We start from the raw sequence: 56,226 nt of genomic DNA on the forward strand, positions 1-56,226 counted from the left end.
GGCCGAAGCCGCGCAGCAGGTAGCCAGGTCCACTCGTCACCGGCAGGAGGCTAGTGCCCCCTCAGGAGGTCTCGGCGACCGCGGTCAGGACCCGGCGCAGCTCCGGCCACCCCGGGCGCCGGGCGGGGTCGGGGTGCAGGCACCGCCGCAGCAGGTCGCCGAACGCCGGTGGCAGCGGCTCGCCCCAGGGGCGCAGCGGTCGCCGCCCCACGCGGTACGGCAGGGCACGGGCAGGATCGGGCAGCCGGTCGGTCATGGCCTCCAGCAGGGTGACGCCGAGTCCGAACGTGTCGGTGGCCGCCGTGAGCACTCCCCCGGACAGCTGCTCGGGAGCCATGTACTCCTCGGTGCCGATGCCGGCTCGGGCCGGCCCGGGCTGCCGCGCGACGCTGAGGTCGATGAGCACGGCACGCGTCCCGTCCACCACCACGTTCTCGGGCTTGACGTCCAGGTGCAGCCAGCCGTGCCGGTGCAGGTAGGAGAGCGCGGAGCCCAGCTGCAGCCCCAGGTGCGCGGCGTCGCGCGGCCCCAGCCGGCGGCGCGCGACCAGGGCGTCCAGCGTGTGCCCGCCCAGCGTCTCGAGCACGGCCGCCGGCACCGGCTGCTCGACCACCTCGTAGCCACGCACGAGGTGCGGGTGCGTCAGGTCCGTGAGCAGGCGCCCCTCGGTCAGCACCGCCTCGCGCACGCGCTCGACGTCGGCGCGGTCGGGCCGCACGATCTTCACGATGCACCGGCAGCCGCGCTCGCGGCTGTGCACGTCGTAGGTGTCGACGCGCTGGCCGCGGCTGAGCAGCTCGACGACGTCGTAGCCCGGCAGCACGTCCTCGCCCACGGGCACCACGCCCTCGTCGGTGTCGTCCTCGTCGATGGCATGCGCATTCATGCCAGGACCTCCTCCTCGGGTCGGTCGGGAGCCTCGGCGCCACCCTCCACCAGCAGGCCGTCACGCAGGGTCAGCACGCGGTCGGCCAGCGCGGCCACGGCGGGGTCGTGGGTCACCAGCAGCACGGTGCGCTCGCGTGCGGCCTCGAGCAGCGGCGTCATCAGCGCCACCGACGCGTCGGCGTCCAGGCCCGAGGTGGGCTCGTCGAGCACGAGCACCGGTGAGTCGCGCAGCAGCCCGCGCGCCAGGGCGAGCCGCTGGCGCTGGCCGCCGGAGAACGTCCGGCCGCGCTGCCCCACCCGGGTGTCGTAGCCCTCGGGCAGCCGGCTCACGAAGTCGTGCACGTCCGCGGCGCGCGCTGCGGCCACCACGTCGACGCGGTCGGCGTCGGGCCGCGAGAAGGCGATGTTGTCGTGCACCGAGGCGTCCAGCAGCAGCTGCTCCTGCAGCACGATCGTCACGGACTCGCGCACCGAGGTGGCGGTGGCCGCCGCGACGTCGACGCCGTCGACCCGCACGACGCCCTCCGTGGGCTCGAGGTGACGGGTGAGCAGCCGCGCCAACGTGGACTTGCCGGCACCGCTCGGCCCGACGACGGCCACGGTCTCCCCCGGCGCCACGTGCAGGTCGACGCCGCGCAGGGCGTCGCGGGCAGCACCCGGGTAGCGGGCGGTCACGGCCTCCAGGCTGAGCGCGCCCCGCCGCGCCGGCGCCACGGCGGCCAGGTCGACGGCGTCCGGCCGGTCGCCCGGCACGGGCTCGTCGAGGAGCTCGACGATGCGCTCCACACCGGCCGAGGCGGAGTACAGGCTGGGGATCAGGTCGCTCAGCGAGCGGATCGGCGAGTAGCACTGCGCGAGCAGCGCCAGGAAGGCCAGCAGCCCGCCGAGGGTGAGCCGGTCGGTGGCGAGCGCCCAGGTGCCGAACCCGATGACGAGCAGCACCCCCAGCAGCTCGGCCAGGTCGACGACGGGCAGGAAGACCGCCCGGATGCGGGCCGAGGCCATCTCCGCGCCCGCGATGGCCTGGTTCTCGCGCGTGTACTTGGCCAGCGCGTCGCCCTCGCGGCCGTAGGTCTGCACCAGCACGCCGTTGGCCAGGTTCTCCTCGGCCACCGAGGAGAGCGACCCGGCACGCCGGCGTCGCTCGCGCGAGACCTCCTTGACGAAGCGCGCGAAGCGCGTCGCCACGAACCAGAACACCGGCACGACCACCAGCGAGATCAGCGCCAGCTGCCACTGCAGGTAGAACAGCCCGATCAGGTAGGCGGTGAGGCTCATCAGGTTGGCGACGCCACTGGTGAGGTTGCCGATCATGAACGACTCGACCGCAGCGACGTCGGAGGTGAGCCGCGACATCGTGTCGCCCAGCCGGCGCCGCTCGAGCACGTGCAGCGGCAGGGCCATCACGTGCTCGAAGACGTCGCGCCGCAGGCGCACCAGGAACCGCTGGGTGATCCAGGTGGAGAGGATGTCGTCACACCCGTCGACGATCGCGCTGAACACGTTGAGGCCGATGTAGAGCAGCGCCAGGTAGACCAGCGGACCCCAGTCGGCGGGCACCAGCACCCGGTCCACCACCTGCTGGAAGAGCAGGATCTCGAGCACCTGGACGGCCGACCCCACGGCCAGCAGCAGTGCCCCGAGCAGCAGCCACCAGCGCAGCGGCCGCAGGCGCGGCCAGAACCGGACGACGACCTCGCGCAGCGTCATCCGCTCCGCGTGCTCCACCAGTCCCGAGTCGTCGGGGGCGGGGCGCAGCGAGGCGACCAGGCGCTGCCAGGCGGTGCGCATCAGAGGAGCTCCTCGGGTGGAGGTCGGGCGGTGCTGGGAGAGGTCGGGGCGCGCCTCGGGACGCGCGACGGCGGCGTCACCCCGGGAGGGGGACGCCGCCGGCACGTCTCAGACGCGCGTCACGTGCGGGTCAGCCGCGCGAGCGCGAACGGCTGCGCGAGCGGTTGCGCCCGCGGCCCCGACCGCGACCCCGGCCCCGACCCCGGCCGGTGCGGCTGCGGGAGTCGCTGCCCCGACGACGACGGCGGCGGCGCTCGGCGGGCTTGAGTGCCTCGAAGATTCCGGAACGGGCCATGACTGGCTCCTCTCGTCTCGCCCCCGACCCGGTGCCGGTGGGCTGATGACGAGAACTCTGCTGCCCGGTGGTGAGCCCACCGTGAGCCCTTCGTGAGACCCCTCTCATGCCTCTCACGAAGCCGGATCCGGCCCGGTTGCTCAAGAACGCCTCAGGAGTGCCTCAGGAGTCGCCCAAGCACCGGCGCCCGGGTCCGGACCGGCTCCATGCTGACGCCATGAGCACCCCCCACCGGCTCGCGCTCGCCGCTGCCACCCTCGCCCTGCTGCCGGTTCTCGGTGGCCTCACCGCACCCACGGCGCAGGGCGCCCAGCCGGTCGGCAACTGCCCCGACCTCGACAGCGGCCGTGTGGTCGTGCCCGGCAACCAGGACCAGGTCGTCGTCACCGCCCCCGCGGGCCGCACGATCGTGGGCTACTGCCTGAAGTCGGCCGGCCTGCGCGGCACCACCGGCGCGCCCTACCAGGTCGCGCTCGACTCGGCCGTCACCAGCCTCGTGCTCAAGCACCGCGACGGTGGCAACCTCACCCACTACTCGCTGCTCTACGCGCCGGTGCCGACCACGCCCGAGCAGCCCGTCGACCCCGATCAGCCCGTCGACCCCGAGCAGCCCGTCGACCCCGAGCAGCCCGTCGACCCCGAGCAGCCCGTCGACCCCGAGGTCCAGCCCGAGGTGCCCAGCACCCCGAACCCGCCGGTGGGTGGCCCCCACGGCTTCGACTGGAACTGGACCTATCCCGCGCCGTCCTGCTCGGAGCTGACCGTGCCCTACCCGGGTGACCTGCCCGGGGGCCAGGCCAACGACGTCAACGTGCGGATCTCCACCGACCAGGGCCAGCGCACCCTCAACTTCCACCGCAACGAGGGCACCTGGTCCGGCACCGTCGGCTTCCCGTTCGCCCAGCACCCCCAGTGGCCGGCCGGGATCGGTCGCTACGTCGTCGAGTGGGTGCAGGTGGGTGGCACCAACTACCACTGGCAGGGGGAGGTCGACTGCGTCGTCGGCGACGCCGGAGCGCCTCGGGCGGTCACCGACATCGAGGGCTGGCGCACCACCGCCACGGTGCGCAAGGGGCGGGCCGTCGGTGCCGACGCCGTCGTGGTCGACCAGGCCGGCGCCGACCCCGTGGTGCTCGAGAAGCGCACCCCCTCGGGCTGGGCGGCCGTGCGCACGATCGCCCCGGGCGCGGACGGCGCCGCCGTCGTGACCTTCCCGCGCGAGACCCGCCGCGGCACCTCGGTGTACCGACTGCGGGCACACGGCTCGGAGTCGGCCACCGGCGACGTGAGCACTGCTCTGCGGGTGCGCGTCACGCGCTGAGACAGCCCCGCGCGTGGTCGTTGGCCCGGGTCGGGCCGACTTGTCGGCCTGTTGTGTCGCTTGTCGGCCAATATCTTGGCCGACAAGCGGGGATCTACCCGGCCGACCGGGTAAACCTGAGGCTGGTGGGCGCGTGAGACCGCCCCAGCGTCGACTCAGAACAGCGCGGAGGCCAGGTTGCGCCGGGCGCGCAGGACGCGCTCGTCGTCGTTGCCGACGGCGGCGAAGAGGCCCAAGAGGTGCTCGCGAGCGCGGGTGCGGTCGGCGTCGCTGGTGCGGCGGACGAGCTCGATGAGGCGGTCGAAGGCGTCGTCGACGTGGCCGCCCAGGAGGTCGAGGTCGGCCACCAGCGTCTGGGCGTCGACGTCGTCGCGCTGGGCGGCGGCAGCCTCACGGGCGGCGTTGAGGTCGACGCCCTGCGTGCGGTGGAGCACCTTCGCCATCGCCAGGCCGGCGGCGGCCTCGGCGTCGGCGGGGTTGGCGTCGACGAGCTTCTGGTACTCGGCCACGGCGCCGTCGACGTCGCCGCGCTCGAGGGCGTCCTGGGCGGGGGCGTAGCGCGGGTCGACGGCGGGCTCGTCGGAGTCCTCGGCGGCCGCGGGTGCCCCGGCGGCGCCGGGCTGGTGACGACCGGTGATGCCCTGCGCCGTCAGCTGCTGACCGAGCTGGTTGAACAGCGTGGAGAGCTCCTCGGAGGTCAGCACGCCCGGCAGCGGCTGCGTGGCCGGCCGGCCGTCGAGCAGCACCATCATCAGCGGGATCTGCTGCACCTGCAGGGCCTGCGCGATCTGCGGGCTGGCGTCGACGTCGACCAGCGCGGCCAGGAAGCGGCCCTCGTAGGCCTCGACGACGCCCGCCACCTGGCGGGCGTACTCGGTGCTCTCGGGCGAGCGGGAGGGTGAGTGGATGACGAGCACGACCGGCGCCGTCATCGAGGACTCCAGCGTGGCCTGGAAGTTCGCCTCGGACACCTCGACGGTGTAGGAGCCCACCGCCCCGGACCCCGCAGCGGCAGCGGCTCCAGGGCCACCGGGAGCACCCGGTGCCGCACCGCCCGCGGGGGGTGCGGGCCGCTTGAGGCCGGAGAGGTCGATCGCACCGGGGCGGGAGAACGGCTGCTGCGTCATGCGAGTCATCCTAGGAGTGCGGGGCGGTCACCACCGGGGGTGGTCCGTCCACGACGGCGCCCCGGCGGCGCACTCGCCGTGCACCCCCGCGCAGGGCCACCAGCACACCGACGACCAGCAGCAGCCCACCGCCCAGCTCTCCGCGCGTGGGCACCTCGCCGAGCAGCAGCCAGGCGGTGGTCATCCCCACCACGGGCACGAGCAGGATCCACGGCACCACCTGCGCGGAGGGGTTGCGGCCCAGCAGGCCGTTGAACAGCCCGTAGCCCAGGAGCGAGGCGAGCCCCGCGGTGTAGAGCGTCGACAGCCCCGCCTCCCAGCCGAACGCGCCGAGACCGGCGACGACGCCCGCGGGGCCGTCGACCAGCAGGGAGAGCAGCAGTGCGGGCACCGGCACCACGAGCGCCGACCAGACGGTGAGGGAGAGCCCGCCGACCGCGCCGGCCGAGCGCGCGACCACGTTGCCGATCGCCCACGAGAGCGCCGCCAGCAGGCACAGCCCGAGGCCGAGCAGCGGCACCGAGCCGCCACGGCCCAGCGCCACCACCAGCAGCCCGGCCGCACCGACCCCCACGCCCACGGCCTGCGCCGTCGTCGGTCGCTCGCGCAGCACACCCGCGGCCAGCAGGATGGTCAGGATCACCTGGGCCTGCAGCACCAGCGAGGCCAGCCCGGGCGAGAGTCCGACGTCGAGGGCGAGGTAGAGGAAGGCGAACTGGCCGAGCGACATGAACGCGCCGACGGCGAGCACCACCCGCCAGCCGACGGTCGGTCGCGGCACCAGCCAGATGGCCGGCACCAGCACGGCGCAGAAGCGCAGCGCGAGGAACAGCAGCGGCGGCACGCCCCGCATGCCCCAGTCGATGACGACGAAGTTGAGGCCCCACACGAGGGCCACCAGGGCGGCGAGGAGGCAGTCGCGACGGGACACGTCCTCATCCTGACCGCCGAGCACCGTGCAGCACCAGCACGCGATGCTGCACACGAATCGGTAGCATCGCTGCATGATCGATCTTGCCGCGCTGGGTGCGCTGCGCGCCGTGGCCACCGAGGGCTCGGTGGTCGGCGCCGCCCAGGTGCTCGGCTACACGCCCAGTGCCGTCAGCCAGCAGGTCAAGCGGCTCGAGCGCCAGGCCGGCGTGGCGCTGCTGGAGCGCGTCGGTCGCGGCGTGATCCTCACCGGCGCCGGCCAGCACCTGGTGGAGTCGGGCGCCCGGCTGCTGGCCGACGTCGAGCAGGTGCAGGCCGGGCTGCACCGCCACACCGGCACCGTGGCCGGCCACCTGCGGCTCGTGGCCTTCTCGACGGCGGTGCGCGGCCTCGTGGCCGAGGCGGTGGCCGGCCTGCTGGCCGACCACCCGGACCTGCGGATCACGTTGACCGAGCAGGAGCCCTGGGACACGGTCGAGATGGTGGCGACCGGCCGCTGCGACGTCGGGCTCGTGCACAGCTGGGGCGACGTGCCGCTCGTGGTGCCCGACCACGTGACCCGGCACTCGGTGGCCACCGACGAGGGCGAGGTGGTGCTGCCGCGCACCCATCCGCTGGCCGGGAGGGCCGTGCTGACGCCGCGCGAGCTGGCCGAGGAGCCCTGGATCGCCACCCCGGAGGGCACGATCTGCCGCGAGTGGCTGCACCGCATGTACGTCGGCACCGGGCGCCCGCCCCGCATCGCGCACGTCTCGCTGGAGTTCGACTCCCACCTGGCGCTGGTGCGCCACGGCCTCGGCATCGCGCTGGTGCCCCGGATGGGCCGCGCCCCGCTGGGCCCCGAGCTCGTCGCGGTGCGGGTGCAGGACCCGGTGCCGGTGCGCGACGTCGTCGCGATGCACCGCACCAGCATGGCCACCTCCCCCGCCGTGGCCGCGGTGGTGGAGCGACTCGCCCAGCTGGGAGGTCGCGCTCAGGCCCCGGGCGTGTCGGGCTCGTAGTCGCCGGCGGCGGCACGGATCGGCCGCAGCAGCTCCGAGAGCGTGTGCTGGCCCTCGCCGTCCAGGGCGTCGAGACCGAACCCGGCGGCGACCAGGTCGCGGGTCGCGCGCTCCACCACCTCCCGGCCGGCCGGGGTGATCTCGGCCAGCACCGCGCGGCCGTCGTCGGGGTGGGCCTTGCGCTCGATCAGGCCGGCGTCGCCGAGCCGGCGCATGATCGAGGTGATCGACGTCGGGTGCACCTGCAGCCGCTCGCCCATCTTGCCGAACGGCAGCGACCCGCGGGAGGAGAACACCAGCAGCACGAGCGCCTCGTAGCGGGCGAACGTGAGGCCGTGCGGGCGCAGGACGGCGTCGAGCCGGGCGAGGACCAGCTGCTGCACGCGCATCAGCGAGGTGACCGCGTGCATCGGGGCGACGCCGTCCCACCGGCGGCCCCACTGGCGGGCCGCCTCGTCGATGGGGTCGAAGGGGAGGGTCACGGACGCCGAGGGTAGTCGTTACCGCGGGGCACGTCTGGAGCCGACCGTCAGTTGGGGACGCGCGGTCCGCGCAGCCCCGCGCGCTGCACCACCCGCTGGATGACGAGGTCGCGCTGGTCGGGCGAGCCGACGTGCCGGATGTCGCGCAGGCCCTGCTCCTGGGCCGCGGACTCGAAGCAGAAGTGGCCGAAGCCGAGGACGCGACCGTGCAGCGGCTTGCGCACGCTGATGTCGAGGATCCTGCTCAGGGGCATGGTGGCCAGGTGGGTGGAGAGCACGCCGTGCACCCGGAAGACGCGCATGTTGGTGATCACGAACCGGTCACGCGCCTCGCGCAGGGTCAGCCACGCCGCGTGCAGGAGCAGGCCGGCGCACGCCAGCAGCAGGATCCAGCCCAGGTTCACGTGCGCGAACGGCACGGCGACCAGGGCCGAGAGTCCGAGGCTCGCCTCGAGCGCGGGGCGCACGAACGCGACCCAGTGCTTGCGCACCTCGTCGACGATGACCTCGCCCTCCTCGCGCAGCAGGTGCCGCCCGATGTGCGGGTCGCTGACGGCAGCCAGGAAGCCCATGGGCCGGCCGCCCTAGCCCAGGGCGCCGAAGAAGTCGATGACGGCGGCGAACAGCTGCTGGGTCAGCTCCCAGGTCTGCTCTCCCCCGGCCTGCATGGTGTCGGCGAGCCCGTTGGGGTCGGTGAACATCCAGAAGCCGAGGAACACCACGACCACGGCGACGATGGCCTTCTTCATCGCTGGGACTCCTCCGGAGGTTGGGGAAGGGTGCGGGCGAGCCCGCGGACGGAGCGGAGGCACACCGGACGGCATCCCCCGGGGTCGTTGGTACCACCCGGCGCCGGTCGGTCGTGGGAGGCGCGCTCAGGTCGGCTCGGCCCAGCTCAGGCCGGGGCGGACTCGCCCGCCCGCGTGACCGCGGCGACCAGGGCGTCCGCGGCGGCGTAGGGATCGGTGCGCCCGGCGACGACGTCGGCCGCCAGCTCGTCGAGGTCGGCGCGGCCCTGCAGGCGCCCCCAGCGCTGCCGCAGCGCGGTGACGGCGATGGCCTCGACCTCCTCGCGGGCGCGGCGCTCGCGGCGTCGCTGCAGCTCGCCGGTGGCCTCCAGGTGGGTGCGATGCTCGCCCAGGGCGGCGACCACGTCCTCGATGCCCTGGCCGGTCTGGGCGACGGTGGGCAGGATCGGCGGCTGCCAGGCGTCGGGTCGGCGCTGGCCGAGCGCCAGCATGCCGCGCAGCTCGCGGCGCACCCGGTCGGCGCCGTCGCGGTCGGCCTTGTTGACCACGTAGAGATCACCGATCTCCAGGATGCCGGCCTTGGCGGCCTGGATGCCGTCGCCCATGCCGGGGGCCAGCAGCACCATCGTGGTGTCGGCCAGGGCCGCCACGTCGACCTCGCTCTGGCCCACGCCGACGGTCTCCACGAGCACGACGTCGTAGCCGGCGGCGTCGAGCACGCGCAGCGCCTGCGGCGTCGACCAGGCGAGGCCGCCGAGGTGCCCGCGCGAGGCCATGGAGCGGATGAACACGCCGGGGTCGGAGGCGTGGTCCTGCATCCGGATCCGGTCGCCCAGCAGGGCCCCGCCGGAGAACGGCGAGGAGGGGTCGACCGCGAGCACGCCCACCCGCCGGCCGGCAGCGCGCAGGGCCCCCACCAGCGCGTTGGTGGTGGTGGACTTGCCGACGCCGGGCGAGCCGGTGATGCCCACGACCTGGGCGTGGCCGCCGTGCGGGGCCAGCGCCGCCATCACCTCGCGCAGCAGGGGCGAGGAGTCCTCGACCAGCGAGATCAGCCGGCCGACGGCGCGGGAGCGCCCCGCGCGCGCCTGATCGACGAGCTCGGGGACCGACACCTGCCGGCGTCGGCTCCCCGAGCCCGAGCGGCCCTGCTCGCGGGTGCCGACGCCCTGCTCAGGCAGAGGGCACCTTGACGATGAGCGCGTCACCCTGACCGCCGCCGCCGCACAGCGCGGCCGCACCGACGCCGCCGCCACGGCGCTTGAGCTCGAGCGCGAGGTGCAGGACCACGCGGGCGCCCGACATGCCGACGGGGTGGCCGAGCGCGATGGCGCCGCCGTTGACGTTGACCAACTCGTCGTCGAGGCCCAGCTCGCGCGCGGAGGCGATGCCGACGGCGGCGAAGGCCTCGTTGAACTCCACCAGGTCGAGGTCCGCGGGGTCGATGCCCTCCTTGGCGCACGCCTTGGCGGTGGCGTTGGCCGGCTGCAGCTGCAGGGTGGAGTCGGGACCGGCGACCATGCCGTGGGCACCGATCTCCGCCAGCCACTCCAGGCCCAGCTCCTCGGCCTTGGCCTTGCTCATGACGACCACGGCGCAGGCGCCGTCGGAGATCTGCGAGGAGGTGCCGGCGGTGATGGTGCCGTCCTTGGCGAACGCGGGGCGCAGACCGCCGAGCGACTCGGCGGTGGTGTCGCCGCGCACGCCCTCGTCCTGGCTGACGACGACGGGGTCGCCCTTGCGCTGCGGGATCGAGACGGGCACGACCTCCTCGTCGAAGACGCCGTTCTTCCAGCCCTCGGCGGCCTTCTGGTGAGAGCCCGCGGCGAAGGCGTCCTGCTCCTCGCGGGTGAACTGGTTGGTGGCGGCGTTGCACTGCTCGGTGAGCGCGCCCATCGCCTGCTGGGTGGCCTGGTCGAACAGGGCGTCGTAGGCCATCGAGTCCACGAGCGCGGTGTCGCCGTACTTGAAGCCCTCGCGGCTCTTGGGCAGCAGGTGCGGGGCGTTGGTCATCGACTCCATGCCGCCGGCCACGATGATGTCGGCCTCGCCGGCGCGGATCATCTGGTCGGCGGTGGCGATGGCGTTGAGGCCCGAGAGGCACACCTTGTTGATGGTGATCGAGGGCACCGAGGCGGGCAGCCCGCCGGCGATGCCGGCCGCGCGAGCCGGGTTCTGGCCGGCGCCGGCCAGGATGACCTGGCCCATGATCAGGTACTCGACGGCGTCGGCGGCGACGCCGGCCTTCTCCAGGGCGCCCTTGATGGCGACGCCGCCGAGGTCGGCGGCGGAGAGGCTCTTGAGGCCGCCGAGCAGGCGGCCGATCGGCGTGCGAGCGCCGGCGACGATGACGGATCCGGACATGGGTGCCTCCAGGGTGGTGCGGCAGTACCGCGGTCGACTGGCTTCGGACGATACCGACGAGTCACATCGGGCGCGAGGGTGTCCGCGGCCACGGCGTGCGGCACATGTCACACCGGCTCGCGCCGCCGGGCGGCGCGTACCAGCATGTGCGCCATGAGCGCGCCCCTGGACCTGCCCGAGCACCTGTTCACCGCCATCGACCACGTGGGCATGGCGGTGCCCGACCTCGACGAGGCGATCGCCTTCTACCGCGACACCTTCGGCATGCGCCTGGCGCACGAGGAGGTCAACGAGGAGCAGGGCGTCCGCGAGGCCATGATGGCGGTCGGCGACTCCGGCTCCCACGTCCAGCTGCTGGCCCCGCTCTCCGAGAGCTCCACGATCGCGAAGTTCATCGACCGCAACGGCCCCGGCTGCCAGCAGGTGGCCTACCGGGTGACCGACGTCGAGCAGGCCAGCGCGCTGCTGCGCGAGCGCGGGCTGCGGATGCTCTACGACGCCCCCAAGCGCGGCACCTCGGACTCGCGCATCAACTTCGTGCACCCCAAGGACGCCGGCGGGGTGCTGGTCGAGCTCGTCGAGCCGGCCGCGTCGTCGCACTGACCGGCCCCCGCCACCTGCGCGTCGGATGAGCCTGCCCCACCGCATCACCTCCGCCGAGCTGCCGCCCGCGTGGCTGTGGCGCGACCACCACTGGAAGCTGCTCGGTGGCGGCCCCCTCTTCACCGGGTTCGCGGTGGCGCTGTGGGTGATCTGGGTGCTCGTCCCCCAGGACGTGGCGCCGGTGGCCGGCCTCTCGGCGATCTGCCTGGCGCTCTCGGTCCCCGGCTGGCTGGCGTTCGACGAGCGGCGCGTGCGCGTGCGCGGGCTGGTCTCGACCTCCGGACCGCCACCCGCGCTCGTCTTCACCTCGGCCTGGTGGCGGCCGGTCGCCACCAGCCTCACGCTGGTGGTGGTCATCGGCATCTGGACCGCCTTCACCGTCGCGGTGACCGTGGGTGCCGAGGGCTCCGTGGCCCTGGGCGTCGCCCTGGGCCTGGGGTTCTGGCTGGTGCTGTTCCTGGTCGGGGTCCTGGTCAACCTGCGCCTGGGGCGGTGGGCGCGACCGGCACTGCCGCACGTCGCACTGGACGCCGACGGCGTCGTCGTCCGCGGTCTGCTGCACCGCACGCGCCTGCGCTGGGAGGACCACCCGTGGCCGGTGGCCGCGCGCCGCGCCCAGCTGGACCTCCGTGCGGCTCGCGCCCGACCGGTCAGGCTCCCGGTGGGCGCCTACGGGACCTCACGGTTGGTGATCGGCGCCGCCGTCGCCCACTACGCGCGCCACGCCCACGAGCGGCACGAGCTCGGCACCGTGCTCGCCGAGGAGCGCCTGCGCACGGGCACCCTCGCCTGGCCCTACCGGTGAGGCCGGCCGCGCGTGAGAAGTAGCGCACACCGGCTGCCACGCACCGTTACCGACCGGTACCTTTCGCTGACCGCACCCCGGACCCGCACTCGTTGACCTACCTCAAGGAGATCTCCGTGCAGCACATCCTCGACGCCATCACCGCCGATGACGCCACCTCCGAGGACTTCGCGTCCCTGGCTCTCCCGGAGTCCTACCGCGCCGCGGTGGTGCGCAAGGACGAGGTGGAGATGTTCCAGGGGCAGGAGTCGCGCGACAAGGACCCCCGCAAGTCCCTGCACGTCGACGAGGTGGCCCTGCCCGAGCTGGGTCCCGGCGAGGTGTTCGTCGGCGTGATGGCCTCGGCGATCAACTACAACACCGTGTGGACCTCCATCTTCGAGCCCGTCTCCACCTTCGGCTTCCTCGAGCGCTACGGCCGCCTCTCCGAGCTGACCAAGCGCCACGACCTGCCCTACCACATCGTGGGCTCCGACCTCTCCGGCGTCGTGCTGCGCACCGGCCCCGGCGTGACCAAGTGGAAGCCGGGCGACCGCGTCGTGGCGCACTGCCTCTCGGTCGAGCTCGAGGCCGCCGACGGCCACGACGACACGATGATGGACCCCGAGCAGCGCATCTGGGGCTTCGAGACCAACTTCGGCGGGCTCGCCGAGGTGGCGATGGTCAAGGCCAACCAGCTGATGCCCAAGCCCGAGCACCTCACCTGGGAGGAGGCCGCCTCCCCCGGTCTGGTCAACTGCACCGCCTACCGCCAGCTGGTCAGCAAGAACGGCGGCAACATGAAGCAGGGCGACAACGTGCTGATCTGGGGCGCCTCCGGCGGCCTCGGCGGCTTCGCCACCCAGTACGTGCTCAACGGCGGCGGCACCCCGATCTGCGTGGTCTCCAACGAGGAGAAGGCCGAGATCTGCCGCAGCATGGGTGCCGAGCACATCATCAACCGCTCGGAGGAGAACTACCGGTTCTGGAAGGACGAGCACAACCAGGACCCCAAGGAGTGGCTGCGGTTCGGCAGGAAGATCCGCGAGCTCACCGGCGGCGAGGACATCGACATCGTCTTCGAGCACCCCGGCCGCGAGACCTTCGGCGCCTCGGTGTTCGTGACCCGCAAGGGCGGCACCATCACCACCTGCGCCTCCACCAGCGGCTACATGCACCAGTACGACAACCGCTACCTGTGGATGAACCTCAAGCGGATCATCTCCAGCCACTTCGCCAACTACCGCGAGTCGTGGGAGGCCAACCGCCTCGTCGCGCAGGGCAAGATCCACCCGACCCTCTCGCGCACCTACAGCCTCGACGAGGTCGGCCAGGCCACCCTCGACGTGCACCGCAACGCGCACCAGGGCAAGGTCGGCGTGCTGTGCCTGGCACCCGAGGAGGGCATGGGCGTGCGCAACGACGAGATGCGCGCCACCCACCTCGAGGCCATCAACCGCTTCCGGGGTGTGTGACACCTCACTCCCCTCCTCGCGGATCACTGCCCCGCGGCGGCAACTTCCCACCGGCCCACCACGTCTTCCGTGGTGGGCCGGTCTGCGTCGCGGGTCGGCGGACCGGTGCTCGTCACGGGGTTCGTCACACTCGTCGACCACGCGGTGTCGCTGGGTCGTGGTGGGCCCCGGCATCGGACATGATGGGCACCCCGGTCACCACCGGCCCCCACAGACCAGTCAGCACCAGCCAGCACCAGCACCCGACCGACCGACGTCCACCCGATGCGAGGTACTCCACCCATGAGCGACCAGGGTCTGTCCATCTTCGACGACCAGCCCGACGACGACGCCCGCCGTCCCGGCTCCACCGGCGGCGAGGGCGAGCCGACCCAGGTCATCCCCGTCGTCCCCGACGAGCCCGCGCCGCCGCGCGCCTCCGGGGGCTCCGGCGCGCGGCCGGTCATCCCGCCGCCGCCGTCGTCCGCCACCGCCGGCGGATCGGGAGGCACCGCCCGCACCGCGCCGGGGCGGCCGGCCGCCGCCCCCACCCGGGCCCCGCTGCCCCCCGCCGCCACCGAGGCGCTTCCGGTGGTGCGGCGCGGCGGTTACGACCGCGCCGCCGTCGACGCGCGGATCCGCGAGCTCAGCGGCGACAAGGCCGCGCTGGCCGCCCGGATGGCCGAGACCGAGGAGCGCGTGAGCGCCCTGCAGGGTGAGCTCGAGGCCGCGCGCAAGGAGATCTCCGAGCTCGAGAACCCCACCTATGCCGGGCTCGGCGGGCGCGCGAGCGCCATGCTGCGGCTGGCCGAGGAGGAGGCCGACGAGATCCGGGCCACCGCCCAGCGCGAGGCCGAGGAGATCCGCACCCAGGCCGGCCGGGACGCCTCCGCGATCCGGTCCGACGCCAAGCGCGAGGCCGAGGACATGCGGGTGGTCCAGCTGCGCGAGCTCGACGAGCACCGCGCCCGCCTGATCGCCGACGCCGAGCAGGAGCGCAGCCTGGCCCGCAGCGAGGCCGAGGACATGCGCGCCTCCGCCAAGCGCGAGGCCGACCAGGTGCGCCTGGCCGCGCAGCAGGAGACCACCAGCCTGCGCACCTCCGCCACCCGCGAGGCCGAGCAGCTGCGTGCCGCCGCCGACCGGGAGGTGCAGGAGGCCCGGCGCACGCTCGCCGTCGAGAAGGAGCGCCTGGCGCGCGAGGCGACCGACCACCACAACAGCGCCGTCGCCGAGACCTCCCGCCTGGTCGAGGAGGCCGAGCAGCGCGCCGCCGCCGCCGAGGAGCGCGCCAGCGAGGCCGCCAAGCAGGCAGCCGAGGCGCGCGCCTCGGTCAAGGCCGAGTCCGAGGCCATGCTCAACCGGGCCCGTCGCGAGGCCGAGCAGGTCGTCGCCTCCGCGCAGACGCAGGCCGAGGCCACCCGCGCCTCGGGCGACGCCGACCTGCAGCGCGAGGTCGCCGCCGTCCGCGCCGAGCTGGACCGGCTCACCAAGCGCCGCGACGCCATCACCGCCCAGTTGGCCTCGCTGCGCGACGTCGTCGCCGGGTTCGCCGAGGACGAGAGTTGAGCGGCGGGGCGGGCGCCGAGCGGCCCGGGTCACCGGCCGCCGACGCCCTCCCCGCACCCGACGACGACGTGGTGGCCGCCGAGGCCCTCACCCAGCCGCCGGTTCCGCGCCCCACCGACATCCAGCCCGAGGACTTCGGCGAGCCCGGAGCCCCCTTCGAGCGGCACTCGCCGTTCTACTTCGGCTTCGTCTTCGGCCTCGGGGCGCTGCTGGCGTGGTTCCTCTACCTGGCGGTCACCAGCATCGGCTCGGTGCTGCTGCTCATCGTCGTCAGCCTGTTCCTGGCCTGCGGTCTCAACCCCGCGGTCGTCTTCCTCGAGCGGCGCGGTCTGCCCCGCTCCTGGTCGGTGCTCGTCGTCATCCTCGGCGTGCTCGGCGCCCTCACCCTGTTCGTGACCGCGATCGTGCCGGTGATCACCGACCAGGTCCGCAGCCTGACCCTCAACGTGCCGTTCTGGCTCGGGCAGCTGCAGGAGAACGAGCAGGTCCAGCGCCTCAACGAGCAGTACGACGTGCTCGACAGGATCCAGGAGTTCGTCGCCAACGGCGACTTCATCAGCAGCCTGTTCGGCGGCGTCCTCGGCATCGGCCTGCTGCTCATCTCCGCGCTTTTCAACGCCTTCATCATCTTCGTGCTGACGCTGTACTTCCTCTCCTCGCTCGAGATCACCAAGAACGCGCTCTACCAGCTGGCCCCCGCCTCGCGCCGCGACCGGGTGAGCAAGCTCGGCAACAAGGTCATCGACAACGTGGGCGGCTACGTGGCCGGGGCCTTCGTGGTGGCCACCACCGCCGGTCTCACCTCGCTGGTCTTCCTGCTGTTCGTGGGCCTGGCCGAGTACGCCGTCGCACTGGCGTTCGTCGTGGCGCTGCTCGACGTCATCCCGATGATCGGCGCCACCCTCGGCGCCGTCATCGTCACCGCCATCGGGTTCGCCACCGACGTCAAGACCGGCATCATCTGCGCGGTCTTCTACATCGCCTACCAGCAGTTCGAGAACTACGTCCTCTACCCGCGGGTGATGGGCAAGTCCGTCGACGTGCCGGGCTCGGTGATCGTGATCGCCGCCATCACCGGTGCCGCCCTCCTGGGCGTCGTCGGTGCCCTCCTCGCGGTCCCCACCGCAGCCGCCGTCCTGCTGATCCTGCGCGAGGTCGTCGTGCGGCGCCAGGACCTGCGGTAGCGGGTCGGCGCGGCGGGTCGTCACACGCGCTTCAGCAGCCTCAGGTCTTCCCTGCTGACCGGGTATCTCGTCACTTGTCGGCCAATATCCAGGCCGACAAGCGGCACAGTCCCCGGCCGACCGGGGAAATCCCACCCGGAGGTGCACGCCGTGCGATGAGTCCGGCCACCGAGCCCGGTCCACACCTGCATGAGCGGCTTCCAGACCTACCTCGACAACGCCGAGCGCAAGACCGGCACCACCCCGCGGCAGTTCCTCGACCTCGCCCACGAGCGCGGCCTCGACCGGGCGAAGGCCGCCGAGGTCATCGCCTGGCTCAAGACCGAGCACGGGCTGGGGCACGGCCACGCCGCCAACCTCGCCCAGCTGATCACCAAGGGTCCCGAGGCCATGGCGGCCAAGTACGGCGAGGACGGCGTCCTCCACCTCGACGGGATCGACCGGCGCTAGCCGCCCGCCGCTCGACCGGGTCACCCGGACCAGACTTGGCCCCCAGCGACAGTCCGCGCCTCAGCGCACCGGGTGACCCGCGGAGGCCAGGCCGGCCTTGACGTCGGCGATCCGCAGCTGGCCGAAGTGGAACACCGAGGCCGCCAGCACGGCGTCGGCGCCGGCGTCGACGGCGGGGGCGAAGTGGTCGACGGAACCCGCACCGCCCGACGCGATCACCGGGATGTCGACGACGGCGCGCACCGCCTCGATCAGCGCGAGGTCGAAGCCGTCGCGGGTGCCGTCGGCATCCATGGCGTTGAGCAGGATCTCGCCGGCTCCGAGCTCGGCGGCCTGCTGGGCCCAGGCCACGGCGTCGAGGCCCGCGGACTGGCGGCCGCCGTGGGTGGTGACCTCGAAGCCCGAGTCGGTGCTGGCCGGGCCGGTGGTGCGGCGGGCGTCGACCGAGAGCACCAGCACCTGGTTGCCGAAGCGCTGCGCGATCTCGGCCACCAGCTGCGGGCGGCGGATGGCGGCGGTGTTGACGGCGACCTTGTCGGCGCCGGCGCGCAGCAGCCGGTCGACGTCGTCGACCGAGCCGACTCCCCCGCCGACCGTGAGGGGGATGAAGACCTCCTCGGCGGTGCGCGAGACGATCTCCATCGTCGTCGCACGCTGCTCGTGCGAGGCGGAGATGTCGAGGAAGGTCAGCTCGTCGGCCCCCTCGGCGTCGTAGATCCGCGCCAGCTCGACCGGGTCGCCGGCGTCGCGCAGCTCGAGGAAGTTGACCCCCTTGACGACGCGCCCGCCGTCGACGTCGAGGCACGGGATCACCCGCACCGCGAGCGTCACGGCGCGCCCTTGGTCAGCGCCAGCGCGTCCTCGAGCGTGAAGCGGCCCTCGTAGAGCGCGGTCCCGGCGATGGCGCCCTCGACGCCATCGGGCACCAGGTCCATCAGCGCGCGGATGTCCTCGAGCGTGGTGACCCCGCCCGAGGCGATCACGGGGGCGTCGGTCACGGCGCAGACGTCGCGCAGCAGCTGCAGGTTGGGCCCGGCGAGCATGCCGTCCTTGTTGACGTCGGTGACGACGTAGCGCGCGCACCCCTCGCCGTCCAGACGGGCGAGAGTCTCGTAGAGGTCGCCCCCCTCACGGGTCCAGCCGCGCGCGGCGAGGGTGCGGCCGCGCACGTCGAGGCCGATGGCGATCCGATCGCCGTGCTCGGCGATGATCCGGGCGCACCACTCGGGCGACTCCAGGGCGGCGGTGCCGATGTTGACGCGGCGGCAGCCGGTGGCCAGCGCGGCGGCCAGCGACTCGTCGTCGCGGATGCCGCCGCTCATCTCCACGTCGATGTCGAGCGCGCCGACGATCTGCGCCTGGAGCTCGCGGTTGCTGCCGCGGCCGAAGGCGGCGTCGAGGTCCACGAGGTGCAGCCACTCGGCGCCGGCGTCCTGCCAGCGCCGGGCCGCGGCGACGGGGTCGCCGTAGGTGCGCTCGGAGCCGGCCACGCCCTGGGCCAGCTGCACGGCCTGCCCCTCGGTGATGTCGACGGCGGGCAGGAGCTGCAGGTAGGTGCTCACAGGGTTCCGATCCAGTTGCGGAGCAGGGCGGCGCCGGCGTCGCCGGACTTCTCGGGGTGGAACTGGGTGGCGCACAGCGGCCCGTTCTCGACGGCGGCGACGAAGCGGTCGCCGCCGTGCTCCGCCCAGGTGACCAGCGGTGCGCGGGTGCGGTCGTTGGTCTGCAACGTCCAGTCGCGGACGCCGTAGGAGTGCACGAAGTAGAACCGCTCGCCCTCGATGCCGTTGAACAGAGCGGTGCTCTCGGGAGCATCGACGGTGTTCCAGCCCATGTGCGGCACCACGGGCGCCTGCAGGCGCTCGACGAGGCCGGGCCACTCGTCGCAGCCCTCGGTCTCGACGCCGTGCTCGACCCCGCGCTCGAAGAGCACCTGCATGCCCACGCAGATGCCGAGCACCGGGCGGCCGCCGGCGAGGCGGCGTCCGATGATCCGCTCGCCCTTGATGGCGCGCAGACCCTGCATGCACGCCTCGAACGCACCGACACCGGGCACGACGAGCCCGTCGGCGTCCAGCGCGGTCTGGAAGTCGCCGGTCAGCTCCACCTGCGCGCCGGCGCGCTCGACGGCGCGCACCACCGAGCGCAGGTTGCCCGACCCGTAGTCCAGGACGACGACGCGCGGCCCGCCGGCGGTGCCCGCGCCGCTCAGAGCGCACCCTTGGTGGAGGGGACGCCCGTCTCGCGCGGGTCGAAGGCGATCGCGTCGCGGAACGCCCGCGCGAACGCCTTGAACTGCGTCTCCACGATGTGGTGCGGCTCGCGGCCGGCGAGCACGCGCACGTGCAGCGCCAGGTGGGCGTGGAAGGCGATGGTCTCGAAGACGTGCTGGGTCAGCGAGCCCAGGTAGGCGGGCGTGGTGCCGCCGAGCTGGACGTACTGCTGCCCCTCGGGCTCGCCGGTGTGCACGCAGTAGGGCCGCCCGGAGATGTCGACGACGGCCTGCACCAGCGCCTCGTCGAGCGGCACGGTGGCGTCGCCGAACCGGCGGGTGCCTGCCTTGTCGCCGAGCGCCTCGCGCAGCGCCTGGCCGAGCACGATGGCGGTGTCCTCGACGGTGTGGTGGGCGTCGATGTGGGTGTCGCCCTCGGTCTGCACCACCAGGTCCACCAGCGCGTGCCGCGCGAACGCGGTGAGCATGTGGTCGTAGAAACCGACGCCGGTGGAGATCTCGTGACGGCCGGTGCCGTCCAGGTCGACCTCGACGACGACCTTCGACTCCTTGGTCTGCCGCTCGAGACGCGCGGTGCGGGCCGGTCGGATCTGCTCGCTCATCGGTTCTCCTTGGTGATCTGCGCGGTCACGTGCACCAGCGCGTCGCGGAACGCGGTCATCTCGGCGGGCGTCCCGATCGACACCCGCAGCCACCCCGGCGGGCCGACCTCGCGCACCAGCACGCCCTGCTCGAGCAGACCCTGCCAGACGGCGTGCCGGTCCGCGAAGGTGCCGAAGAGTGCGAAGTTGGCGTCGGAGTCGGCCACCTGCCAGCCCTGCTCGCGCAGCCAGGCGACGGTGGCGTCGCGCTCGCCGCGCAGGTCGGCCACCCTGCCGAGCAGCTCGGGAGCGTGGCGCAGCGCCGCGAGCGCCGTCGCCTGCGTGACCGCACTGAGGTGGTAGGGCAGGCGCACGACGCGGATCGCGTCGCAGATGGCCGGGTCGGCGGCCAGGTAGCCCAGCCGCAGGCCGGCGGCCGCGAACGCCTTGCTCATCGTGCGCGTGACCACCAGGTTGCGGTGAGTGGGCAGCAGCTCGAGCGCCGAGGGGGTGCCCGCACGCCGGAACTCGCCGTAGGCCTCGTCGACGACGACGACGCCGCGCTCCCCCACCGCCGCGCAGAGCTCACCGATGACGGCGGGGTCCAGCGCGGTGCCGGTGGGGTTGTTGGGCGAGGGCAGGAACACGACGTGCGGCTGCTCGGCCTCGACCAGCGCACGGGCGGCGTCGAGGTCGAGCGAGAAGTCCTCGCGGCGCCGCCCCTGCACCCAGCGCGTGCTGGAGTCGCGGGCGTACTCGGGGTACATCGAGTAGGTGGGCGCGAAGCTGAGCGCGGTGCGCCCGGGCCCGCCGAAGGCCTGCAGCAGCTGCAGCATCACCTCGTTGGAGCCGTTGGCGGCCCACACCTGGGCGGGCTCGATGCCGTGCGGGGTGTCGCGGGAGAGGTAGTCGGCCAGCGCCTCGCGCAGCGCGACGTGCTCGCGGTCGGGGTAGCGGTGCAGCCCGAGCGCGGCCTCGCGGACGGCGTCGGCGATGTCGTCGGCGCACGCCTGCGAGGGACCGTAGGGGTTCTCGTTGGTGTTGAGCGCGACGGGCACGTCGAGCTGGGGGGCGCCGTACGGCGTCAGGCCGCGCAGCTCCTCCCGGATCGGGGGAAAGGTCATGACGGCTCCCGGTCAGTCCCGGAAGCGCGCGCGGACCGCGGCCCCGTGGCCCGGCAGGTCCTCGGCCTCGGCCAGCGTGACCACGTGGTCGGCGACCTCGGCGAGCGCCTCGCGCGAGTAGTCGACGACGTGCACCGACCGGGTGAAGGCGCGCACCGAGAGCCCGGAGCTGTGGCAGGCGCACCCGCCCGTGGGCAGCACGTGGTTGGAGCCGGCGCAGTAGTCGCCCAGGGAGACCGGGGCGTGGGCGCCGACGAAGATCGCGCCCGCGTTGGTGACCCGCGCCGCCCAGGCCGCGGCATCCTCGGTCTGGATCTCGAGGTGCTCGGCGGCGTAGGCGTCGACGGCGCGCAGACCCTGCTCCAGGTCGTCGACCAGCACGATGCCGGACTGCGACCCGCCCAGGGCGGTGCCGACCCGCTCGGCGTGCTTGGTGGCCGGCACCTGCACGGCCAGCTCGCGCTCGACGGCGTCGGCCAGCTCGACCGACGGGGTGACCAGCACCGAGCCCGCCAGAGGGTCGTGCTCGGCCTGGCTGACCAGGTCGGCGGCCACGTGGACCGGGTCGGCGGTGTGGTCGGCCAGCACGGCGATCTCGGTGGGACCCGCCTCGGAGTCGATGCCGACCTGCCCCTTGAGCAGGCGCTTCGCGGTGACGGTCCAGATGGAGCCCGGACCCGTGACCAGGTCGACCTTGGCGCAGGGACCGACCCCGTAGGCGAACATGGCGATCGCCTGGGCACCGCCCACGGCGTAGACCTCGTCGATGCCCAGCAGCGCGCAGGCCGCCAGGATCGTGGGGTGCGGCAGACCGCCGAACTCCTTCTGCGGGGTGGAGGTCAGCGCGATGGAGCCGACGCCGGCCACCTGGGCCGGCACCACGTTCATCAGCACCGAGCTCACCAGCGGCGCGAGGCCGCCCGGCACGTAGAGGCCCACCCGGGCGATCGGCAGCTTGCGGTGGGTGACCACGGCACCGGGGCCGAGCTCGGTGACGACGTCGCGCTCCAGCTCGTTCTCGCTCGTGGCGCGCAGCCGGCGGATCGACTCCTCGAGCCCGGCGCGGATGTCGGGGTCCAGCTGCTCGAGCGCCTCGGTCAGCGCGTGGGCAGGCACCCGGATGTCGGTCTGCTCGACGCCGTCGAACTTCGCCGACATCTCGGTGATCGCCTCGAGCCCGCGGGTGCGGACCTCCTCGCAGATGGCATGCACCGCGGGCACGGCGGCCTCGACGTCGAAGTCGGCGCGGGGCACCACGGTGCGGTAGTCCTCAGGCGTGGTGCCGCGGAGGTCGATGCGGCGGATCATGCCCCCAGTCTAGGAGCCGGGCCGGCGCTCCCCCGAGTCGGCGACGCCCGCTGGTACGTGAGTCCCCCCACCCGTGCCTCACCGCTGCGGCCCAGCACCTCTCGGACCGTCGGCGCGCGTGCGGCAGCCCGACCTGCCACCGAACAGCCACTACGCTCGAGAACGTGAGCGACCCCCTGCCGATGTTCCCCCTGAACTCGGTGCTGTTCCCCGGCCTCAGCGTGCCGCTGCGCGTCTTCGAGGACCGCTACCGGGCACTGGTGCACCACCTGCTGCGGGTGGAGGACCCGACCGAGCGCGTCTTCGGCTCGGTCGCCATCCGCGAGGGCTACGAGGTGGGCGACCACGGCGCCCAGTCGCTGTTCCGGGTGGGCTGCCGGGTGCGACTCACCGAGTTGGAGTCCCACCCCGACGGGACGTTCTCGGTCGTGGCGGTCGGGCTCGACCGCATCCAGCTCGACCACCTCGACACCTCCGGGTTGTTCCCGGTCGGCCACGTCACCGAGCGCCCCGAGCGCAGCGAGTCGGTGCCGGAGGAGGTGCTCGAGATCGCCCGGGCGACCTTCACCGCCTACCGGCAGGCCCTTTCCCAGATCGCCAGCGACCCCTACTCCGGGCAGCTCCCCCGCGACGCCGAGTACCTCTCGTGGACCCTCGCCGCCTGCTCGCCGCTGCCGATGACCGAGCGGCAGGCGCTGCTGGAGGCCGAGGACGCCGGCGAGCGGCTCGCGCTGGTGACCGACCTGCTGCGCACCGAGCTGCGCGCCATGAACGTGATCCCGTCGCTGCCCGCCACCGAGGTGGCGCGCACCCGTTGGTCGCCCAACTAGGCATCCGGGTTGCCGGGGGCACCAGCATGACGAAGAAGCGCGGTGCCGCGCCCGGCGGCGCGGCCACACCCGCGACGCGGGTCCTCGCGGCCGCCGGGGTGGCCTTCACGGTGCGCCCCTACGAGCACGACCCTCGTTCTCAGCAGAGCTACGGCCTCGAGGCCGCCACCGCTCTGGGAGTCGACCCGGCCCGGGTGTTCAAGACCCTGCTCACCCGCGTCGACGGCGACCTGACGGTGGGGGTGGTGCCGGTGACGGGCCAGCTGGACCTCAAGGCGCTGGCGCGCGCCGTCGGCGGATCCCGCGCCGAGATGGCGCCGGTGGCCGACGCCGAGCGCGCCACCGGCTACGTGGTGGGCGGCATCTCGCCACTCGGGCAGCGCCGGCAGCTGCCCACGGTGGTGGACGCCGCGGCCGCGGAGCACGCGACGATCCTCGTCTCGGCGGGCCGTCGCGGTCTCGACCTGGAGCTCGCACCCGAGGACCTGGTGCGGCTCTGCGCGGCCGTCGTGGCCCCCGTCTCGCGCTGACTCGATCCAGCGAATGCGGCGGCCCCGACACCGCGGGTGCGGTGCCGGGGCCGGCCGGTGGGTCGTGCGGTCAGTCGGTGGTCATGCGGAACACCGAGTGCGCCACGTCGTCGTCGTCCAGCCACCCGGTGAAGCCGAGGCCCGACAACGGCTCGGCGTTCTCGCGCACCTCGCCCGGCGCGCCGGCGCTCTCCAGGAGGTTGTCGAGCACGCCGTCGCCGGCGTCGAAGTTCACGAAGAACACCGAGGCGGCGTCCTCGCGGACGACGTCCTGGTACACCTCGTTGTCGCCCAGGCCGCCGTCACCCAGCAGCTCCTCGCGATAACCCTCGTTGGGGCTGATCGCCAGCACGTCACCCTCGGAGTCGGTGCCGAGGAACTCGCCGACCATGCCGGTGGGGTCTTGCTCCAGCAGCTTGTCCAGGACGCGCTGGGTCTCCTCGGGGTCGCCGGTGATCCGGGCACCGACCGGAGCGTCGGCCGGGCCCGACATCCCCTCGAAGTCGATGTCGGCGCTGACGCCGACGGCGATCGAGTCGCCCAGCAGCGCCTCGACGTCCTCGGGGATCGCCAGACCGGTCTGCGACTCCAGCGCCTCGATCTGGCCCTCGAGGTCGAACTCCTCGCCGAGGAAGGCGCTGTAGTAGTCGATCAGCGACTGTCCCCAGCCGTCCTCGAACCCGGCGCCGAACGCGACCATCGTGTCCGCGGGCAGGGCCGCGACGGCGGCACCGCCCTCCTCGCTCGGGCTCAGGCCGTACTGCTTGCCCAGGTTGCCGTCGGCGGCCACCTCGACCTCGAGCGAGCCGTCGGCGAAGCGGATGTTCATGGCGCCGCCCTGGAAGTCCTCGAAGATCGCGGCGATCGCGTCGGCATCGGGTTCGGGCAGGCCGGGCACCGTCGGCTCCGGCGTGGCGCCTGCGCCCTCGGCGGCCTCGATGCAGGCCTGGAACTCCTCGGACTGGGCAACGGGGTCGAGCTCGAAGCACTCGGAGATGTCTCCGGTCGGTGCGGGCGAGACCTCTGCCGCCGAGGGGATCTCGGCCATGCTGCTGCCCATCGAGGCCAGGCCCGCCAGCTCGTCGGCCAGCTCCTTGCCCACGTCGGGCGAGGCGTAGCCCTGCACGATGCCGGCGTCGCCCGCGGCCGAGGTCCACTTCTGGAAGTCGGCGTCGTCGGCCAGGCTCTCCTCGGCCGCACCCTCGGCGGCGCTCTCGGCGATCTCGGAGGTCTCGGCCACCAGGGCCCACTCGTCGTCGATCGCCCAGCCGGCACCCCCGCTGTCGCCGCTGCACTCGTTGAGCTTCTCGAAGGTCTCCTCGGCGGCGCCGCCGTCGCTGACCTGGACGACGAAGACCGGGGCCGGGTCCTCGTCCTCGCCCTGGCTGATCGCGGCCACGGCGAAGCGCTCACCCAGCCACGGCTCGATGTCCTCGTCGTAGTCCAGGGAGCACTCCTCGTCCTCGGCCAGGGCCTCCTCCAGGAGCTTGCGGCGCAGGTCGGTGCCCTCCTCCACGCCCTCCTCGTCGAAGATCTGCTCGATGGCGGGGAACTTCTTGAGCGTGTTGTAGGCCTCGATCTTCTGCGAGCCGCTGGGGTCGAGGTCGAGGCTGAGGTAGCCCAGGGTGTTCGCGGGCAGGGCCTCGGCGGGCTGGGGGCCGGTGCCGGAGAACCAGGAGTAGGCGGCGAAGGCGCCGCCACCGAGGGCGAGGATGCCGACGACGCCACCGGCGACCAGCGCCTTGCGGCGACCGCCGCCGCTCTTGCCCGCGGCCGGAGGGGTCGGGGGCAGCGGGCCGCCACCGCCCTGGGAGAGCACTTCCGGAGCACCCTGCGGGGGCGCTGCCGGGGGTCCGGCGGGGGGACCCCAGCCGGGGGCGCCACCGGCGGGCGGGCCGGACGGCGGTCCGGACGGCGGTCCGGACGGGGGGCCGCTGGGAGGGCCGCTCGGAGGGCCGCTGGGGGGCTGGTTCGTCGACATCGGGGAACTCCCTGTCTGGGCGTCGTCTACGGGCAGGCTGCTGGGCTGCTCGGGCTGGATCGGGGTGCGGTCCGTGCCACGGTCGGCTCGTCGGGCGATGACCGCGCCGGCCGGGAGGTCCCGAGGTCACCGGGCTGGTCGTCGGTCGGACGGGAGACTACCCGCCCTGGTTCCCGTTCAATCCTGTCTCGAGCCGCCGACCTCGGCGGCGCCGGACGAGTGCCCGGACGCACGCCCGGACGAGCGCACGGACAGGGGATCCCCCGCCTGCTCACCACGGGGTCGGTGGACGCCCACGTAGGTGAGTGCGAGACCGACCAGGGCCCCCAGCGGCAGCGCCGCGAAGGGGCTGCGACCGCTGACGGCCAGCGTGCCCAGCAGCCGGGTGCCGTCCTCGGCCCCGGCGGCCACCGGTGCGGGGTCGGGCGGCGCCAGCGCGACGCCGACCCGGTACATCACCCAGGTGGCCAGGACGCTGCCCACCACCACCGCGGCGAGCGAGACGAGCTCCTCGCGGCTGAGCAGGAGCGCGACGAGCACCCCGACCAGCACACCGGTGGCCACCGCGACGACCACGAACCACCCCGTGCCCTGGAACTGCGCCGCCGACCCCACGGGCGGCAGCGGGATCCACCTGCCCTCGACGGCGACCCCGGGCGGTGCCGGGGCCCACAGCCGGTGCCAGACCCATCCGGCCGCGGCGCCGCAGAGCGCGAGCAGCGCGACGATCAGTGCCGCCTGCACGGCCGCGCCGCGCCAGCGCGACGGGCTCGGGGCAGCCGACGTGCTCAGGTCAGGCATCCCGGACCGAGCAGCTGCTTGAGGTCGGCGAAGAGCGCGGGGCTCGGCGTCACCCGGTGGGTGTCACCGATGCGCATGAGCAGGGTCTTGTCGCGCATCAGCACCTTCAGGTGCACCTCGGTGACGCCGGGGTGGGTGCGCAGCACGTCCTTGAGGTTCTCCACCGTGTCGGTGTTGACCCGGGTCTGCGGCAGCTTGACCACCACGGGACCGCTCGGTCCGTCGCTGAGGTCGGGGACCGAGACCTCCTGCCCGAGCAGCTCGGGTTGGTCCTTGCTGCGCGAGAGCCGGCCCTTGACCGTCAGGATCGCGTCCTGGGTGAGGAAGGGGCTGGCCAGCTGGTAGGAGCTGGGGAACAGCAGCACCTCGATGGCACCCTCGAGGTCCTCCAGGGTGACCATCGCCCACGCGTCGCCGCGCTTGGTGATCTTGCGCTGCACCGCGGTGACCAGCCCGGCGACGGTGACCATGGCGCCGTCGGGGCGCTCCTCGTCGGTCATCAGCTGACCGATCGTGCAGTCGGTGCCTTGGGAGAGCACGTGCTCGAGGCCCAGCAGCGGGTGGTCGGAGACGTAGAGGCCGAGCATGTCGCGCTCGTGGCCGAGCAGCGTCATCTTGTCCCACTCGTCGAGGTGGTCGGGCACGTCGACGCGGGTGCCGGCCGAGCCGATGTCGGCCGCCTCGAGCAGGTCGAACATCGAGTCCTGGCCGCCGTCGGAGTTCTTCTTGGCGTCGACGAACTTGTCGACGGCCTCCTCGTGCACCGCCACGATGGCGCGCCGCTTGTGCTTCATGTCGTCGAAGGCGCCGGCCCGGGCCAGGGAGTCGATGAGCCGCTTGTTGCACACCGCCAGCGGCACCTTGTCGAGGAAGTCGTTGAAGTCCTCGAACCGGCCCTTGGCCTCGCGCGCCTCGACGATCTTCTCGACCACGTTGGCGCCGACGTTGCGCACGGCGGTGAGCCCGAAGCGGACGTCGTGCCCCACCGGGGTGAAGTTGCTGGCCGACTCGTTGACGTCGGGCGGGAGCACCTGGATGCGCATCCGGCGGCACTCGTTGAGGTAGATCGCCGACTTGTCCTTGTCGTCCTTGGTGGAGGTCAGCAGGGCCGCCATGTACTCGGCCGGGTAGTTGGCCTTGAGGTAGGCGGTCCAGTAGGAGACGAGTCCGTAGGCCGCCGAGTGCGCCTTGTTGAAGGCGTAGTCGGAGAACGGGAGCAGGATCTCCCACAGCTTGTTGACGGCGTTCATCGAGTACCCGCGCTCGACCATGCCGGCGGAGAAGCCCGCGAACTGCTTGTCCAGCTCCTCCTTCTTCTTCTTGCCCATGGCGCGGCGCAGGATGTCGGCCTGGCCCAGCGAGTAGCCGGCGAGCTTCTGCGCGATCGCCATCACCTGCTCCTGGTACACGATCAGGCCGTAGGTCTCCCCCAGCACGTCGGCCAGCGGCTCGGCGAGCTCGGGGTGGATCGCCTCCACGGGCTCGCGACCGGTCTTGCGCCGGGCGTACTTGTTGTGGGAGTCCGCGCCCATCGGGCCGGGGCGGTAGAGCGCACCGACCGCGGAGATGTCCTCGAAGCAGTCGGGCTTCATGGAGCGCAGCAGCGCGCGCATCGGGCCGCCGTCGAGCTGGAAGACGCCCAGGGTGTCGCCGCGCTGGAGCAGGCCGTAGGTGGCGGGGTCGTCGAGACCGAGCTCCTCGAGCACCACGGTCTCGCCCCGGTTGGCCTGGATGTTGCGCAGGGCGTCGTCGAGGACGGTGAGGTTGCGCAGCCCCAGGAAGTCCATCTTGATCAGGCCCAGCGACTCGCACGTCGGGTAGTCGAACTGGGTGATCATCGCGCCGTCGGCGGGCCGCTTGAGCAGCGGGATGACGTCGAGCAGCGGCTCGCTCGACATGATGACGCCTGCCGCGTGCACGCCCCACTGGCGCTTGAGGCCCTCGATGCCGATCGCGGTGTCGACGACCTTCTTGACGTCGTTGTCGGAGTCGTAGAGCGAGCGGAACTCCCCGCCCTCGCCGAACCGCTTGTGCTGGGGGTCGAAGATCTCCTTGAGCGGGACGTCCTTGCCCATCACCGAGGCCGGCATGGCCTTGGTGATGCGGTCGCCCATCGCGAAGGGGTAGTTGAGGATCCGCGCGGAGTCCTTGACGGCCTGCTTGGCCTTGATGGTGCCGTAGGTGACGATGTAGGAGACCCGGTCGTCGCCGTACTTCTCGGTGACGTAGCGGATCACCTCGCCGCGCCGGCGCTCGTCGAAGTCGATGTCGAAGTCGGGCATCGAGACGCGGTCGGGGTTGAGGAAGCGCTCGAAGATCAGGCCGTGCTCGAGCGGGTCGAGGTCGGTGATGCGCATCGCGTAGGCCACCATCGACCCGGCACCGGAGCCGCGGCCCGGGCCGACGCGGATCCCGTTGTTCTTGGCCCAGTTGATGAAGTCCGCGACCACCAGGAAGTAGCCGGCGAAGCCCATCTGGGTGATCACGGTGATCTCGAAGTCCGCCTGCTTGCGCGAGGCCTCCGGGATGCCGCCGGGGTAGCGGGCCTGCAGCCCCCGCTCGACCTCCTTGACCATCCAGGAGTCCTCGTTCTCGCCCTCGGGGCAGGGGAACTTGGGCATGTACTTGCCCACGGCCTCGGAGAACTGGACGTCGCAGCGCTCGGCGATGAGCAGGGTGTTGTCGCAGGCGGCCGGGTAGTCGCGCCAGAGCTCGCGCATCTCGGCCGCGGACTTGATGTAGTAGCCGTCACCGGAGAACGCGAAGCGCTGGCCCGGGCCGTCACCGGCCGGGATGTCCATCGTGGAGCCGGAGTTGATGCACAGCAGGTGCTCCTGGCTGGGCGCGTCCTCCTTCATCACGTAGTGGGAGTCGTTGGTGGCCAGCAGCGGGATCTTCAGGTCCTCGGCCAGCCGCAGCAGCCCCGCTCGGACCCGGTTCTCGATCGAGAGGCCGTGGTCCATCAGCTCCAGGAAGTAGTTCTCGCGGCCGAGGATGTCCTGGAAGTCCCCGGCGGTCTTGCGCGCGGCCTCGTAGTTGCCGTAGCGCAGGTGCACCTGCACCTCGCCCGAGGGGCACCCGGTGGTGCCGATGAGCCCCTTGCTGTGCTGGGCGAGCAGCTCGCGGTCGGCACGGGGGTGCTGGAAGAAGCCGTCGCGCCACGCGCCCGTGGAGAGCCGGAAGAGGTTGTGCATGCCCTCGGTGGACTCCGAGAGCAGCGTCATGTGCGTGTAGGCGCCGCGGCTGGAGACGTCGTCGGGGCCGCCGTCGTAGAAGTTGACGCGCTTGCGCTCGAAGCGGCTGATGTCGGGGGTGAAGTAGGCCTCGATGCCGATGATCGGCTTGACCCCGGCGGCCTTGGCCTTGGAGTAGAACTCGTAGGCGCCGAACACGTTGCCGTGGTCGGTCATCGCGATCGCCGGCATGCCCAGCTCGGCGGCGCGCTGGGTGAGCGCGCCCAGGCGCGCGGCGCCGTCGAGCATGGAGTACTCGGTGTGCACGTGCAGGTGGACGAAGCTGTCGCTGGCACCTGTCGTCATGCGGACTCAGGTCTCCTCGGGGCGGTCGGCGGCGTGCGTGGAACGGGTGGTGCGGCGGTCTGACAGTGGTGCGCAGCCCTCGCGCGAGGCGACCGGCCGACCTGTCCGGGGAAGGGTCGTCAGCCTACGCGACGGCGTGGGCCGATGGTGTCAGGCACCGCCGACACCCGGCTCGGCAGGCGGGCCGTCCGCAGCCGCCGCGAGGCTCTCGGTGATCACGGTGTGCACGATCCGCTCCAGCCGCTCCACGCCCAGGCCGGGCGCGTGGGCGGCCATCGCCACCGCGATCGCCCGCTCCCGGGCCAGGTCGCGACCCGGCGACCGCTTGTGGGGCTGGACGGCCGCGGTGAGGGCCGCCCGACGCGCCAGCAGCCGCCCCAGCTGCTCGTCGACGTCGTCGATGAGCCCGCGCAGGTAGCCGACCGGGTCGACGCCGGACCAGGCCATCCGCACGTCGGGCGCCTGCTCCTCGTTCTCCGAGCCGTCGGTGCGCTCCAGCTCGACCAGGCCGTGACGAGCGTAGAAGGCTCGCGCCGGGGCGTTGGACTCGAAGACCCACAGGCTGAACCCCGCGGGACGGGCGGCCTGCGCCAGCCCCAGCAGCGCCGAGCCGACGCCGGCACCGGCCGCGGCCGGGTGCACGTAGAGGTCCTCGAGCCAGGCGTCGTCCAACCGCAGGTAGCCGACCACGCGGCCCCGCGCCTCCTGGGCCACCCACACCTCGTGCCCACCGCGTCCGCCGTCCCCCGACCCGGCACGCGCGATGGCGCGAGCCAGGTGCTCGTGCACGACGGCGTCCGGGTGGACCGGGTCGGGCATGGGGGCGGCGCGGCGCGCCGCGACGTGGATCCCGGCCAGCGCGGCGGCGTCGCCGTCGTGCGCGGGACGGATCACCAGGTCGGCTCGCACGGGTCCCCGGACTGGGTCAGTGGGCATCGCGGATGATCTCGAGGGCGCGGGCCAGGTCCTGCGGCGGTGCGGACTCGAAGCTCACCTGCTCCCCGGATCCCGGGTGCTCGAAGCCCAGCCGTACCGCGTGCAGCCACTGGCGCTGCAGCCCCAGCCGAGCCGCGAGCGTGGGGTCGGCGCCGTAGGTGAGGTCGCCGACGCACGGGTGCTTCAGGGCCGACATGTGCACCCGGATCTGGTGGGTGCGCCCGGTCTCGAGGTGCACCTCGAGCAGGCTGGCGTAGCGGTGGGCCTCCAGCGTCTTGTAGTGCGTGACGCTGGGACGGCCGCCGTCGAGCACCGCGAACTTGTAGTCGGCACCGGGGTGCCGGGCGATCGGGGCGTCCACCGTGCCCTCGAGGGGGTCGGGGTGCCCCTGCACGAGCGCCTGGTAGGTCTTGTCGACGGTGCGCTCGCGGAAGGCGTTCTTGAGCCGTGAGTAGGCGCGCTCGGACTTGCAGATCACCATCACGCCCGAGGTGCCGACGTCGAGGCGCTGGACGATGCCCTGGCGCTCGGAGGCTCCGCTGGTGGAGATCCGGTACCCGGCGCCGGCCAGGTGGCCGACGACGGTGGGCCCCTGCCAGCCGGGCGAGGGGTGCACCGCGACGCCGACCGGCTTGTCGATCACGACGATGTCGTCGTCGTCGTGGATGATCGAGATGCCCTCGACGATCTCGGGGGTCACCTCGAGCGGGTCGGCCACCACCGGCATGGTCACCTCGAGCAGCGCCCCGGGCAGGACGCGGTCGCTCTTGGCCACGGGGTCCCCGTCGAGCACCACGAGTCCCTGCGCGATCAGCTCTGCGGCCCGGGTGCGCGAGAGCCCGAGCATCTTCGCCATGGCGGCGTCGACGCGCTCGCCCGCGAGACCCTCGGGCACGTGCAGGGTGCGGTAGTCGGCCTGGGTCACGCGCTCGCCTCCCGCTCGGTCGAGGTCGTCTCCGGGGTTGACTCCTCGCCGGCCCGCTCGCCACGGCGTCGCTTGGCGGGCCGCTCGGGCTCGCGCGTGGCGTCGATGCGGACACCCCGGAAGGCCTGCACCAGCACGAGTGCAGCGCCGGCGTTGATGCACATGTCGGCGATGTTGAAGACCGGCCAGTTGGGGAGCATCAGGAAGTCGATGACGTGCCCGCGGAACGGACCCGGCTCGCGCAGCAACCGGTCGGTCAGGTTGCCCCCGATACCGGCCAGCAGCAGCCCCAGGGCCACGCCCCAGAGCACGCTGGCGACCCGGCGGCTGAGCCAGAGCACCACCAGGACCGCGACGAGCGCCACCCAGGAGAGCACCACCGTGTACTCGGTGCCGGTGCTGAAGGCGGCGCCGGGATTGGTCGTGAAGTGCAGGACCAGGAGGTCGCCGACCAGCGGGACGTCGGGCTGCCCGCGCAGTCGCTCGACCGCGAGCACCTTCGTGACGACGTCGACGGCGTACAGGACGCCGGCCACCAGCACCAGCGTGAGCAGGGCAGCCCGTCGACGTGGGCGACCGGGCGAGGCCGCCCCGTCAGGCTGGTCGGGCTCTACCGGCGTTCCTCGCGCTGCTTGCATGTCAGGCACAGTGTGGCACGCGGGAAGGCCATCAACCGCATCTTCCCGATCGGCTCCCCGCATGACTCGCAGCGTCCGTAGGTGCCGTCCTCGATGCGCGCCAGCGCCCGCTCGATCTGGGCCAGCTTGTCCCGCTCGTTGTTGAGGACGGTCAGCTCGTGGTCGCGCTCGAAGCTCGAGGCGCCCATGTCGGCCTGGTCGTGCCCGGCGCCGTCGCCGGCGTCGCGCAGCAGCCCGGACAGCTCCGACTCCTGGGTGGCGACGATCTCGCTGGAGTGCTGCTGCTGCTCGCGCAGCTCCCCCAGCACCTCCTCGAGCTCGGCGGAGGTCCAAGCCGACTCGTCCTCCCGGACGGCCAGCTGGGCCGGGGCGGCCTTCTTGGCGGGCGCGATCTTCTTGGCGGGCGCGGTCTTCTTCGCGGCCGGCGCAGCCTTCTTCGCGGCCGGCGCGGTCTTCTTCGCGGGCGCGGTCTTCTTCGCGGGCGCAGCCTTCTTCGCGGGCGCGGCCTTCTTCGCGGGCGCGGCCTTCTTCGCGGGCGCGGTCTTCTTCGCGGGCGCAGCCTTCTTCGCCGGCGCAGCCTTCTTCGCCGGCGCGGCCTTCTTCGCGGGCGCAGCCTTCTTCGCCGGCGCGGCCTTCTTCGCGGGCGCCGCCTTCTTGGCCGGCGCAGCCTTCTTGGCGGGCGCAGCCTTCTTCGCGGGCGCAGCCTTCTTCGCGGGCGCAGCCTTCTTCGCGGGCGCCGCCTTCTTCGCCGCCGGGGCCGACTTCTTCGCCGGCGCGGCCTTCGCGGCGCCCGTGGCGGTCTTGGCGGCCTTCTTCGCCCCCCGCGAGATGGCCGAGCGGGCGGCCGAGGCTGCTTGACCGGCCAACGTCCTCGTGCTGCTGCGCGCCACTTGTGGCCTCCTCAGAGCTCCGCCGGCCCGTACCTGCGGGATGCGGGGAGGGTAACGGCTCGGGCACGGGCTTCCAAACAGGCTCGCCCGGGGACGGCACGACGGCCGGCCCCCGAGGGGAACCGGCCGTCGCCGTGGTGCTGAGGTGTCGTGGAGCCGGGTGGCTCAGCCCTCTTCGTCGCCCAGGATCGACCGCAGGCGCTTGGGCGCCGGGGTGTCCTCGTTGGGAGCCGGCGTCTCCGAGCTGCCCTGCAGGGCCTCGAGCTGCTGGGTGAAGTACGTCTTGAGACGCGAGCGGTACTCGCGCTCGAAGGAGCGCAGGTTCTCGACGTCGACGTTGAGCTTGTCGCGCTCCTTCTCCAGGTCGCCGAAGAGCTGCTGACGACGCTCGGCGGTCTCGGCGTCGAGCATCTGCGCACGCGAGCGGGCGTCGGACTCCAGCCGGTCGGCCTTGCTCTTGGACTCGCTCTCGAGGCGCTCGGCCTTGGTGCGGGCCTCGCCCACGATCTTGTCGGCCTCGTTCTTGGCCTCGTCGACCAGCTCGTCAGCGTTGCGCGTCGCGATCTCGAGCAGCCGTGCCGCGGCGTTGGAGGCCTCGGGGACGGTCTCGACCCGGATGGTCTCGGGGGCGGCCGCGGGGGCCGGGGTGGCGACCGGAGCCGGGGGCGGCGGCGGTGCCTGCTGCGGCTCGGGCTCGGGCTGCTTCGGCGGGCTGTAGGCCTCGACCGGGGCCGGGGCAGCGGCGGCACCGGACTGCGCGGCAGCCAGCTTGGAGCGCAGCTCGTCGTTCTCCTTGGTGAGGCGAGCGAGCTCGGCCTCGACCTCGTCGAGGAACTGATCGACCTCACCCATGTCGTACCCCTCCCGGAGTCGCACGGGCGTGAAGCGCTTGTTGCTCACGTCCTCAGGAGTCAGTGGCATGACCTCACCCAATTCATTGGTCGGTAGTCCTTACTTGTCGGCGAACAATAGCGGCTGTCTGGGGCTGGTGTGACCCCGGTGACGGGAGCGGCCTCACGGGGGCCTCCCACGGGGCCGGTCAGGTGCTCCTCGGAGAACTCCTAGAAGAACACCGAGCGGTTGACGTAGAGCAACACGTAGGCGCTCACCATCACCAGCAGGAAGCTCAGGTCGAGCGCCACCGATCCCAGCCGCAGCGGCGGAACCACCCGGCGCAGGGCCCGGATCGGTGGGTCGGTGGTGCTGTAGACGCCCTCGAGGCCCACCAGCAGCGGGCCGCGTGGGGTCCACGACCGGGCGAAGACCTGCACCCAGTCGACCACGAAGCGCACCCACAGCAGACCGATGAACACCACGAGGATGCCGTGGAAGATCTGGCCGACGATCATGACGCCCAGCCTACGTGGCGCAGGTGCCGCGACCCGAACCGGACGCAGGCGTGCACGTGCCCCGACGTGCTCAACTCTGGTTGAAGAAGCCGCCTGCCACGATGCGCTCCTTCTCCTCGGCCGCCACGGTGACGTTCGGCGGTGAGAGAAGGAACACCTTGTTGGTGATGCGCTCGATCGAGCCACGCGTGGCGAACACCAGACCGGCCGCGAAGTCGACCAGCCGCTTGGCGTCGGCGTCGTCCATCTCGGAGAGGTTCATGATCACCGGGGTGCCCTCGCGGAAGTTCTCCCCCACCGTGCGCGCCTCGTTGTAGGTGCGCGGGTGGAGCGTGGTGATCCGGGACAGCTCCGCCGCCGCGGCCGCAGCGGGCGCCATCACGGGAGCCGGGGCCACCCGCCGACGCTCGCTCAGGTCGGCGACCGGGGCCGCGGGGCGCTCGGCCTCGACCACGCCGGCGGCCGCCTCCGGGGCCCGGCGCGCGGGCCGCTCGGCCCGGACCGGCGCGGTCTCCTGCGTGGCGCGGCGGTCGTCGCCCTCGTAGGAGTCGTAGTCGCCGGTGTCCTCGAGCAGGCCGAGGTACTCGCCGATCCTGCGCATCGCACCGCTCATGACGTTGTGCCTCCGCTGTTCGGGCGGCCCCGGTCGGGGCCGCATCGGTGGTTCTTGGACAGTACTGGAATCAGGGCCTCGAACCGAGCACCGCGGAGCCGACGCGCACGTGTGTCGCGCCGACCGCCACGGCCTGCTCGAGGTCGCCGCTCATGCCCGCCGAGAGCCAGCCCGCGCCGGGGTGGTCGCGCAGGAACGCCTCGCGCAGCGCGGCCAGGCGGTCGAAGGCGGCCGCGGGGTCCTCGTCGAGCGGCGCGACCGCCATCAGTCCGCGCAGTCGCAGCGCGTCGGCCTGCGCGACCCGCTCGGCCAGCGCGGCGAGCCGGTCGGGCTCGACACCGCTGCGGTGGTCGGCGCCGGGCGGGTCGAGGCTCACCTGGCAGAGCACGTCGAGCGGCTCGCCGCGCTCGCCGGCGCCGCGGTCGAGGGGGCCCACGAGCTTGGCGCGGTCCAGGGAGTGCACGGCGGCGCTGTAGCGGGCCACGGCCGCGGCCTTGTTGCTCTGCAGTCCCCCGACGAAGTGCCACGCCAGCCCGAGGTCGGCACACTCCTCGGCCTTGGCCTGCGCCTCCTGGTGCCGGTTCTCGGCCACCTCGGTGACCCCCAGCGACGCCAGGATGCGCACGTCGGAGGCCGGGAAGAACTTGGTGACGACGACCAGCCGCACGTCCTCGGGCAGGCGCCCGGACACGGCCGCCGCCTCGTGGATCCGGGCGCGCACGCGCGCCAGGCCCTGGGCCACCGCCTCACCGCGCTCGTCGTGCTGCGCCTGATCCCTGTGCACGTCATCCCTGTGCACGTCACTCCCCTGGCTCATCCGGCACCTTCCGTCGCCTCGGCCTGCGTCAACCACACCAAGCCTCCCAGCCGACCGGAGGCGGCGCCGTCGCGACGGTAGGAGTGCAGGCGCGGCTCCTCGAGGGTGCAGCCGCCCACCTCGACGACGTGGGCGCCCAGCGCGTCGAGCTGGGCGCGGACGCCCGCCGCCAGGTCGATCGAGGGCGTGCCCCAGCGGGTGGTGGCAGCGGTGCCGGGTCGGCGGCGCTCGACCTCCTCGCGCATCGCGGCGGGCACCTCGTAGCAGGCCCCGCACACGTGCGGCCCGATCCACGCCCGCAGCTCGCGCGCCCCCAGCTCGGCCATCGCCGCGACGGCCCGCTCGACGACGCCCAGCACCACGCCGGCGCGACCGGCATGGGCCACGCCCACGACGCCGGCCCGGGTGTCGGCCAGCAGCACGGGGACGCAGTCGGCGACCCGCACCATCAGGCCCAGCCCGGGGGTGGCGGTGACCAGGGCGTCGGCGTCCGGGAAGAGCCCCGGAGAGGCCTGCGGCGGCGGGCTGGGCTCGGTGAGGTGCACGACGGTGTCGCCGTGCACCTGGTTGGCGCGCCCGAACCCGCGCACGCCGGTCTCGGCGACCAGCCGGTCGAGCACCCCGGGGAAGCCGGGGCGGGTGCCCTGCACGTCGAGGGAGGCGTCGGTGAAGGCGACGCCCACGCCTCGCCGCTCGGCGTCGGGACGGTACTGCTCACGAAACCAGAACACGGTGGGCGATCCTCCTCCACGGGTCAGGGCACGGACGGGCCCGGGCTCGGGGCGGCCGAACGCCCCACGGCCGGGAGGCTGCGGGGCGTTCGGGTGGCGCGAGTCAGGGACGGGCACCGTCACTTCAGGAAGTCGGGCACGTCCAGCTCGTCGTCGTCGTAGACCGGCGTGCGCGGCGCGGGGCGCGCGGCCTCGGTCGGCGTCGCAGCGCGGGTCGGCTCGGGGGCCGGTGCCGGCGCCGCTGCCGGGGCCGGGGCACGCTCCTCGCGCACCGCGGTGTCGGGCTCCTCGCGACGCCGGACGGCCTCGCTCGGCGCCGAGGGCGTGCTGGCGACGGCCGCGGCGGGCACGGCCTGGCGCGCCGGCGCTGCCTCCGCCACCGGCTTGCGCAGGGCGTTGCCCTCGGTGGCCGGCTTGGGCTGGCCGCCGTCGAAGCCCGCGGCAATCACCGTCACCCGCACCTCGTCGCCCAGGGCGTCGTCGATGGTGGCACCGAAGATGATGTTGGCCTCCGGGTGCACGGCGTCGGCCACGAGCGCCGCCGCCTCGTTGATCTCGAACAGGCCGAGGTCGGAGCCGCCGGCGATCGAGAGCAGCACGCCGTGGGCGCCGTCGATGCTGGCCTCGAGCAGCGGGCTGGAGACCGCCATCTCGGCAGCAGCCACCGAGCGGTCCTCGCCGCGGGCCGAGCCGATGCCCATCAGCGCAGAACCGGCGTTGGCCATCACCGACTTCACGTCGGCGAAGTCGAGGTTGATCAGGCCGGGAGTGGTGATCAGGTCGGTGATGCCCGAGACGCCCTGCAGCAGCACCTGGTCGGCCTGCTTGAAGGCGTCGAGGACCGAGACGTTGCGGTCGCTGATCGACAGCAGCCGGTCGTTGGGGATGACGATGAGGGTGTCGACCTCGTCGCGCAGCTGGGCGATGCCGTGCTCGGCCGAGCCGGCGCGACGACGACCCTCGAAGGCGAACGGGCGGGTGACCACGCCGATGGTCAGGGCGCCCAGCGAGCGGGCGATGCGCGCGACGACCGGCGCCCCGCCCGTGCCGGTGCCGCCGCCCTCGCCGGCGGTCACGAAGACCATGTCGGCGCCCTTCATGACCTCCTCGATCTCCTCGGCGTGGTCCTCGGCCGCCTGGGCACCCACGTCGGGGTTGGCGCCGGCGCCGAGGCCGCGGGTGAGCTCGCGGCCGATGTCGAGCTTCACGTCGGCGTCGCTCATGAGCAGCGCCTGGGCGTCGGTGTTGATGGCGATGAACTCGACGCCCTTGAGGCCGACCTCGATCATCCGGTTGACGGCGTTGACACCGCCCCCGCCGATACCGACCACCTTGATGATGGCCAGGTAGTTCTGTGCAGCTGCCACGGCGGCTTCACCTTTTCTGTGAGAGATCTGGGGTGGGTGGTGGATCGTGCGGCGGGGAAGTGGTCGAGGCTGGAACCCTGACCCTCAGGCTGAGGGTTATAGTTATGTCAACCTCGTCGTGGTGACGACAGTAGGTTCGCGCCGCGCCGGGATCGCGCAGACACGCCGGGGCGGCCTGCCGGCAGTGGGGTCACTGTGGTGACTGTCCCGTGGTGGGTGTGCCCGCGCCGGTAGCACGACCGGCGCTGGGGCGGCGGCGGAGCCGCTACCCCTACGTGCCGCCCCGAGCCGTCCGGCTCGAATGCAAGGCTCGCAGGTCTTGGATCGGCGAAGCCGACCGCGGAGCGGGCGGAGCGCAGCGGAGCAATTCGACGGCGAGAGTCGGACGGCTACGCGGCGCGGGCCACACCAACCCGATGACACCGACCCGCTGACAACCCGCGGGCTCAGCGCGGCGAGGTGACCGGGGCGCCGGGGACGCTGACGTCGTAGACCGGCCCGGGCCGGCTGAGCAGGTCGGCGAGCACCTCGGCCTTGAGGTCGGAGCGCTCGCTGCTCCCCCACCGCACGACACGCTCGTCGCGCAGCACGAGGCTGATCTGGTCGATGCTCTCCACCTCCAGGTGGTCGACCATCGCGAGGAGCCCCGGCTCGAGGGAGGCGGCCACGGTGGCGGCCTCGCGCCGGGCGTCGCCGCTGGTGCCCGAGGCGCTCTCGACGCGGGGCAGGTCGCCCGGGGGGCGGTCGTAGGAGCCGAAGATGACGCCCTCGGCGTCGAGGGAGCGCAGCTCGGTGCCCACCGAGATGACCGCCACCGGCTCGCGCTCGGTGATCGTGACCGCGACCGTGTGCGGCCACTCGCGCCGCACCTCGACGTCGCGCACCGCCGCGAGCGAGCGCACCCGGACCTCGACGGCCTCGAGGTCCACGACGGCCAGCTGCTCCCCGAGCGGGACGCGCGCGGCGGCGAGCACCTGCTCCGAGGTCAGGTCGCCGGTGCCGGCGACGTCGACCTGCTCGGCGCGCAGCCAGGGCGAGAAGTAGACGGCGTAGACGCCACCGCCCACCAGGAGCACCAGCACCAGCACGGCCACCACGTAGCGCCAGGTCAACCAGCGGCGCGCCCACTGACGCCGCGCGAACCGCCGCCGGCTGCGGGCCGTGCCGGTCGTCGCCGTCCGGCCGGCAGGTTTGCGGGCGGGCTTGCGGGGAGCTCGGGCGCGGTCGCGGTCCAGGAGCGTCATCGGGCCTCCAACAGCCTGAGCACGTGCGGGCCGACCTCGGTGACGCTGCCGGCACCGAGGGTCAGCACCAGGTCGCCGGGTCGTGCCCGGTCGGCGACGACCGCCGGCGCCGCGGCCAGGTCGGGCTCGAAGCGCACCCGCTCCCCCCCGGCGTCATCCCTGGCGGCGTCGAGCCGAGCGCGGGCCGCGCCGGCCACGAGCGCACCGGTGACGGCGGGATCCGCGACCTCACGGGCGAGGTAGACGTCGAGCACCACGACCTCGTCGGCGGCGGCGAGCTCCTCGCCCATCGCGACGCCGAAGATGCGGGTGCGCGAGACCAGGTGGGGCTGGAAGACGACCAGCAGCCGCCCCTCCCCCGCCAGCGCGCGCGCCGCCTCCAGGTCGCCGCGGATCTCGGAGGGGTGGTGCGCGTAGCTGTCGTAGACGCGCACGCCGTCGGCCTCGCCCTTGAGCTCCATCCGGCGACGCGTGCCGGTGTAGGCGCCCAGACCTCGCAGCAGGTCGGCGCGGGGGTGGCCCAGCGCCTCGCCCGCGGCCAGCGCCGCCAGCGCGTCGGCCAGGTAGTGCGCCCCCGGTGCCCACAGCGTGGTGCCCTCCAGCGCCTCGGGGCCGAGGTCGGCACTCACGCCGGGGCGGGCGGAGACCGTGACCACGCGGCGGCCGGCGGCGCGCTGGCGCTCGGCCAGGGCCGCGGCGCCGGCGTCGTCGACGCAGCAGACCAGGAAGCCGTCGGGGTCGAGGCCGTCGGCGAACTCCTCGAAGGCCGCGGCGTAGGCCTCGGGGGTGCCCCACTGGTCGAGGTGGTCGGCGTCGACGTTGGTGACGATCGCGGCGTGGCAGTCGTAGACGAGGAACGCGCCGTCGCTCTCGTCGGCCTCGACGACGAAGTCGGGTCCGGCGCCCACCGCGGCGTTGACACCAGTGGCCGCGAGGTCGCCGCCGATGGCGTAGGTGGGGTCGGCGCCCGCGGCCTGCAGCGCGACGGTGAGCAACGAGGTGGTGGTGGTCTTGCCGTGCGTGCCCGCGACGGCGACGACGCGACGGCCGGGCATCAGCGAGGCCAGGGCCGCCGAGCGCGGCAGCACGGTGCGCCCGGCCTCGACCGCGGCGGTGTAGTCGGGGTTCTCCTCGGAGACCGCGGTGGAGACCACCAGCGTGTCGGCGTGCTGGACGTGGGCGGCGTCGTGCCCCAGGTGCACCTCGGCGCCCGCGGCGCGCAGCGAGGCGAGGGTGGCAGAGTCGGCGCCGTCGCAGCCGCTCACGGGCACGCCGCGACCCAGCATCAGCCGTGCGATGCCGGAGAGCCCGGCACCGCCGATGCCCACCAGGTGCACGCGCCCCAGCTGCTCGGCGGGGACGATGACGTCGGGGACGGGCACCCTCACGCGGTGCTCACCCCTGCGACCTCGGCGACGATGCGGGCGAGCCGCTCGTCGGCGTCGCGCGGGATCAGCCCGGCGGCGGCGGCGCCCATGGCCCGCAGCCGCTCGGCATCGGCGGCCAGCGGGACCACCTGCGCCACCACCAGCTCGGTGGTGAGCTCGGCGTCGGGGACGAGCAGCCCGCCCCCCGCCTCGACGACGGGACGGGCGTTGCGGGCCTGCTCTCCGTTGCCGATGGCCAGCGGCACGAACACCGCCGGCAGCCCGACGGCGGCGGCCTCGGTGACGCTGGAGGCACCGGCCCGGCACACGGCGAGGTCGGCCGCGGCGTAGGCGAGGTCCATCCGGTCGATGTAGTCGAGCACCACGTAGGGCGCACCGCTGCCCGTGCCGCCGGCCGCCCCCTCGCGCAGCACCGGCTCGGCACCGCCGTGCTTGCCCTGCGCGTGGAGCACCTGCACCCCGGCGGCGGCGAACGCCGCGGCTGCCGAGCTGACGGCCTGGTTGAGACGCCGGGCGCCCTGCGACCCGCCGGTGACGAGGACCGTGGGCCGCTCAGGGTCGAGCCCGAAGAACGCGCGCGCCTCGGCGCGGCGTGCGGCGCGGTCGAGGCCCGAGATCATCGTGCGGATGGGCAGGCCGACGTACTCCGCGTGCGGCAGCGGCGTGTCGGGGAAGCTGACGGCGACGCGGCGCGCGATGCGGGCCCCGGCCTTGTTGGCCAGTCCGGGCAGGGCGTTCTGCTCGTGCACCACCACCGGGAGGCGACGACGGCGCGCGGCGAGGTAGGCGGGCATCGAGACGTAGCCGCCGTAGCCGACGACGACGTCGGGCCGCACCCGCTCGAGCACCGCGTGGGTCTGGCGGACGGCGTCGCGCAGCCGGGCGGGGACCTTGGCCAGGTCGGCCCCGGGGCGGCGGGGCAGCGGCACGGGCGGCACCAGCTCGAGGGCGTAGCCGGCAGCGGGCACGACGGTGTTCTCGAGCCCGCGGGGCGTGCCGAGGCAGGTGATCTCGACGTCGGGGTGCAGCCGGCGCAGCGCGTCGGCCGTGGCGAGCAGCGGCGAGGTGTGCCCCGCGGTGCCCCCACCGGCGAGCAGGACCCTCATCGGCGCCCGACCCGACCGCCGGCCACCCCGCCGGACCGGGACCGCTTGCGTGCCGCGAGGGCGCGAGCGGCCGCCGGCTCACGTCGGGCGAAGCCGACCAGCAGCCCGAGGGCCGCCATCGTGGGCAGCAGGCTGGATCCGCCGTAGGAGACCAGGGGCAGCGGGATCCCGATGACCGGCAGCAGGGCCAGGACCATGCCCACGTTGACGATCATCTGACCCAGCAGCCACACCACGATGCCGAAGGTGGTGTAGCGCACGAAGGGGTTGGCGGTGGTGCGGGCGACGCGCAGCGCGGCGTAGGCGATGGTGAGGAAGAGGCCGACCACGAGCAGGGTGCCGGCCAGGCCGAGCTCCTCGCCGAGCACCGCGAAGATGTAGTCGGTGTGGGCCTCGGGCAGCGTGCCCCACTTCTGCTGGCTGGCGCCGATGCCCTCGCCGAACAGGCCGCCGCTGGAGATCGCGTAGAGGCCGTGGGCGGGCTGCCAGCCGGTGCCGGTGTAGTCCTGGAAGGGGTCGAGGAAGCCGGTGATGCGTCCGAGCCGCTCGCTGTCGGTGGTGGCCATGGCGAAGAAGGCGACGCCGACGACCGAGGTGACCAGCGCGAACAGGCGCAGCGGTGCCCCGACCACCCAGAGCATGCCGACGAGGATCGCGAACAGCACCAGGGCCGTGCCGAGGTCGCGGCCGGCGACCACCAGCCCGATCGCGAGCAGCATGCCGGGCACCACCGGCACCATCAGCTGGTGCAGGTTGCCCAGGCGACGGTCCTTGTTGGCGTAGATGTGGCCGGCCCAGATGACCAGCGAGAGCTTTGCGATCTCCGACGGCTGGATCTCGACGGGACCCACAGCGAGCCAGTTGGTGTTGCCGTTGCGTTCCACGCCGATCAGCGAGGTGAGCAGCAGCAGCACCAGGGAGACCGAGAACGCCGGGTAGGCCAGCCGGCGCACCCAGCGCTCGGTGACACGGCTGGCGATGAAGGCGGCGGGCAGCGCGAGGGCGACCCACAGCAGCTGGCGCTTGACGATGGCGTAGGAGTCGCCGATGCGCTCGTAGGCGTACACGCTGGAGCTGCTGAGCACCATGATCAGCCCGATCACGAGCAGCAGGGCGGCGGCGCCGAGCAGCAGGTAGTAGCTGGTCAGCGGGCGCTCGAGCGCGTGGCGCAACGCCGCGGTGTAGGTGCTGGTTCGCCAGCGTGAGGGGATCCGGTCGCGCGCAGGCGTCTGCGTGCTCGTCGTCCCGGTGCCGGGAGGGGCCACGAGGGTCATCTCGCCCGGTCCTCCGTCCCTGTCCAGTGCCGTCCGGTGCTGACCGGACCTGCTCAGTGCCGCTGCTGCACCGCCGCGGCGAACGCCTCGCCGCGGTGGGCGTAGTCGGTGAACTGGTCCATGGAGGCACACCCCGGCGCGAGGAGCACCGTGTCGCCGGGGGCGGCCATCCGCGCGGCCGCCTCGACGACCCGGGTCATCAGGTCGGGCACATCGACTACGCCCCCATCCTCGCGGGCCTCCACGAGGATCACGGGCACATCGGGCGCGTGTCGCGAGAGCGCCTGCGCCACGACCTCGTGGTCGCGACCCAGCAGCACGACCCCGCGCAGCCGCTCGCGCGCCGTGGCCACGAGGTCCTCGAAGCGCGCGCCCTTGGCCAGGCCGCCGGCGATCCAGACGACCGACTCGTAGGCGGAGAGCGAGGAGAGCGCGGCGTGGGGGTTGGTGGCCTTGGAGTCGTCGACCCAGGTGATGCCCTCGGCCTGCGCGACGACGGCGATCCGGTGGGCGTCGGGCGTGAACCCGCGCAGCCCGTCGCGCACCGCAGCCTGGCTGACGCCGTGGGCCCGGGCCAGCGCCGCGGCCGCCAGCGCGTTGGCGACGAAGTGCGGGGCGGGGCTGTAGAGCTCCCCCACCGTCACCAGCTCGGCGGCGCTGCTCTGGCGCTGCTCGATGAAGGCACGGTCGACCAGGATGTCCTCGACCAGCCCCACCATGCCGACGCCGGGCGTGCCGAGCGTGAAGCCCACCGCACGGGCGCCCTCGACGACGTCGGCGTCGCGCACCAGCTGCTCGGTGACCGGGTCGGCGACGTTGTAGACGCAGGCGCGGTGCACGGCGTGGTAGGCCCGGCCCTTGTCGGCGGCGTAGGCGTCGAAGGAGCCCCCGTACCAGTCCAGGTGGTCCTCGGCGAGGTTGAGCACCGCGGCGGACTCGGCCGACAGCGAGTCGGTGTAGTGCAGCTGGAAGCTGGAGAGCTCGACGGCGAGCACGTCGTAGGGGGCGGGGTCCATGACCGCCTCGACGACGGGCAGCCCCACGTTGCCGACGGCGATGCTGCGGCGGCCGTCGGCGCGCAGGATCGCGTCGAGCATCCGCACCGTCGTGGTCTTGCCGTTGGTGCCGGTGACCACGAGCCAGGGGGCCGGTGGCCCGTCGGGCCCGGGGTCGCGCAGGCGCCAGGCCAGCTCGACCTCGCCCCAGACCGGGACCCCGCGGGCGGCGGCCTGGGTGAGCAGCGGGCTGTCGGGGCGGAAGCCCGGCGAGGTGACGACGACGTCGATCCCCTCGGGCAGGGTGGCCGTCGCACCCTCGTGCAGGCGTACCCGGGCACCGAGGATCTCCAGCAGCTCGGCCTTCTCCAGCTGCTCCGGCGTGGCGGCGTCGGCCACCGCGGTGACGGTGGCGCCCAGGTGGGTGAGGTTGTCGGCGGCGGCGAACCCGGAGGCGCCGAAGCCGAGCACCAGGGCGCGCACGCCCTCCCAGCGAGCGTGGCGGTCGAGCGCGCCGACCTCGGTCGGCGTCACAGCCGCGCCACCCACTCGGCGTAGAAGACGCCGAGGCCGGTGGCGACGAAGAGGCCGGTGATGATCCAGAAGCGGATCACGACGGTGACCTGCTCCCAGCCGATCATCTCGAAGTGGTGGTGGATGGGGGCGATCCGGAAGATGCGTCTGCCGGTGCCCGTGAGGCGCTTGGTGGTCTTGAACCAGGTGACCTGCAGCATCACCGAGACGGTCTCGAGCACGAAGATGCCGCCGAGGATGATCAGCAGCAGCTCGGTGCGGGTGAGGATCGCGAAGCCGGCGAGCGCGCCACCCAGCGCCAGCGAGCCGGTGTCGCCCATGAAGATCTGGGCCGGCGAGGCGTTCCACCACAGGAAGCCGAAGCAGGCGCCGGTGATGGCCGCGGCGATGATCGCCAGGTCGAGCGGGTCGCGCACGTTGTAGCAGGAGGCGCTCGGGTCCTCCTGGCAGAACTGGTTGTTCTGCCAGATGTTGACCAGCGTGTAGGCGCCGAAGACCATCACGCTGGCACCGGTGGCCAGGCCGTCGAGCCCGTCGGCGAGGTTGACCGCGTTGCTGGTGGCCGTGACGATCAGCCAGATCAGCAGCAGCGCCAGGATCGTGGGCAGCACCAGCCAGTCGATCTCGCGCAGGAACGAGACCTTCTCCGAGGCCGGCGTGCGGCCGTTCTCGTCCTCCAGCCACGGCGAGAGCGCCAGCCAGCCGAACACGACGGCCACGAGCGTCTGGCCGACCATCTTGGCCTTGCTGCGCAGGCCCAGGCTGCGCTGCTTGTAGATCTTGATGAAGTCGTCGAGGAAGCCCACCAGGCCCATGCCGACGAAGACCAGGAGCAGCAGGAGCGCCGAGGCCGAGGGTGGGGTCCAGGTGATGACCTTGGCCGCGAAGTAGCCGACCACCGAGGCGATGATGATGACGACGCCGCCCATGGTGGGCGTGCCGCGCTTGGTGTGGTGGCTGGTGGGGCCGTCGTCGCGGATCTCCTGCCCGTAGCCCCAGCGGGTGAACAGCGTGATGGCCGACCGGGTGCCCAGCAGCGAGATGAGCAGCGAGATGCCGCCGCCGAAGAGGATCGCTCTCATGGCGTGGGGGCGTCTCCTTCCGGCAGGTCGGTGGGCGGGTCGTGGGGCGTGGTGATCAGCGCGTCCGCGAGGCGGTCGAGCTCGGCGCCCCGCGAGGCCTTGACCAGGACGACGTCAGAGCCCAGCGCATTCTCGCGCACCCAGGCCGTGGCGTCGTCCCGGCTCGCCGTGAGGATCGCCTCACCGGCCCAGCCGCCGGCCGCGCGGGCGCCCTCGGCGATGCCGCGGGCCTCCTCGCCCACCACCACCAGCACGTCGACGCCGCTCGCGGCCACCACCTCGCCGACCTCGTGGTGCCCGGCGTCGTGGTCGCCGCCCAGCTCGCGCATCACGCCGAGCACAGCCACGGTGCGGCGGCCTCGCCGCCGCCCGATCTCGCCGAGCGTGGCCAGCGCCGAGCGCATGGAGGCGGGGTTGGCGTTGTAGGCGTCGTTGACGACGAGCAGCCCGTCGGCGCGCTCGTGCAGCTCCATGCGCCACCGCGAGGCGGGCTCGGCGCCCGAGAGCGCGTGCGCCACCTGCTCCAGCCCGAGGCCGGCGGCACGCGCGAGGGTGGCCGCGGCCGCGGCGTTGGCGACCTGGTGGGCACCGCTGGCGCGCAGCCGCACCGGGTGCCACCGCTCCCCCGCGCCGGCCTCGCCGAGCAGGAAGGAGGCGCGGCCGAGGTCGTCGAGCTCGAGCTCGCGCCAGGTGACGTCGCCGCGCTCGCCGAAGGTGGCGACCCGGGCCGCGGTGCGTGGCGCCATCGCGGCCACCAGGTCGTCGTCGGCGTTGAGCACCGCGGTGCCCTCGGCGGGCAGCGCCTCGACGATCTCGCCCTTGGCGGCGGCGATCGCCTCGCGGCTGCCGAACTCGCCGATGTGGGCGGTGCCCACGTTGAGCACCGCGGCGATGCTCGGCGCCGCCAGCTCGCACAGGTAGCCGATGTGGCCGATCCCGCGGGCGCCCATCTCGACCACCAGGTGGCGGGTGGCGGGGGTGGCGCGCAGGACGGTGAGCGGCACACCGAGCTCGTTGTTGAGGTTGCCGGCGGTGGCCACCACCCCCTGGCCCTCGTTGTCCCGCGCGTCGTCCTCGGCGAGCACGTGCGCCAGGAAGTCCTTGGTCCCGGTCTTGCCCTGCGAGCCGGTCATCGCGAGCACGGTGGCCGGCAGCCGGTCCACGACGTGGCGCGCCAGGCGTCCGAGCGCCACCACGGGGTCGGTCACCACCACGGTGGGGGCCTGCGTGGGTCGGCTGCCGAGCACGGCGTGCGCGCCGTCGGCGTAGTCGTGACCGTCGACCCGCTCCCCCACGACGGCGACGAACAGTCCGCCGGGCACGGGGTTCCGGCTGTCGAGGTAGGCCTCGGCGTCGACGACCAGCCCGGCGTCACCGGACCCGGTGTGCACCTGACCCCCGACGACGGCGGCGAGCTCCTCGAGCCGCAGCGGGATCACAGCGAACCCCCGGCCGCCCCGAGCCCGTCGAGCGCCTGGCGCGCCACCTCGCGGTCGTCGAAGGGGTGCACCACGCCGTCGACCTCCTGTCCCGTCTCGTGACCCTTGCCGGCCACCAGCACCACGTCACCGGGCCGGGCGAGCGCGACCGCCTCGTGCACGGCGGCGCGCCGGTCACCGACCTCGCGCACCTCGGCGCCGCCCTCGACCCCGCGGGCGCCCTCGAGCACGGCCGCCCTGATGGTCGCGGGGTCCTCGGTGCGCGGGTTGTCGTCGGTGACGACGACGACGTCGGCCAGCCGGGCGGCGATCTCGCCCATGATGGGGCGCTTGCCGCGGTCGCGGTCGCCACCGGCACCCAGCACCACGACCACCCGGCCGGGCGTCACGGCCCGCAGCGTCGTCAGCACCGCCTCGACGGCGTCGGGCTTGTGCGCGTAGTCGACTAGCACCTCGAACCCCTCGCCGCGCCCGGCGAGCTCGAGCCGGCCAGGCACCTCGCTCGTCGCGAGACCGCGCACGAGGTCGTGGGCGTCGACGCCCGCGGTGACGCCGGCGGCGAGCGCGGCCAGGGCGTTGGAGACGTTGAACGCGCCGGGGAGCCTCACCAGCGCCCGCAGGTCCACGTCCTCCGGTCCTCGCACCCGGAACGAGGTGCCCCGGGGTCCGGGCTCCAGGTCGAGCGCCCGCCAGTCGGCGTCCCGGCCCTCGGCGGAGAACGTCGTCAGGGGCAGGCCGAGCGCGCGGACCTCGCCGGCCAGGCGCCGCCCGTGCTCGTCGTCGAGGTTCACCAGCGCCCGCCGGCAGCGCTCGGGGGTGAACAGCGAGGCCTTGGCGCGGTAGTACTCCTCCACGTCGGCGTGGAAGTCCAGGTGGTCGCGTCCGAGGTTGAGGAACACGGCGACGTCGAACACCACACCGTCGACGCGGCCGAGCACCAGGGCGTGGCTGGAGACCTCCATGGCGCACAGCGCCACCTCGCGCTCGCGCATCAGGCCCAGCAGGCCGTGCAGGTCGGGGGCCTCCGGGGTGGTGAGGGAGGTCGCGATGTCCTCGCCGGCCACCCGGGTACCGACGGTGCCGACGACGGCGGCGCGGTGCCCGGTCTGCGTCAGCGCGGCCTCGAGCAGCCGGGTGGTGGTGGTCTTGCCCTGCGTGCCCGTGACGCCGACGGTGGTCATGGCGGCGGCTGGCTCCCCGTACACGTGGGCCGAGAGCCGGCCCAGCACACCGCGCGGCTCCTCGACGACGAGCAGCGGCACCTCGGCGTCGACGCGACCGGCGCCGTCGGGGTCGGTCAGCACGGCGACGGCGCCCTGGGCCACGGCGTCGTCCGCGAAGTCCGCACCGTGGGCCCGCGCGCCGGGCAGCGCCGCGTACAGGTCGCCGGCCCGCACCCGCCGGGTGCTGAGCGTGACGCCGGTGATCTCCGGGTCGCTGCCGAGCCGCTCCGTGAGCGGGGTGAGGTGCTCCCCCGCCCACCGGGCGAGGTCGCTCAGCCGGGTGGCAGGGGGCTGGCTGGGACGAGGCACCGGACGATCATGGACTATCGCGGGGGTCACCACTCCACGGGGAGCCGCGAGGGCTCGGTGCCCGTGGGGGGCACCTGGTAGCGACGCAGGGCGAAGCCCATGAGCTTGGCGAAGGCCGGTCCGGCGACCGAGCCGCCGCCGCCGTCGCGGGGGTTCTGCACCACCACGTAGACGGTGAACCGCGGCTCGTCGGCGGGGGCGAACCCGGCGAAGGAGACGGTGGTGGAGCCGTCGTAGCACTGGCACTCGGTGCTCACGCGCTGCGCCGTGCCGGTCTTGCCCGCCACGCGGTAGCCGGGCACCGCGGCGCCGGGCGCGACGCCGTCCTCGGGGTCGAGCACGCGCTCCATCATCAGCGCGGTCTGCCGCGCTGCCTGGGGGCTCAGCACCTCGCGCCGCGTCGCGGTCTCGGTGCCCACCTCCTGGCCGTCGTCGGTGGTGGCGCGGCCCTCCACGAGGCTGGGGTCGACCCGGACGCCGCCGTTGGCGATGGTGTTGACCGCGGCGGCCATCTGCAGCGCGTTGACCGACACCGACTGGCCGAAGGCGACGCGGTCCTCGGTCTGGCTGGTCCACATGCTCCCCGACGGCAGGATGCCGGCCGCCTCGCCGAGCACACCGACGTCGGTGCGCTCGCCGAGGCCGAAGCGCTGCAGGTAGGCGCGCATCTCGCCCTCGCGGAAGAGGTCGGTGGCCTTGACCGTGCCGATGTTGGAGGACTTGGCCAGCACCCCGGCCAACGTCAGGCGGATGGTGCCGTGGTCGAACCAGTCGCCGATCGGGCTGTCCTGGCGCATCAGCACCGGCGGCACCGTGATCCGCGTGCGCGGGGTGACCCGGCCGGCGTCGACGAGCGCGCCGAGGGTCAGCACCTTCTGTACCGAGCCGGGCTCGTACACCTCGGTCATCGCGGCGGACTGGAACAGCTCCTCGGGCGACTCCAGCGGGTGGGCGGCGTCGTAGGTGGGCACGTCGGGCAGCGCCAGCACCTCGCCTGTGCGGCTGTCCATGACGACGGCGAACGCCGACTCGGCGCCGTACTGCCGCACCGTCTGGGCCAGCACCCGCTGGGCGTACCACTGCAGGTCGCGGTCGATGGTGGTGACCAGGTCGTTGCCGTCGACGGCCTCGGTGATCGTGGAGTCGCCGAGCGGGATCCGGGTGCCGCTCGCGGCCTGGTAGGTGGCCTCGCCGTCACGCCCTCCGAGGTAGCGGTCGAAGGTGTCCTCGAAGCCGGCCAGGGGCTTGGCCGCACCCGACTTGGTGGGGGTGCCGAGGAAGCCCACCAGGTTGGCGGCGACGTCGCCCGCGGGGTAGCTGCGGGCGGGGTCGGCACGGGTCTCCAGACCGTCGAAGCCGCGCGCCTCGGCGGCGTCGACGACGGCGGTGGCCGTCGCGGCGGGCACCTGGCGGGCGATGTACTGGAACATCGTGTCGTCACGGCGCAGCCGGTCGAGGGTGCGGAAGTAGTCGGCGCCCAGCCGGATCGAGAGGAACTTGGCCAGCGCGGGCGCGGTCGGCGCCGTCAGCTGCGGGTTGGCCACCACCATCAGGCCGTCGACGGCGTCAGCCAGCGGCTCACCGTTGCGGTCGAGGATCTCGCCGCGGTCGGCGGGCAGCACGACCGTGACCTGGCCCTCCGCGGCCGCCATCTGCGCGTAGTCCTGCGGGTCGAGGCCCTGCAGCTGCACCAGGCGTGCCATGAACACCGAGAGCACCATGGCGATCAGCAGGAAGCCCACCTTGAGGCGGAGCGCCGGCGAACCGCGCAGCGAGCCGCGGCGGGGCCGGGCGGGGCGGGCCGGACGGCGCGCGTCACGGCGCGGACGGAGCCCGGTCCGGGGCTGGCGGGGCGGGTGAGCGCGCAACGGGGGGTCTCCTGGTCAGCGGGCGGGGCGCTGGCTCTGCTGGTTCTGCTGTGACTGCTGGTTCGCACGGGGCTGCTGTGACTGCTGGGACCTGTTTCTACCGTCTCGGGCGCCCTCCCGCGCGTCGCCGCGCCCGTCGCGGACCCGGCTCTCGGGTGCTCGGGTGCCCGACGGCGCCGGGGGCGTCGTCGAGGCGGCGTCGGGAGCCCGCACCGGCGGCGGGTCGAAGGCGGCCGGGCGGGCGATCGGGGGCGGCTCCACCGGCAGGGCGTCCTCCGGCGAGGCCGGTGTGCAGACGCCCTCCACGGGCGCGCCACCGAGCGGCAGGAAGCACGGGGCCGCGGGGATGACCATGCCGCGGCGGGCCGCGGTGCGCGCCAGGCGCTGCGGGTCGCGCAGACCCTCCAGCTGGCTGCGCAGCTCCTGCTCGCGCGCGTCGAGCGTGCGCGCCTGCTGCTCCAGCGACGACGCGGCGAACGAAGCCTGCTGCATCGAGGTGTTGAACAGCAGCAGACCCACCACGCCGCCCACCAGCAGCATGCTCACCAGGACGACGAAGGGCAGCCGCGGCGTGGCGGCCCGCGCGGGCCGCGCCACCACGCGCAGGCGGGCCCGCTCCACGGCGTCGCCGGCAAGGCGGGGCAGGCGCCCGCGCAGCTGGGCGCTGCCGGGCGGGTCGAGCGAGCGGAGGGGGCTGCTGCTCATCGTGCGGCTCCTTTGCCGGGGGTCTGGCCGTGGGTCTGGCCGTGCGGGGGGTGGGGGCGTGCGGAAGGTCGGATCCGTTCGAGGGCGCGCAGGCGCACCGAGGCGGCACGGGGGTTGTGCGCCACCTCGGCCTCGTCGGCCTGCTCGGCACCCCGGGTGACGGCCTTGAAGGCGGGCTCGGCGCCCTCGGGCACGAACGGCAGGTCCTCGGGCACGTCGAGACGGGTGGCGGCGGTGAAGGCGCGCTTGACCAGCCGGTCCTCCAGGGAGTGGTAGGACTCCACGACCACGCGACCCCCGACGCCGATCGCCTCGATGGCGGCCGGCAGCGCGCGGCGCAGCACCGCCAGCTCGTCGTTGACCTCCATGCGCAGCGCCTGGAAGGTGCGCTTGGCCGGGTGTCCGCCGGTGCGGCGCGCGGGTGCCGGGATGACGTCGTAGAGCAGGTCGACCAGCGGGCCGGAGGTGGTCCACGGCTCCTCGGCGCGCCGGCGCACCACCGCTGCCGCGATCCGGGAGGCGAAGCGCTCCTCGCCGTACTCGCGCAGCACCCGGGCCAGGTCGCGCGCCTCGTAGGTGTTCAGGACGTCGGCGGCGGTGGGGCCGGCGCTGCCGTCCATGCGCATGTCCAGCGGGGCGTCCTGGGCGTAGGCGAAGCCGCGCTCGCGCTCGTCGAGCTGCAGCGAGGAGACGCCGAGGTCGAACAGCACGCCCTGCACGTGGGTCAGGCCCTCGCGCTCGAGCACCTCGGGGATCTCGTCGTAGGTGGCGTGGTGGGCGGTGAACCGCTCGCCGACGCCGGCCAGGCGGCGCCGGGAGAGGTCGAGCGCCTGCGGGTCGCGGTCGATGCCGACGACGCGGGCGGTGGGGCAGCGCTCGAGCACGGCCTCGGTGTGCCCGCCCAGGCCCAGGGTCGCGTCGACCAGGACGCTGCCCTCGGGCTCGAGGGCCGGTGCGAGCAGCGCGACCACCCGGTCGATCAGGACCGGGACGTGGGAGGCGCTCACCTCAGCGGCCCAGCGTGGTGAGGGCGAGGACCCCCAGGGCCAACCCGAGCGAGCAGGCGGCGGAGAACGCCATCACCAGCGCCGCGTCGCGGGCCTGGTGGCGCACCCGGGGCTGCGCCGACGGCGGTGCCTCGATACGTGCGCGGACGGTGCTCATCTGCTCGACCCCTGATCGCGTGGCGCGGTGGACGGGAGGGTGGTGCTCGGTGCTGCTGGGTGCTGCTGGGTGCTGCTCGGTGGTGCCGGGTGGTGCCGGGTGGTGCCGGGTGGTGCCGGGTGGTGCCGGGTGGTGCTGGGTGATCCGCCGGGCCAGGTCCCTGCCCGCTCCCCCTGGGGACACAGGGGATGGGGTCCGTCGAGGGAAGTGCTCCGTCTGGTGCCGGGGAAGGTGCCCCAGAAGGAACGTCGACGCTGGTGAGCGGGGCAGAGGCCTCGCCCGGCGGATCGTGTGGAGTTGTGGCTGGTGCTGGCTGGTGCTGGCTGGTGCTGGCTGGTGCTGGCTGGTGCTGGCTGGTGCGGTGGCTACTCGTCGTCGAGCTCGGCGAAGGCGGCCAGCTCGGCCTCCTGGTAGTCCCGCCAGCTCGTGGGGTTCCAGATCTCGAACCGGTCGCGCACGCCGATGACGACGACCTCGCGCTCCAGCGAGGCGTACTCGCGCAGCACGGCCGGGATGCCGATGCGGCCCTGCTTGTCGGGCACGACCTCGTCACCGCCGGAGAAGAGCATCCGGGCGTAGGCGCGGGCGCCCTTGTTCGTCAGGGGCTGCTCGGCCTGGCGCTCGGACTCGCGGTCGAAGACCTCGGGAGGCCAGACCACGAGGCAGTGCTCCTGACCTCGCGTCACCACGACCCCTTCCGCCAGCACGTCTCGGTACTTCGCCGGGAGGAAGAGGCGCCCCTTCTCGTCGAGCTTGGGGGTGAACGTGCCCATGAACCGCATCAGGCACCTCCTGCCCACCACTCAGGGGGTCTCTTGCTCCACTTTCCCCCACAGTACGCCACTTTCCCCCACCGTCAACCACATTCGGCCCCCTGGGGGCCCGTGTCGCCCCCGTGCCGCCGCGGTGTCGACCCGGCGCCGCCGCCGGTGCCGCCGCCGGTGCCGCCCCGCGGCGTCCACGAGGTCCCGGCCCAGCGGCTCGTGGGGGGGCGTGGTGGGGAGTCGTGGGGCGGATCGTGGGGAGCCCCCACCGCGGCGGCCACCGGTCCTGCCTCGCGGTGGAGCGGTGGTGGGGACGAGCACCCCCGTGCTGACGCTCGGCCTGCCCGGGGCCGGCCCGAGGTCGACACGGAGGTCGCCCGAGGCCGGCCCGACGCACCGGGGCGGCGGCGGTTGCCGTGATTACCTAGGCTGAGCGGCAGCACCGGGCGACCGACCGCAGCTCGCAACCGAGCGCGCGCGGCGCACGTCATCTCCTGTGGGTGCGGCCCGGGCCGCACCGGCACACCGACGGAAGGACCACACACGTGGAGCACACCGGGCAGGCCGGGTCCATCACGCAGGGCGTGCCGGTGGGTGAGGGTGCGGGCGCGGCTGCGAGCGCCGACCTCACCACGCTGGCCACCGTGACCGAGCGCATCCGCACCAACATCGAGCGCGTCATCGAGGGCAAGCCCGACGTCGTGCACGCGGCGCTCGTGGTGCTGCTGGCCGAGGGGCACCTGCTGATCGAGGACGTGCCCGGCGTCGGCAAGACGATGCTGAGCAAGTCCTTGGCCCGCAGCATCGACTGCTCGGTGCGGCGCATCCAGTTCACGCCCGACCTGCTGCCCTCCGACGTCACCGGCGTCTCGGTCTTCAACCAGAACACCCGCGAGTTCGAGTTCCGCCCCGGCGGCATCTTCGCCAACATCGTGGTCGGCGACGAGATCAACCGCGCCTCCCCCAAGACCCAGTCGGCGCTGCTGGAGTGCATGGAGGAGCGTCAGGTCACCGTCGACAACGCCACCTACGAGCTAGAGACGCCGTTCATGGTGATCGCGACCCAGAACCCGATCGAGATGGAGGGCACCTACGCCCTCCCCGAGGCGCAGCGCGACCGCTTCATGGCCAGGGTCTCGGTCGGCTACCCCGTCGAGGCAGCCGAGATCGCGATGCTCGACTCCCACACCGGGGCCAACCCCCTGGAGGACCTCGAGCCGGTCACCGACGCCGGCGAGCTGCGCAAGCTCACCGGGATCGTGCGAGCCGTGCACGTCGCGGAGGCCGTGCAGCGCTACGCCGTCGCACTCACCACCGCCACCCGCCGCTCCCCCGAGCTCGTGCTGGGTGCCTCCCCCCGCGCGACGCTGCACCTGGTGCGAGCCGCCAAGGCCGCGGCCGCGATGGCGGGGCGCGACTACGTGCTGCCCGACGACGTGCGCCAGCTGGCGCGCCCGGTGCTCACCCACCGGCTGCTGCCCAGCGTGGAGGCCGCGATGAGCGGCCGCTCCACCGCCACGATCCTGGACGGGCTGCTCGGCGCCGTCGCCGTGCCGCACGGCCCGGCCTCGCCGCCGCCCGCCGCACCCCCCGCAGCAGGAGCAGCAGCCGGCGGCACGTGGACGGGCGCACCGGGCAGCAAGCACCGTGCGTGAGGCCCTGCGCGGGCTGACCGTCCGCGGGCGCGCCTTCCTGGCCGCCGGCGTCACGGCCGTCGTCTGCGCCGTGGTGATGGGCCAGCCGGCCCTCACCCGGGTGGGCGTGCTCGTGCTCGCGCTGCCGCTGGTCACCGCGGTCGTCGTCGGTCGCGGGCGCTACCGGCTGGCACTGGTGCGTACCGTCACGCCCCAGCTGGTGGCCGCGGGGCAGACCGCGCGCGTCAACCTCTCCCTCACCAACGAAGGCCGCACCCCCAGCGGCACCCTGCTGCTGGAGGACCAGGTGCCCTACGTGCTCGGCACCCGCCCCCGGTTCGTGCTCGACGGCATCGGCCAGGGGTGGCGCCGGCACGTCACCTACCAGGTCCGCTCCGACGTGCGCGGCCGCTTCGACATCGGCCCGATGAGCGTGCGCGTCAGTGACCCGTTCGGCCTGGTCGAGCTCGGCCGGTCCTTCAGCAGCACCGCCGCCCTGACCGTGACGCCCCGCACCGTCCCGCTGCCGGTGGTGCCGCTGGGCGGCGGCTGGACCGGGTCGGGCGACAACCGCCCACGGGCCTTCGCCGTCGGCTCCGCCGAGGACGTCACGGTGCGCGAGTACCGGCGCGGCGACGACCTGCGACGCGTGCACTGGCGCAGCTCGGCCCGGGTGGGCGAGCTGATGGTGCGCCGCGAGGAGCAGCCCTGGCAGTCGCGGGCCACGGTCTTCCTCGACAACCGCGCTGGCTCGCACCGGGGCCAGGGCATCGCCTCCTCCCTGGAGGCGGCGGTCTCGGCGACCGCCTCGGTCGCCGTGCACCTGACCCAGCGCGGCTTCGCCGTCCGGCTGGCCACGGCCTCCGGCGAGGACTCCGCCGGCGGGTGGCACGCCGGCGGCGAGGAGTCGGCCGGACCGCTGCTCGAGGCCCTCGCCGTCGTCGAGACCCTGCCGCGCCTGCACCTGGACACCACCTGGCTCGGCGAGCAGGGGCAGGGCGGCGTCACGGTCGCGGTGCTCGGCAGCGTCGGCGACCACGACGTGCCCGTGCTGCGGCGGATGCTGCACCACACCTCCTCCTCGTTCGCCCTGGCCCTCGACGTCGACGCCTGGGGTGGCAGCCCCGCCACCGCGACCGGTGGCGCACTCCCCCTGCTCGCCCAGCAGGGATGGCGCTGCGCGTCGCTGGGACCCCGCGACCGGCTCGACCAGGTCTGGCAGGAGCTGGGCCGGTCGCCCTCCCGGCCCTCGGGCGCGCCGGGTCGCGCCGCCGGGGTGGTGGCCTGATGAGCACCGCCACCGCCACCGTCG

At 73.6% G+C, this 56,226-nt stretch carries 56 protein-coding genes (2 of these 56 running past the window's edge); 13 read left to right on the top strand and 43 right to left on the bottom strand.

All coding sequences use genetic code 11. The features are described 5' to 3' along the window. From ABD948_RS17590 to ABD948_RS17605, 4 genes are all read right to left on the bottom strand, one after another. On the bottom strand, positions 1-40 hold the beginning of the coding sequence (locus ABD948_RS17590) for an EI24 domain-containing protein (RefSeq protein WP_345268266.1). 722 nt of this gene lie to the left of the window's left edge; the window shows 40 of its 762 coding nt (coding positions 1-40); it begins with the start codon at positions 38-40; its stop codon lies beyond the left edge, outside the window. Positions 41-61: 21 nt separating this feature from the next. After that, positions 62-886: a serine/threonine-protein kinase gene (locus ABD948_RS17595; protein ID WP_345268268.1), complete on the bottom strand. Its 825-nt coding sequence runs from the start codon at positions 884-886 to the stop codon at positions 62-64. Further along, the gene (locus ABD948_RS17600) at positions 883-2,679 is read right to left on the bottom strand and encodes an ABC transporter ATP-binding protein (RefSeq protein ID WP_345268270.1); all 1,797 of its coding nucleotides are present in this window, start codon (positions 2,677-2,679) and stop codon (positions 883-885) included. Before ABD948_RS17600 ends, ABD948_RS17595 begins: the two co-directional genes overlap by 4 nt. 130 nt (positions 2,680-2,809) lie before the next feature. Next, positions 2,810-2,974 carry a hypothetical protein gene (locus ABD948_RS17605; protein ID WP_345268272.1) on the bottom strand — a complete coding sequence of 55 codons (165 nt, stop codon included), beginning with the start codon at positions 2,972-2,974 and terminating at the stop codon, positions 2,810-2,812. Between the two features lie 217 nt (positions 2,975-3,191). Here ABD948_RS17605 and ABD948_RS17610 point away from each other — a divergent pair, with 217 nt between their 5' ends. Next, complete coding sequence (locus ABD948_RS17610) at positions 3,192-4,295, top strand: hypothetical protein (protein ID WP_345268274.1); 1,104 nt, start codon at positions 3,192-3,194, stop codon at positions 4,293-4,295. 155 nt (positions 4,296-4,450) lie between these two features. On the opposite strand, the gene ABD948_RS17615 is transcribed toward ABD948_RS17610, so the two are convergent. After that, positions 4,451-5,422: a co-chaperone YbbN gene (locus tag ABD948_RS17615; protein ID WP_345268276.1), complete on the bottom strand. Its 972-nt coding sequence runs from the start codon at positions 5,420-5,422 to the stop codon at positions 4,451-4,453. A gap of 10 nt (positions 5,423-5,432) precedes the next feature. Beyond that, positions 5,433-6,353 carry an EamA family transporter gene (locus ABD948_RS17620; protein ID WP_345268278.1) on the bottom strand — a complete coding sequence of 307 codons (921 nt, stop codon included), beginning with the start codon at positions 6,351-6,353 and terminating at the stop codon, positions 5,433-5,435. A gap of 73 nt (positions 6,354-6,426) precedes the next feature. Between ABD948_RS17620 and ABD948_RS17625 the strand changes: the two genes are divergently transcribed. Beyond that, positions 6,427-7,353: a LysR family transcriptional regulator gene (locus ABD948_RS17625; RefSeq protein WP_345268281.1), complete on the top strand. Its 927-nt coding sequence runs from the start codon at positions 6,427-6,429 to the stop codon at positions 7,351-7,353. Here ABD948_RS17625 and ABD948_RS17630 read toward each other — a convergent pair. From ABD948_RS17630 to ABD948_RS17650, 5 genes are all read right to left on the bottom strand, one after another. Then, positions 7,326-7,835 carry a MarR family winged helix-turn-helix transcriptional regulator gene (locus tag ABD948_RS17630; RefSeq protein WP_345268283.1) on the bottom strand — a complete coding sequence of 170 codons (510 nt, stop codon included), beginning with the start codon at positions 7,833-7,835 and terminating at the stop codon, positions 7,326-7,328. The genes ABD948_RS17625 and ABD948_RS17630 overlap by 28 nt on opposite strands. A 47-nt stretch (positions 7,836-7,882) precedes the next feature. Then, a complete protein-coding gene (locus tag ABD948_RS17635; RefSeq protein WP_345268285.1) occupies positions 7,883-8,407 on the bottom strand; it encodes a PH domain-containing protein in 525 nt (174 codons plus the stop codon). 12 nt (positions 8,408-8,419) lie between these two features. After that, positions 8,420-8,584 carry a hypothetical protein gene (locus ABD948_RS17640; protein ID WP_345268287.1) on the bottom strand — a complete coding sequence of 55 codons (165 nt, stop codon included), beginning with the start codon at positions 8,582-8,584 and terminating at the stop codon, positions 8,420-8,422. Between the two features lie 146 nt (positions 8,585-8,730). Next, on the bottom strand, positions 8,731-9,699 hold the full coding sequence (gene meaB, locus ABD948_RS17645) for a methylmalonyl Co-A mutase-associated GTPase MeaB (protein WP_345268289.1): 969 nt from the start codon (positions 9,697-9,699) through the stop codon (positions 8,731-8,733). Between the two features lie 58 nt (positions 9,700-9,757). Continuing rightward, positions 9,758-10,948, bottom strand: coding sequence for an acetyl-CoA C-acetyltransferase (locus tag ABD948_RS17650; protein WP_345268291.1), 1,191 nt, complete (start codon positions 10,946-10,948; stop codon positions 9,758-9,760). Between the two features lie 144 nt (positions 10,949-11,092). On the opposite strand from ABD948_RS17650, the gene mce reads away from it, so the two are divergent. The 6 genes from mce to ABD948_RS17680 all read left to right on the top strand — a co-directional run bounded on the left by mce (position 11,093) and on the right by ABD948_RS17680 (position 16,992). Continuing rightward, on the top strand, positions 11,093-11,551 hold the full coding sequence (gene mce, locus ABD948_RS17655) for a methylmalonyl-CoA epimerase (RefSeq protein ID WP_425576631.1): 459 nt from the start codon (positions 11,093-11,095) through the stop codon (positions 11,549-11,551). 25 nt (positions 11,552-11,576) lie between these two features. Then, positions 11,577-12,356 carry a hypothetical protein gene (locus tag ABD948_RS17660; RefSeq protein WP_345268295.1) on the top strand — a complete coding sequence of 260 codons (780 nt, stop codon included), beginning with the start codon at positions 11,577-11,579 and terminating at the stop codon, positions 12,354-12,356. A gap of 116 nt (positions 12,357-12,472) precedes the next feature. Beyond that, positions 12,473-13,810 carry a crotonyl-CoA carboxylase/reductase gene (gene ccrA / locus ABD948_RS17665; RefSeq protein WP_345268297.1) on the top strand — a complete coding sequence of 446 codons (1,338 nt, stop codon included), beginning with the start codon at positions 12,473-12,475 and terminating at the stop codon, positions 13,808-13,810. A gap of 282 nt (positions 13,811-14,092) precedes the next feature. Then, positions 14,093-15,358, top strand: coding sequence for a coiled-coil domain-containing protein (locus ABD948_RS17670; protein WP_345268299.1), 1,266 nt, complete (start codon positions 14,093-14,095; stop codon positions 15,356-15,358). Continuing rightward, the gene (locus ABD948_RS17675) at positions 15,355-16,542 is read left to right on the top strand and encodes an AI-2E family transporter (RefSeq protein ID WP_345268301.1); all 1,188 of its coding nucleotides are present in this window, start codon (positions 15,355-15,357) and stop codon (positions 16,540-16,542) included. Before ABD948_RS17670 ends, ABD948_RS17675 begins: the two co-directional genes overlap by 4 nt. 189 nt (positions 16,543-16,731) lie before the next feature. Next, positions 16,732-16,992, top strand: coding sequence for a DUF4287 domain-containing protein (locus ABD948_RS17680; RefSeq protein ID WP_345268303.1), 261 nt, complete (start codon positions 16,732-16,734; stop codon positions 16,990-16,992). A gap of 60 nt (positions 16,993-17,052) precedes the next feature. Here the strand turns inward: ABD948_RS17680 and hisF are convergent, their stop codons facing one another. Genes hisF through hisD form a run of 6 tightly spaced genes read right to left on the bottom strand, consistent with a single transcriptional unit; the run spans position 17,053 to position 22,238 of the window. Then, on the bottom strand, positions 17,053-17,823 hold the full coding sequence (gene hisF, locus ABD948_RS17685; RefSeq protein ID WP_345268305.1) for an imidazole glycerol phosphate synthase subunit HisF: 771 nt from the start codon (positions 17,821-17,823) through the stop codon (positions 17,053-17,055). Continuing rightward, positions 17,820-18,554: a bifunctional 1-(5-phosphoribosyl)-5-((5-phosphoribosylamino)methylideneamino)imidazole-4-carboxamide isomerase/phosphoribosylanthranilate isomerase PriA gene (gene priA / locus ABD948_RS17690; RefSeq protein WP_345268307.1), complete on the bottom strand. Its 735-nt coding sequence runs from the start codon at positions 18,552-18,554 to the stop codon at positions 17,820-17,822. Before priA ends, hisF begins: the two co-directional genes overlap by 4 nt. Continuing rightward, positions 18,551-19,204, bottom strand: a complete 654-nt coding sequence (hisH, locus tag ABD948_RS17695) for an imidazole glycerol phosphate synthase subunit HisH (RefSeq protein WP_345270353.1) — start codon at positions 19,202-19,204, stop codon at positions 18,551-18,553. Before hisH ends, priA begins: the two co-directional genes overlap by 4 nt. After that, complete coding sequence (hisB, locus tag ABD948_RS17700; protein WP_345268309.1) at positions 19,201-19,827, bottom strand: imidazoleglycerol-phosphate dehydratase HisB; 627 nt, start codon at positions 19,825-19,827, stop codon at positions 19,201-19,203. The genes hisH and hisB overlap by 4 nt, the downstream gene beginning before the upstream one ends. Continuing rightward, positions 19,824-20,930, bottom strand: coding sequence for a histidinol-phosphate transaminase (locus ABD948_RS17705; RefSeq protein ID WP_345268311.1), 1,107 nt, complete (start codon positions 20,928-20,930; stop codon positions 19,824-19,826). Before ABD948_RS17705 ends, hisB begins: the two co-directional genes overlap by 4 nt. 12 nt (positions 20,931-20,942) lie before the next feature. Further along, positions 20,943-22,238: a histidinol dehydrogenase gene (gene hisD, locus ABD948_RS17710; protein WP_345268313.1), complete on the bottom strand. Its 1,296-nt coding sequence runs from the start codon at positions 22,236-22,238 to the stop codon at positions 20,943-20,945. Positions 22,239-22,402: 164 nt separating this feature from the next. Here hisD and ABD948_RS17715 point away from each other — a divergent pair, with 164 nt between their 5' ends. Continuing rightward, complete coding sequence (locus tag ABD948_RS17715; RefSeq protein ID WP_345268315.1) at positions 22,403-23,068, top strand: LON peptidase substrate-binding domain-containing protein; 666 nt, start codon at positions 22,403-22,405, stop codon at positions 23,066-23,068. A 26-nt stretch (positions 23,069-23,094) separates the two neighbouring features. Beyond that, positions 23,095-23,598: a Cys-tRNA(Pro) deacylase gene (gene ybaK / locus ABD948_RS17720; RefSeq protein ID WP_345268317.1), complete on the top strand. Its 504-nt coding sequence runs from the start codon at positions 23,095-23,097 to the stop codon at positions 23,596-23,598. Positions 23,599-23,668: 70 nt separating this feature from the next. Here ybaK and ABD948_RS17725 read toward each other — a convergent pair whose 3' ends face one another. From ABD948_RS17725 to mraZ, 26 genes are all read right to left on the bottom strand, one after another. After that, positions 23,669-25,417: a DUF3352 domain-containing protein gene (locus ABD948_RS17725; protein ID WP_345268319.1), complete on the bottom strand. Its 1,749-nt coding sequence runs from the start codon at positions 25,415-25,417 to the stop codon at positions 23,669-23,671. 339 nt (positions 25,418-25,756) lie between these two features. Next, a complete protein-coding gene (locus ABD948_RS17730) occupies positions 25,757-26,380 on the bottom strand; it encodes a hypothetical protein (RefSeq protein WP_345268322.1) in 624 nt (207 codons plus the stop codon). Continuing rightward, the gene (dnaE, locus tag ABD948_RS17735) at positions 26,368-29,919 is read right to left on the bottom strand and encodes a DNA polymerase III subunit alpha (protein WP_345268324.1); all 3,552 of its coding nucleotides are present in this window, start codon (positions 29,917-29,919) and stop codon (positions 26,368-26,370) included. The genes ABD948_RS17730 and dnaE overlap by 13 nt, the downstream gene beginning before the upstream one ends. A 150-nt stretch (positions 29,920-30,069) precedes the next feature. Continuing rightward, a complete protein-coding gene (locus tag ABD948_RS17740; RefSeq protein WP_345268326.1) occupies positions 30,070-30,855 on the bottom strand; it encodes a GNAT family N-acetyltransferase in 786 nt (261 codons plus the stop codon). After that, positions 30,845-31,780, bottom strand: a complete 936-nt coding sequence (locus tag ABD948_RS17745) for an RluA family pseudouridine synthase (protein ID WP_345268328.1) — start codon at positions 31,778-31,780, stop codon at positions 30,845-30,847. The genes ABD948_RS17740 and ABD948_RS17745 overlap by 11 nt, the downstream gene beginning before the upstream one ends. Then, positions 31,777-32,316 (bottom strand): signal peptidase II, encoded by a 540-nt coding sequence (locus ABD948_RS17750; RefSeq protein WP_345268330.1) that lies wholly within the window; start codon positions 32,314-32,316, stop codon positions 31,777-31,779. The genes ABD948_RS17745 and ABD948_RS17750 overlap by 4 nt, the downstream gene beginning before the upstream one ends. 74 nt (positions 32,317-32,390) lie before the next feature. Next, positions 32,391-33,308 carry a TraR/DksA family transcriptional regulator gene (locus ABD948_RS17755; RefSeq protein WP_345268332.1) on the bottom strand — a complete coding sequence of 306 codons (918 nt, stop codon included), beginning with the start codon at positions 33,306-33,308 and terminating at the stop codon, positions 32,391-32,393. A 165-nt stretch (positions 33,309-33,473) separates the two neighbouring features. Then, positions 33,474-34,229: a DivIVA domain-containing protein gene (locus ABD948_RS17760; protein WP_345268334.1), complete on the bottom strand. Its 756-nt coding sequence runs from the start codon at positions 34,227-34,229 to the stop codon at positions 33,474-33,476. 140 nt (positions 34,230-34,369) lie between these two features. Continuing rightward, positions 34,370-34,657 carry a YggT family protein gene (locus ABD948_RS17765; RefSeq protein ID WP_345268336.1) on the bottom strand — a complete coding sequence of 96 codons (288 nt, stop codon included), beginning with the start codon at positions 34,655-34,657 and terminating at the stop codon, positions 34,370-34,372. Between the two features lie 70 nt (positions 34,658-34,727). After that, positions 34,728-35,270, bottom strand: coding sequence for a cell division protein SepF (locus ABD948_RS17770; protein ID WP_345268338.1), 543 nt, complete (start codon positions 35,268-35,270; stop codon positions 34,728-34,730). Positions 35,271-35,340: 70 nt separating this feature from the next. After that, the gene (locus ABD948_RS17775) at positions 35,341-36,069 is read right to left on the bottom strand and encodes a YggS family pyridoxal phosphate-dependent enzyme (protein WP_345268340.1); all 729 of its coding nucleotides are present in this window, start codon (positions 36,067-36,069) and stop codon (positions 35,341-35,343) included. Between the two features lie 14 nt (positions 36,070-36,083). Beyond that, positions 36,084-36,818 (bottom strand): purine nucleoside phosphorylase YfiH/LACC1 family protein, encoded by a 735-nt coding sequence (locus ABD948_RS17780; protein WP_345268342.1) that lies wholly within the window; start codon positions 36,816-36,818, stop codon positions 36,084-36,086. Positions 36,819-36,937: 119 nt separating this feature from the next. After that, the gene (ftsZ, locus tag ABD948_RS17785; protein ID WP_345268344.1) at positions 36,938-38,185 is read right to left on the bottom strand and encodes a cell division protein FtsZ; all 1,248 of its coding nucleotides are present in this window, start codon (positions 38,183-38,185) and stop codon (positions 36,938-36,940) included. A gap of 446 nt (positions 38,186-38,631) precedes the next feature. Then, on the bottom strand, positions 38,632-39,429 hold the full coding sequence (locus ABD948_RS17790) for a cell division protein FtsQ/DivIB (protein ID WP_345268346.1): 798 nt from the start codon (positions 39,427-39,429) through the stop codon (positions 38,632-38,634). Beyond that, entirely contained in the window at positions 39,426-40,817 is a 1,392-nt protein-coding gene (gene murC, locus ABD948_RS17795) for a UDP-N-acetylmuramate--L-alanine ligase (protein ID WP_345268349.1), read from the bottom strand. The genes ABD948_RS17790 and murC overlap by 4 nt, the downstream gene beginning before the upstream one ends. After that, on the bottom strand, positions 40,814-41,923 hold the full coding sequence (gene murG, locus ABD948_RS17800; protein ID WP_345268351.1) for an undecaprenyldiphospho-muramoylpentapeptide beta-N-acetylglucosaminyltransferase: 1,110 nt from the start codon (positions 41,921-41,923) through the stop codon (positions 40,814-40,816). The genes murC and murG overlap by 4 nt, the downstream gene beginning before the upstream one ends. After that, positions 41,920-43,197: a putative lipid II flippase FtsW gene (gene ftsW / locus ABD948_RS17805; protein WP_345268353.1), complete on the bottom strand. Its 1,278-nt coding sequence runs from the start codon at positions 43,195-43,197 to the stop codon at positions 41,920-41,922. Before ftsW ends, murG begins: the two co-directional genes overlap by 4 nt. A 53-nt stretch (positions 43,198-43,250) precedes the next feature. Beyond that, positions 43,251-44,741, bottom strand: a complete 1,491-nt coding sequence (gene murD / locus ABD948_RS17810) for a UDP-N-acetylmuramoyl-L-alanine--D-glutamate ligase (protein ID WP_345268355.1) — start codon at positions 44,739-44,741, stop codon at positions 43,251-43,253. Beyond that, a complete protein-coding gene (mraY, locus tag ABD948_RS17815; RefSeq protein ID WP_345268357.1) occupies positions 44,723-45,808 on the bottom strand; it encodes a phospho-N-acetylmuramoyl-pentapeptide-transferase in 1,086 nt (361 codons plus the stop codon). Before mraY ends, murD begins: the two co-directional genes overlap by 19 nt. After that, complete coding sequence (locus ABD948_RS17820; RefSeq protein ID WP_345268359.1) at positions 45,805-47,247, bottom strand: UDP-N-acetylmuramoyl-tripeptide--D-alanyl-D-alanine ligase; 1,443 nt, start codon at positions 47,245-47,247, stop codon at positions 45,805-45,807. The genes mraY and ABD948_RS17820 overlap by 4 nt, the downstream gene beginning before the upstream one ends. Then, entirely contained in the window at positions 47,244-48,779 is a 1,536-nt protein-coding gene (locus ABD948_RS17825) for a UDP-N-acetylmuramoyl-L-alanyl-D-glutamate--2,6-diaminopimelate ligase (RefSeq protein WP_345268361.1), read from the bottom strand. The genes ABD948_RS17820 and ABD948_RS17825 overlap by 4 nt, the downstream gene beginning before the upstream one ends. A gap of 26 nt (positions 48,780-48,805) precedes the next feature. Then, positions 48,806-50,647: a peptidoglycan D,D-transpeptidase FtsI family protein gene (locus ABD948_RS17830; protein ID WP_345268363.1), complete on the bottom strand. Its 1,842-nt coding sequence runs from the start codon at positions 50,645-50,647 to the stop codon at positions 48,806-48,808. Positions 50,648-50,662: 15 nt separating this feature from the next. After that, a complete protein-coding gene (gene ftsL, locus ABD948_RS17835; RefSeq protein ID WP_345268365.1) occupies positions 50,663-51,352 on the bottom strand; it encodes a cell division protein FtsL in 690 nt (229 codons plus the stop codon). Next, a complete protein-coding gene (rsmH, locus tag ABD948_RS17840) occupies positions 51,349-52,359 on the bottom strand; it encodes a 16S rRNA (cytosine(1402)-N(4))-methyltransferase RsmH (RefSeq protein ID WP_345268367.1) in 1,011 nt (336 codons plus the stop codon). The genes ftsL and rsmH overlap by 4 nt, the downstream gene beginning before the upstream one ends. 1 nt (position 52,360) lies before the next feature. Continuing rightward, the gene (locus ABD948_RS17845; protein ID WP_345268369.1) at positions 52,361-52,516 is read right to left on the bottom strand and encodes a hypothetical protein; all 156 of its coding nucleotides are present in this window, start codon (positions 52,514-52,516) and stop codon (positions 52,361-52,363) included. A 365-nt stretch (positions 52,517-52,881) separates the two neighbouring features. Beyond that, on the bottom strand, positions 52,882-53,298 hold the full coding sequence (mraZ, locus tag ABD948_RS17850) for a division/cell wall cluster transcriptional repressor MraZ (protein WP_345268371.1): 417 nt from the start codon (positions 53,296-53,298) through the stop codon (positions 52,882-52,884). 572 nt (positions 53,299-53,870) lie between these two features. Here mraZ and ABD948_RS17855 point away from each other — a divergent pair. The 3 genes in view from ABD948_RS17855 to ABD948_RS17865 are tightly spaced (each overlapping or abutting the next) and all read left to right on the top strand, a layout consistent with a single transcriptional unit that may run on beyond the window. Beyond that, on the top strand, positions 53,871-54,935 hold the full coding sequence (locus ABD948_RS17855; protein WP_425576644.1) for an AAA family ATPase: 1,065 nt from the start codon (positions 53,871-53,873) through the stop codon (positions 54,933-54,935). Then, positions 54,928-56,202, top strand: a complete 1,275-nt coding sequence (locus tag ABD948_RS17860; protein ID WP_345268373.1) for a DUF58 domain-containing protein — start codon at positions 54,928-54,930, stop codon at positions 56,200-56,202. Before ABD948_RS17855 ends, ABD948_RS17860 begins: the two co-directional genes overlap by 8 nt. Then, on the top strand, positions 56,202-56,226 hold the beginning of the coding sequence (locus ABD948_RS17865) for a transglutaminase TgpA family protein (protein WP_345268375.1). Its footprint extends 2,477 nt past the window's final position; 25 of the gene's 2,502 nt are visible here — the first part of the coding sequence; the start codon lies at positions 56,202-56,204; the stop codon falls past the right edge of the window. The genes ABD948_RS17860 and ABD948_RS17865 overlap by 1 nt, the downstream gene beginning before the upstream one ends.

Source organism: Nocardioides nanhaiensis (assembly GCF_039542785.1).
GTDB classification, from domain to species: domain Bacteria; phylum Actinomycetota; class Actinomycetes; order Propionibacteriales; family Nocardioidaceae; genus Nocardioides; species Nocardioides nanhaiensis.

Bases quoted from the DNA above. Each gene is read 5' to 3' on its own strand.
- ABD948_RS17595 (WP_345268268.1), bottom strand. From the start codon at position 886: ATGAATGCGCATGCCATCGACGAGGACGACACCGACGAGGGCGTGGTG.
- ABD948_RS17600 (WP_345268270.1), bottom strand. From the start codon at position 2,679: ATGCGCACCGCCTGGCAGCGCCTGGTCGCCTCGCTGCGCCCCGCCCCC.
- ABD948_RS17605 (WP_345268272.1), bottom strand. From the start codon at position 2,974: ATGGCCCGTTCCGGAATCTTCGAGGCACTCAAGCCCGCCGAGCGCCGC.
- ABD948_RS17610 (WP_345268274.1), top strand. From the start codon at position 3,192: ATGAGCACCCCCCACCGGCTCGCGCTCGCCGCTGCCACCCTCGCCCTG.
- ABD948_RS17615 (WP_345268276.1), bottom strand. From the start codon at position 5,422: ATGACGCAGCAGCCGTTCTCCCGCCCCGGTGCGATCGACCTCTCCGGC.
- ABD948_RS17625 (WP_345268281.1), top strand. From the start codon at position 6,427: ATGATCGATCTTGCCGCGCTGGGTGCGCTGCGCGCCGTGGCCACCGAG.
- ABD948_RS17635 (WP_345268285.1), bottom strand. From the start codon at position 8,407: ATGGGCTTCCTGGCTGCCGTCAGCGACCCGCACATCGGGCGGCACCTG.
- ABD948_RS17640 (WP_345268287.1), bottom strand. From the start codon at position 8,584: ATGAAGAAGGCCATCGTCGCCGTGGTCGTGGTGTTCCTCGGCTTCTGG.
- ABD948_RS17650 (WP_345268291.1), bottom strand. From the start codon at position 10,948: ATGTCCGGATCCGTCATCGTCGCCGGCGCTCGCACGCCGATCGGCCGC.
- mce (WP_425576631.1), top strand. From the start codon at position 11,093: ATGTGCGCCATGAGCGCGCCCCTGGACCTGCCCGAGCACCTGTTCACC.
- ABD948_RS17660 (WP_345268295.1), top strand. From the start codon at position 11,577: ATGAGCCTGCCCCACCGCATCACCTCCGCCGAGCTGCCGCCCGCGTGG.
- ABD948_RS17670 (WP_345268299.1), top strand. From the start codon at position 14,093: ATGAGCGACCAGGGTCTGTCCATCTTCGACGACCAGCCCGACGACGAC.
- ABD948_RS17680 (WP_345268303.1), top strand. From the start codon at position 16,732: ATGAGCGGCTTCCAGACCTACCTCGACAACGCCGAGCGCAAGACCGGC.
- hisB (WP_345268309.1), bottom strand. From the start codon at position 19,827: ATGAGCGAGCAGATCCGACCGGCCCGCACCGCGCGTCTCGAGCGGCAG.
- ABD948_RS17705 (WP_345268311.1), bottom strand. From the start codon at position 20,930: ATGACCTTTCCCCCGATCCGGGAGGAGCTGCGCGGCCTGACGCCGTAC.
- hisD (WP_345268313.1), bottom strand. From the start codon at position 22,238: ATGATCCGCCGCATCGACCTCCGCGGCACCACGCCTGAGGACTACCGC.
- ybaK (WP_345268317.1), top strand. From the start codon at position 23,095: ATGACGAAGAAGCGCGGTGCCGCGCCCGGCGGCGCGGCCACACCCGCG.
- ABD948_RS17730 (WP_345268322.1), bottom strand. From the start codon at position 26,380: ATGCCTGACCTGAGCACGTCGGCTGCCCCGAGCCCGTCGCGCTGGCGC.
- dnaE (WP_345268324.1), bottom strand. From the start codon at position 29,919: ATGACGACAGGTGCCAGCGACAGCTTCGTCCACCTGCACGTGCACACC.
- ABD948_RS17740 (WP_345268326.1), bottom strand. From the start codon at position 30,855: ATGCCCACTGACCCAGTCCGGGGACCCGTGCGAGCCGACCTGGTGATC.
- ABD948_RS17760 (WP_345268334.1), bottom strand. From the start codon at position 34,229: ATGCCACTGACTCCTGAGGACGTGAGCAACAAGCGCTTCACGCCCGTG.
- ABD948_RS17765 (WP_345268336.1), bottom strand. From the start codon at position 34,657: ATGATCGTCGGCCAGATCTTCCACGGCATCCTCGTGGTGTTCATCGGT.
- ABD948_RS17770 (WP_345268338.1), bottom strand. From the start codon at position 35,270: ATGAGCGGTGCGATGCGCAGGATCGGCGAGTACCTCGGCCTGCTCGAG.
- ABD948_RS17790 (WP_345268346.1), bottom strand. From the start codon at position 39,429: ATGACGCTCCTGGACCGCGACCGCGCCCGAGCTCCCCGCAAGCCCGCC.
- murG (WP_345268351.1), bottom strand. From the start codon at position 41,923: ATGAGGGTCCTGCTCGCCGGTGGGGGCACCGCGGGGCACACCTCGCCG.
- ftsW (WP_345268353.1), bottom strand. From the start codon at position 43,197: ATGACCCTCGTGGCCCCTCCCGGCACCGGGACGACGAGCACGCAGACG.
- mraY (WP_345268357.1), bottom strand. From the start codon at position 45,808: ATGAGAGCGATCCTCTTCGGCGGCGGCATCTCGCTGCTCATCTCGCTG.
- ftsL (WP_345268365.1), bottom strand. From the start codon at position 51,352: ATGAGCAGCAGCCCCCTCCGCTCGCTCGACCCGCCCGGCAGCGCCCAG.
- ABD948_RS17845 (WP_345268369.1), bottom strand. From the start codon at position 52,516: ATGAGCACCGTCCGCGCACGTATCGAGGCACCGCCGTCGGCGCAGCCC.
- mraZ (WP_345268371.1), bottom strand. From the start codon at position 53,298: ATGCGGTTCATGGGCACGTTCACCCCCAAGCTCGACGAGAAGGGGCGC.